Genomic DNA, 57,671 nt, shown 5'->3' on the forward strand with positions numbered 1-57,671 from the left:
CCTGCTGGCCGGGTGTCAAAAAGATGCTTGATCTGGGGGCCGGGTCGGAGAGCCTGGCGCTGGATATCTGTGCCGCCCGGCCGGATATCGACACCGTGATATTCGACCTGCCCGGGGTAGTGGCCAGTCTCGGGTCGCGGGTTACCGACAAGACTCGGATACAGCTGCGTGGGGGAGACATGAACTGTGATGACCTGGGGACAGGTTATGACCTGATCTGGGCTTCCATGGTTTTTTACTACGCCCGCGATTTGACGTCGGTCATGGGGCGGATGCGGCGGGCGCTGCGACCGGGGGGGATGTTGATCAGTTTTCACGAAGAACTCAACGACGACCGCACCGAACCCGAGTTTCACATATTGGGACGATTGCATGCGGAATTGAAATCCGGCCCCCTGTCTGTTGCCCGGGGTCGTGTTCGCGCCGCGGCGGCAGAGGCCGGCTTTCACAATGTGCAGTCGTTTAGTCTGCAAACGCCGTTCGGGCAGATGGAGCTGGTAACCGGCACCGCCTGATGGGCGTCCACAAGCGGGGAATTGGGGCGCGACTTGGTTAATCCGGGATCGCCCCGCTATGGCTTCTCGCAGGGGGAGTGTCAGGACAATAAAAGTCGGTGGCGGCGGCAGCACCTTTCACGCACAGGTAGGGGGTGACGGTGTTCATGCCTTCGGGGATGGGTTTTACGGCCATGGGGTCTCCTTTTTGAAGTTCTCACTTTCCAGCGATCGAAGCTTGCTGCCGCTGCGAGGGACTGTCCAGACAGCAATTGCGCCATTTGCGTTAATATGACGGTTTTCTCGAATTGGACAGACGGGCGTTGATCTATGGCTACCACACTTTACTGGCACGACTACGAAACTTGGGGCACCAACCCCGGTGCAGACAAGCCCTCCCAGTTTGCTGGTATCCGCACTGACGAAGATCTCAATATCGTCGGCGAGCCCCTGATGATCTACGCGAAGCCGGCGAGCGACTGCCTGCCGCAGCCGATGGCGGCGCTGGTGACCGGGCTTGCGCCACAGAAGGCGCTGGCTGAGGGATTGCCGGAGATCGACTTTATCCAGCGCATCCTCGATGAACTCGGTGCACCCGGAACCTGTGGTGTGGGCTACAACAGCCTGCGCTTTGACGATGAGGTCACCCGCCACACCCTCTACCGTAATCTGCTGGACCCCTACGAGCGCGAATGGCGCTCCGGCAACAGCCGCTGGGACATTATCGATATGGTCCGCCTTACCTACGCGCTGCGTCCAGAGGGCATCGTGTGGCCGGAAAAGGCGCCGGTGGACGGAAAAAGGGTACCGTCGTTCCGCCTGGAAGAGCTCACCGCCGCCAACGGCATCAGCCACGAAGGCGCCCACGATGCGCTGTCTGATGTGCGCGCCACCATCGATATGGCGCGCCTGATCCGGGAGAAGCAGCCGAAGCTCTATGACTACGTCTACAAGCTGCGCCGCAAGCAGGAAGTGGCGAAACTGCTGGACCCGCGTGCGCGCAAGCCGCTGCTGCACGTGTCCGGCAAGGTGCCGGCGAGTCAGGGGCATCTCACTTACGTGTTGCCGCTCGCCATGCACCCGGTCAACCGCAACGCGGTGATCTGTGTAAACCTCGCCATGGACCCCGAGCCGATTCTGCAACTCGATGCCGACGCCCTGCGCGAGCGCCTCTACACTGCCCGCGACAAGCTCAACGAGGGCGAACTGCCGGTAGGGCTGAAACTGATCCACATGAACCGCTGCCCGGTATTGGCGCCGGCGAATATGCTGTCGGACCAGCGTGCGGCGGAACTCGGCATCGACAAGTCCGCCTGTGAGGCCAACTGGCAGACGCTGCAGGCCCTCGACTTGACGGAGAAACTGCACAAGGTGTTTCTCGACGGCGAGTTTCCAGCAAAGGACGTGGAAGCCCGGCTGTACGACGGTTTTATGAACGACGCCGACCGCGACCTCTGCCGCCAGGTGCACGCCGCACTGGCGACCCGCGGTCCGGAAGCGCTGGCGGAGTCGTTTCCGTTTTCCGATCCGCGTCTGCCGGAACTACTCTTTCGCCTGCGCGCGCGCAACTTCCCCGAGACCCTGAGTGAGGACGAGCAGGAGCGCTGGGAGGAGTGGCGCTACCAGCGCCTGACGGATCCGGCGTTCGGGGCGAGTATTACCATGGAGGCGTATTTCGAGGAAATTGCGGAACTGCGCGAGTCCTTCCCGGAGCGCAGCGACCTGCTGGATCAGCTGGAAGCCTGGGGTGATGCCTTGCTTGGCTGAGCCCGTGGACTGGATTCCCGCCTGTGCGGGAATGACAGGGCTAGAAATTTTTCCCTATCACTCGTCATCCCGGCGCAGGCCGGGATCCCGTTTCGAGCAGAACTCCACCGCGGAATTGAAAGGGAGTCTCTGTTCGGTGGCCCTGCGCGCGCGTAGAATACGCGCCCGATAAAGCCGCCGGCGATCCCGGCGCAGCCTCTTGGCACACACAGTGGAGAAACAATGGACTTTATCGGCGCCAACATCCTTTCGGTAAGCCAGTTTGAACGCGGCGACATCGACCGCATCTTTGCCGTGGCAGACACCATGGTTCCCTACGCCCGCCGGGAAAAAGTCACCCGGGTTCTCGAGGGTGCGATCCTCGGCAATATGTTTTTCGAGCCCAGCACCCGCACCCGGGTAAGCTTCGGCTGTGCCTTCAACCTGCTCGGCGGCACTGTGCGCGAGACGGTGGGCGTTTCCGCGAGTTCCCTGGCCAAGGGTGAATCCCTGTATGACACCGCGCGGGTGCTTTCCGGCTACTCCGATGTGATCTGCATGCGCCACCCGCAGTCCGGTTCCGTGGCCGAATTCGCCGCGGCGAGCCGGGTACCGGTGGTGAACGGCGGCGACGGAGCCAACGAGCATCCGACCCAGGCGTTGCTTGACCTGTACACCATCCGCAAGGAGCTGGAAGGCAAGGGCCGCTCGCTGGATAACTTCCGCATCGCCATGATCGGCGACCTGAAACACGGCCGCACGGTGCACTCCCTGTGCAAGCTGCTGTGCCTGTTTGAAAAAGTGCAGCTGGTACTGGTGTCGCCGGGGGAACTGGCGATGCCGCAGGCGGTGGTGGAGAAGCTGCGCGAGTGGGGGCACCAGGTGACGATTACCGATCAGCTGGAACCGTCGATAAAAAATGTGGATATCGTCTACTCCACCCGCATTCAGGAAGAGCGCTTCGCATCCCAGGCCGAGGCCGACCGCTATCGCGGTCGTTTCCGCCTGAATCGGGATATTTTCACCCGCCATGCGGAGCCTAACACGGTCATCATGCACCCGCTGCCGCGGGATTCCCGCGCCGAGGCCAATGAGCTGGATTCGGACCTGAACGAGCACCCGAGCCTCGCGATCTTCCGCCAGACCGACAACGGCCTGCTGGTGCGGATGGCGCTGTTTGCGATGCTGCTGGGGGTGGAAGACAAAGTGGCGCAGTACGCGCGGCCGATCACCTGGCAGACGCGGCGCAACGAGGTCTGAGAATTTCCTGGCTGACGCTTTCCCTGTAGGAGCCTGCTTGCAGGCGAATGGGAGCTTTAACGCAAGCAGCCATCCTTGGATACAGTGTCCGGCCCGGCCATCCTTGGCCGGGCGCCCGTGAGAGCAGCGAGCAGTGCTCGCTCTGCACTCTCCCGGGCCCTGCAAGCAGGCTCCTACAAAGCGCGCTGATCGAGCGCAAAAAAACCGGCAGTTAGCCGGTTTTTTTGTTTCTGGCGCGGCGAATAAATCAGGCCGCTTCCAGCGCCTTGCGCACAGTGGCGAGTTTCACGCACAGCACGAACACAGACATGGCGGTGTCCAGCTCTTCCAGTGGCGGGAAGCTGGGGGCGATGCGGATGTTACTGTTTTCCGGGTCCTTGCCGTAGGGGAAGGTGGCACCGGCGGGGGTGAGTTTCACCCCGGCCTCCGCGGACAGACGGATCACTTCCTGGGCGCAACCGGGGCGGGTGTTGAAGGAAACGAAATAGCCACCCTGCGGTTTTTCCCACTCGCCCATGTCGGTATCGGCGAAATTCTTTTCGAGGTGCTCAAGCACGCAGGCAAATTTCGGGCGCAGGATTTCTGCGTGCTTCTGCATGTGTTCCTTCAACTGGGTCAGCTCCGGGAACAGGCGCGCGTGGCGCAACTGGTTCACCTTGTCCGGACCAATGGTCATCGCAGACATCTGCTTTTTCAGTGACGCCAGGTTGGCGGGGCTCGCACTCACGAAGGCGACACCGGAACCGGCGTGGGTCACTTTGGAAGTGGAGGCGAACTGCAGCACGGAGTCGGCGGTGTCGTTACCCAGCGCGGCTTCGCGGATATTCGGCAGTTTCACCTGGTGGTCCAGGTCGTGAATCGCGTAGGCGTTGTCCCAGAAAATGCGGAAGCCGGGGTTGGCAATCTTGGCCAGCTGCGCCAGTCGGTCCACGGTGTCGGCATCGTAGGTGACACCGGTGGGGTTGGAAAACTTCGGCACGCACCACATGCCGATGATGTCCTGGTCTTCGCGGATTTTTTGCTCCACGGCATCCATGTCCGGGCCAGTGGCGGTCATGGGTACGGTTTCCAGGGCGATGCCGAGCTGCTCGCAGATGGCGAAGTGGCGGTCGTAGCCCGGCACCGGGCACAGGAATTTCGGCGCCTTCAGGTCTTTCCATGGCTGGTTGCCGGCGAAGCCGAACAGGTAGCCGGTGAGTACCGCGTGGTACATCAGGGTCAGCGAGCTGCTGCCGCCAGCGAGCACTTCTTCAAAAGGTACCTGCAGGATATCCGCGCCCAGTTCGCGCGCCGCGGCGATACCTTCGAGGCCGCCGTAGTTGCGGGTGTCGGTGCCGTCGGGCGCGCGGTAATCGCCATTCAGGATGCCATCCAGGCTGTCGGACAGTGCCAGTTGATCCGCCGCCGGTTTACCGCGGGTCAGGTCCAGGCTCAGGTTGTGCTGGCAAATACGCTGGTATTGCTGCTCCAGCTCTTTTTCCCACTGTTGCAGCTGCTCGCGTTGGGCGGTCTCGATACGCACGGAAATTCCTCTCCTCAATGACAGGTAGTTGGCGGTTGAAATTGCGGAGGGGAGCTTATCAGCAGCGGGCGGAGTGCGTCATGTTTTCTGGCAATTTTTTGCGGGAAAACCCGATAAATACAGGTGTTTTCGGCGGAAAATTTGTTGCAACTGAAACCGACTGGGATCGGCCGGAGAGTCTGTGTGTCTGCCCGCCGTCTAGGGCTTCTGTGCTGCCAGGAGGCGGAAGTCGGTGGCGTACTCCTGCAGGGTGGATTTCAGGTGCTGACGTTGCTCCGCTGTGGAACTTTGCAGAATTTCGCTGCCGAGATTCCGCGCCTGGACGCGCAGTTGCTCCTGCATCTGGCGATAGTCCTCCGACCACAGTGACTGCGGGTTGGTCAGAAGATCCCGCAGGGTCTTTTCGTAGCCCGTCGGCTTGTCTTTCAGGGTGCGGATAAAGGCATTGGTCCAGCGTTCGCGCTGGGCATTGCGAAGCTTGGGGTCGAAGGTGGTGCTGGCCAGCTCGCGCTCAACCATGGCGTCCTGCTGCGGTGTCAGGTCGCCGAGCCAGCGCTCCGCTTGTTTGCGGAATTCCTTTTCCCGCTTGTTGCGCTCCTTTTGCCATTTTTTCAGCGACTTTTCCCGCTCTTCACGGGCGTTTTCCGCGAGGGTATTGATTTGTGTAGCGTCCAGCTGGAGCAGCACCGGCAACAGCAGGTCGCTTAGCATACTGATGGAGCTGTTCCAGAACGCCTCCGCCTGGTTTTCGATTTCGATCAGTCGCGCGGGACTGATGTCCGGGGAGTCCACTTCCGCGCTGAGCTGCTCCAGGTAGTCGGCGTAGCGGGGCAATTGGGTCTGGCGATGCCAGCGGTGGAATTCGTCCACCCGCTGGGAGAGCAGATTTTTCTGGGGGCCCTTGAGGTCCAGATATTTATTGAGTGTGCGGTCCATCCACCAGTCGAGGTGCCCGTAGACGAGACGGACACTGGAGCAACCGCCCGCCAATAACAGGGTGAGCGCCAGCAGCAGCGCGGTTGCACGGGTAACCCAGGGATGGAATTTCGCGGTGGTCATGGCGGTAAATATAGTTGCTTACCGCAGAGGCATCAGTTAATCCAGACTTCCACCCGGCTGTTCTTTACCGGTCCCTGCTCGCTGTTGGCGGTTAGTGGCGCGAAGGCGCCTACCGACATGATCTGACTGTCGCCCATCTGGTGATCCCGCAGTAGAGCTCCCTGCACCTTGAGGGCACGGAAGCGGGATATCAGGTCGGAGATATTGGCGTTGGTCATGCGATCGGAAAAGCCCACCAGTGTCAGATTTAGGTGACGGTTTTCTTCGCGGGCCATGAAATCCTGCAGCCGGTGCAGATCCCGCAGGGCTCGATTGTCGAGCTCGGCGCTACCGTCGGCAAAGCGGAAAGAGATACTGAGGCGCGAACCGCTAGTCATTAAGTTGCGGTAATTTTCCGGGGCATTGGCATAGGGCGACAGTTTGATGGCCACCGGTGTGAGATTGATGAACCCGGTGTCGGCGACGATCTGTTGGCCGTGGTGGGATTCAACAAAACGCAGAAAGGCGTTTACGTGTGGATGGAGACTACCGGGACTGCGATAGAGATACAGGCGACGAGTGAGGGGAAAATCCTCGGTGGCGATGATGCCGCGATCCGGCACCACAGCGGCGAGTTCGCCGGACTTGATCGCGACTTTATGTAGACCGTCGGCATCGGCGAAGGGCAGGTAGCCGATGGCGGCGCGGTCGCGCTCGATCAGCGCGCGGGTTTCGTGGTTGCCGGATACCTCATGGATGAATGGCGCTGCGGTGCGGCTGCCGCCGAATACCTCTTCATCGAATGTGGCGCGGGTACCGGATTGCAAATCCCGGTGGAGCGGGCGGATGGGCAGGTCTGGGCCACCGAGTTGGGCCCAGTTACGGATCTTGCCGTTGTATATGTCGGCCAGCTGCGTCACGTCGAGCTGGGTTACGGGGTTGTCCTTGTGCACGGTGATCACCAGTGCGTCGAGACCGATGACATGTTCCGCCTGGGGGCTGGTCATGTCGCCAACGCGGGCGAGGGCGTTGACTTCGGCCGCTTTGATTCTGCGGGACGCCATCGCGATGTCCGCGCTACCGGAGTCGAGGGCCTTGAAGCCAGTGCTGGAGCCCAGGGCGATGATCGGGATGACAACCTCTTCGTTTTTAAGGCGGGCACTGATCCAGTGCTTCTCTCCTTCACTGCGCTGGTGTATGCCGCTCGCACCCACGTGCTCAAGGTAGTCTTTCACCAGTGCCGGCGCCAGATCCGCACCGATGGTATTCGAGCCCGTGAGCCGGAACAGGGTATTTGCAGTGCCATTATCGGCGTGGGCCGGATTGCCCAGCAGCAGCAATGCGGAAAAAAGACCAAGTATCGAGTTACTGCGGATACTCATTGTTCCCCCTGTATTTATCATCGTTTTCCCGCCGGCCAGGGCGGGCCGGCTGTCCGTCGCTACCGCGGCGCGCGCTTTATCGCAGAAAACTGTGACGAAGTTATTGCAATAAGTTTGAACCGGATACGCTGACGACACTCAAAAGCTTCTGTAGGCGGTGTAGATGCCGCAACGGGGTATGGTGTCTGTTAACCGTTGGGACCTTGTATTACTTACAGTTGTCGGTTTTTTCGCCACCTGGAGCAAAGAATCGACCTATTCTTGGAGAAGTCTTGCGGTTTTTTTGAAAAACAGCATGACAACGCTGTCATTTGTCTTGTAGTATTTCTTCCATATTGGCACAGGCGCCGTATGTGCGCCGCGCCGGGTCTTCTGGGGCGCAGGAATTGCGATGGGGAAATCCGGTGGGACAAATAACAATAGAAATCTTAGGGGCCGGATTCGATGGTTGCTTTAAGAGATAGCAGGGAAATTCTCTACGTTGGCGTGGATGGCGGCGGCAGTAAATGCCGCGCATCCGTATTTGATGCCGACAATCGCCTGTTGGGTACCGGAGTCTCCGGGCCCGCCAACCCCCTTCATGGTTATGCACAGACCATTGATTCCATTGTGCGCTCTGCCGCACTGGCCGTGGCGGATGCCGGCCTGCCGCCGGAAACGCTGGGGGAGTTGGTGGCCGGTGTCGGCCTGGCCGGCGTCAACATGCCCCGTCTCTACAATGAGATGAGCGCTTGGGCACATCCCTTCAAACAAATGTTCCTGACCACCGATCAGCACTCCGCGTGTCTCGGCGCCCATCGCGGCGGCGACGGCGCAGTCATTATCGCTGGCACTGGCTCCGTAGGTTATTCCTGGGTTAACGGTCGCAGCGAGATTGTCGGTGGCCACGGCTTTCCCCACGGCGATAAGGGCAGCGGTGCCTGGCTGGGGATGGAAGCGGTCAAATATCTGCTGATGGCGATGGAGGGCCTGGCACAGGACTCGATGCTGAAGCAGGAGCTGCAGCGGGTACTCGGGACCAGCGATCCCTACGACGTGATTGAAATGATGGCGGGAAAACCGTCCAGTCAGTATGCCAAGCTGGCGGTTCCGGTGGTGGTGTGTGCGGAAGCGAACTGCCCGATTGCCGCATCCATCATGCGCGATGGCGCCGCCTACATCAGCGATCTTGCTGACAAGTTGATGGAGAGCAAACCGCCGCGACTCGCCATGATTGGTGGTCTCGCGCCGCGCCTCAAGCCCTGGCTTAAACCCCATGTGGCGGAGCGGGTGTCCGATCCCCTGGATCCGCCTGAGCTGGGCTGCGTTTACTTCGCCCAGCATTCTCTCGCGGCGCTGGGTGACGGCAAGTCGAAAGCGGAAGAGGGAGATGCCAAAGCGCTTTTTGGATGAAATCGCTGCGGTGAAAAGGCGCCGCTCTTTGGATAAGCGGGTGCTTTAACTAGAACTCACAAGTTGTCACACGACAAATAACGACACGGAATTACGGACAGGATTTATGAGCGCAGTGAACTCCACTGAAGCCAACAAGGCAGGTGCATCTATGGCGATGACAGTAATGGAAACCGAGGCCCGCGAGGCCCCGGACCGGATTGCCGAGCAATTGCAGAACAATGCGCCGATCATGGCGGAACTGGGTGAGCGTCTGCGCAACAAGCCGCCGCGCTTTGTGATGATTGTGGGCCGCGGCTCCTCCGATCACGCCGGTGTATTCGCGAAATACCTGATTGAAATTGAGACCGGCACGCCGACCTTCGCCGCCGCGCCCTCCGTTTCCAGTGTGTACGGCAAAAAACTGAAACTCGAAGACGCGCTGGTCATCGTGATTTCCCAGTCTGGCCGCAGTCCCGACATTCTCGCTCAGGCGCAGATGGCGAAAGACGCCGGCGCCTACACCATTGCTCTGGTGAATGATGAAACCGCGCCGATCAAAGACATCGTCGATCAGGTTGTGCCGCTGAAAGCGGGTCCGGAATTGGCGGTTGCCGCCACCAAAAGCTACTTGTGCACACTCTCTGCTGTGCTGCAGCTGGTGGCCAACTGGACCCAGGATGCGGAACTGAAAGCCGGTGTCGAAATGCTGCCGAAGGCGCTCACGGAAGCCATCGAATCCGATATACAACTGCGCCCGGAAGACCTGGCGGCGGTGAAAAACCTGGTGGTGTTGGGGCGCGGCCCCGGTTACGGCATTACCCGCGAGCTGGCGCTGAAGCTGAAAGAAGTGTGCAACATCCACGCGGAGTCCTTCTCCAGCGCGGAATTCCTGCACGGTCCGGTCACCCTCGTCGAGCAGAAACTCACCGTGGTGAATGTGCCCATCGAAGATGAGTCCTTTAAGACACACAACGAGCAGATCGCCGATATCATCCGTCGCGGCGGCACCCTGATCAATCTGCACGTGCCGAGCAAGGGCGTGCACCCGCGCGTAGCGCCGTTGGCACTGCTGCAGCGTTTCTACCTTGACGTCGCTCATGTGGCTGTCAGCCGCGGCATCAATCCCGATGAGCCCGCAGGTCTGAAAAAAGTCACCCAGACCATCTGATTTGACGTTGACGGAATCCGGGAGCGGGCAAGTGGCACAGGCATTTATTGCACAACAGTTATTCGACGGCGAGCAGCTGCACCGCGAGGTCGCGCTAACGGTCGAGGATGGCAAGGTGCTCTCTGTCGGCGGCGCGCCGGCGGCGGGTGCTGTACGTCTTGAGGGGCTGCTTGCTCCGGGCCTGATCGACATTCAGGTGAACGGCGGCGGTGGGGCGTTGTTCAACAACGACACCAGTGTGAATGCGCTGTGCAAGATGTCGGCGGCTCACGCTCGCTTTGGCACGACCGGTTTTATGCCCACCCTGATCACCGATCAGGTGGATGTCATGCAGAAAGCCGCGGATGCGGTCAGTGCCGCTCTGACGGAAGGGGTACCCGGTGTGTTGGGTGTGCATTTCGAGGGGCCGCATCTGAGCGCCCCGAAGAAAGGCACTCACGAGGAAAAGTTTATCCGCCCGCTCAGCGAAGAAGAGTTGGCGATTTATGCCCGGGATGATCTCGGCCTGAAAATGGTCACCCTGGCGCCAGAAAATGTGTCCCCCGAGGATATCGCCAAGCTGGCATCGCTCGGCGTGAAGGTCTGCCTCGGGCATTCCAATGCCGATGGCAAAACTGCGGCCGCTGCGGTGGCCGCGGGTGCGACCGGATTCACACATCTTTACAACGCCATGTCGCCGCTGCACTCGCGCGATCCCGGCATGGTGGGTACCGCGCTGATCAGCGACGGTTGCTGGTGTGGATTGATCGCTGACGGCCACCATGTGAGCCCGGAAGCCATGATCCTGGCAATGAAGGCCAAGCCCCGCGGCAAGATTGTGCTGGTGACAGATGCCATGTCCCTGGTGGGCAGTGATGAAATGAGCTTCCCGCTGTTCGAGCGCATCGTCACTCGCGATGGCGATAAACTGACGTCGACCACCGGTGAGCTGGCCGGATCGCATCTGGACATGATCGGCGCAGTGCGCAATATCCGCGACTGGTGTGGAGTGGAACTGACCGAGGCGCTGCGTATGGCGGGCCTGTATCCGGCCGAGTTTCTCGGTACCGATGCCGGGCGCATTGTTGTCGGTGCGCCGGCCGACATGATTCTTGTCGATGACAAGCTCCAGGTGCAGAAAACCTGGATCGGTGGAAAAGAAGTTTTTTCAGTAAGTGAATAGAGCTTTGTGTAGGAGCCTGCCTGCAGGGCCCGGGAGGGCGTAGAGCGAGCACTGCTCGCTGCTCTCACGGGCGCCCGGCCATGGATGGTCGGGCCGGACACTGCTCCAAGGATGGCTGCTTGCGATAAAACCTCCGTTCGCCTGCAAGCAGGCTCCTACAAAGTAATAAAAACCCGATGACGAACTTGATCAACGCTCAATAACGATAATTAAAGGTGAAACCATGAATACCGCAGTCGTAGCACAGCGCGAAACGCGCAGCAGCATTCTGCCGATGGCCATCATCGGTCTGCTGTTTTTTATTTTCGGCTTTGTCACCTGGCTGAACGGCGCACTGATCCCGTTTTTGCAGACTATCTGTGAGCTCAGCGCCTTCCAGGCCATGCTGGTAACGTCCGCGTTTTATATTGCCTACACGGTGATGGCGATGCCGATGGCGGCCATCATTGAGCGCACTGGCTACAAGGTCGGCATGGCGCTCGGTCTGGCGCTGGTCGCTGTCGGCGCGCTGATTTTTATTCCCGCCGCTTACAGTCGTATGTTCGGCATATTCCTGCTGGCCCAGTTTGTGGTCGGTTCCGGTCTTACCGTTCTGCAGACTGCGTCCAATCCCTATGTGGTCAGGCTTGGCTCTGCGGAAACCGCAGCGGTGCGAATCTGCATCATGGGTTTGCTGAACAAGGGGGCGGGTATTGTTGCGCCGCTGGTATTCGCTGCATTGGTGATGTCTGGCATCAGCGGCGTATCTGATGCGGAACTCGCCGTGCTTGATCCCGCCGCCAAGGATGTCAAGCTGGGCGAGCTCGCCGGGCAACTGGTAACCCCATATATCGGCATGGCGATTCTCGGCTTCGTACTCGCCGTAGCGATGATGTTTGCGCCGCTGCCCGACATTGAAGATGAAGCGGTGGAAGGGCAGGAAGACGCCGCTGTAACCATGTTGGGCCTGAAGAAATTCCCGCAGCTGGTGCTCGGTTCCATCGCCCTGTTTTTCTATGTGGGTGTGGAAGTCATCGCCGGTGATGCCATCGGCCTGTTGGGTAAGCAGGCGGGCCTGGATACCTCGGTGGCTTCAGTTCTGACTTCATACACCATGGTGTTCATGGTGTTGGGTTACATCTACGGCACTATTGCCATTCCGCGTTTCATCAGCCAACAGACCGCGCTATTGATCTCCGCAGTGCTGGGCATTGTGTTTACCTTCGCCGTCATGAGCGGTTCCCTCCAAAGCACGGCCATGTCGGCCGCGACCCTGGCGCACTTCGGTCTGCCCGAAATTCCGAACGCGGTTTACTTTGTGGCACTGCTGGGCTTTGCCAACGCCATGTGCTGGCCGGCGATCTGGCCGCTGGCGTTGGAGGGGCTGGGTAAGTTCACTTCCAAGGGTGCAGCGCTGCTGATCATGGGGATTTCCGGCGGCGCCGTCCTGCCGCCCTTGTACGGGCATTTTGCCGATACCGGCGACGGTCAGGCGGCCTACATCATTGCGATTCCCGCTTACCTGTTCATCCTGTTTTACGCTCTTAAAGGCCACAAGATGCGCAGTTGGAAATAGGCCAACCGTATTGAGTCTGTCGGTTAGATTGTTTTCAGGGAGTTGTGCTTAAAAGGATTTTGTTGATTGAGCTTCTTTAAGAAGTTTCTCTCTTTGGTTCTCGTCATCTTTTTTGCCCTCCACGTGAGGGCATTTTTTTGTCTGCAGTTTCAGGGCGGCCCAATATCAAATGGGCGCGTTACCGGTTGAATCGCGCACCAGCAGTTCCGGCACGAATTTCTTGGTAATACCCGCATCCCGGTTGGCAGATGCCGATTCCGAGGCGCCTTTGCTGCGCGCCTTGTTGAGCACCAAAGCCGCCGCGCAACGGGCAATTTCGTTGTTCGGCTGGTGGGCGGTGGTAAGTTTCGGCCAGGTCTGACGGGAGAAGGGGCTGTCTTCAAAACCGACAATAGATAGCTGTTCCGGAATCGCGATATGCATCAGGCGCGCGGCAAACAGCGCGCCCGCGGCCATTTCATCGTTACTGGCGAAGATGGCGGTGGGCGGGTTATCAATGCTCAGCAGCGCCTTGGCGCCCTCGACGCCGGAGTCAAAGGAGTATTCCCCGGGGATGATAAGTTGCGGGTCGATGGATATGCCCGCCTGCTGCAGTGCGCTCTTATAACCGTCGAGGCGGCCGTGGGTGGAAACGTGTTCTTCACCACCGCACAGAAAGCCGATGCGCCGGTGGCCGTGTTCGATCAGGTGCCTGGTGATGTCGTAGGACGCCGCAGCGTCATCCACCTGGATGCAATTCTCCTCGTCACCTGCGGCGGCGCCACTGGAGACAATACGCACATAATCGAGCCCGAGTTTTTTCACTTCGTCGATCACTGACTGGGTTTCAGAAAAGGGCGGGGTCAGCACCACGCCGGCTACTTTCGAGTGCTCCACCAGCGCGCGCAGCTCGTCGTTGACCTTGTCCGAACGGGAATCGCTAGGGTGAATCAGCAGTTCGTAGCCCCGCGCCTTGCAGGTCTCGAGAATGCCGTTTTGCATGTCGATCACGTAATAGGCGTTGGGGTTGTCGTAGATCAGTGCAATGGTGTAGCTGCGGGTGCCCGCCAGATTGCGCGCCGCCAGGTTGGGCTGATAGTGGAGCTCCTCCACGGCGTCCATCACCTTCTTGCGCGTTGCCGGCCGCACGGAGGGTTCGTTGTTGATGACCCGGGAAACGGTCTTGATCGACACCCCGGCCCTCGCGGCCACGTCGTTGATGGTGCTCTTCATGATCGGCTGTGTTCCTTTATCGGAGTTCCTAACACCGGAAATGCCGGATTTGATCCGTGTTTTATTCAGCCCGGCAGTTTACCCGGTTAGTGGCAGTGGGACGATGGCTTTGTGGTCACCGACCTCTCGGGGGCGCCTATTGGCAACTTCGCGACGTTTTGCCGCACGTTTTCAGTGGTTGGTCTTGTTTCGCCGCTGTGGAACCTGCTGTCGCGGCTTCCACTCAGATTTTGGAAGAAAACTACAAACCGGATTGGCTGTACTCGGATTTTATGTGTCGTTGGGGTTGGTTTGATAGCGCTGTCATCATGCTTCTGACTAATTGGCCGCAGATGCGGCAGCTGCGAGTGCGCGTGTTAAAAAGCGCCGGGCAGGAATAGTCGGTGTCTGCCTGGCTACGGCTGGCTCCGGGTTGATAGACGCCGAGTTGGAGCGCTTGAAAGAGCTTGTAGTTTTACTACATAATGGCGACCTGAGTGGCTACAGTGGCAAATGGATCACCGATGTAGCCAATCTTGGCGCCGGTGGCTCCCATCTCGGGCCACGGACTGCCATTGAAGCGCTGCGTGCCCAGTGGATGGGCGATGTCGCAGTGCATTTTGTATCCATGTGGATGGAGCCCAGCTCACGGATGTGCTGGCCGGCCTGGATGCCGGATCCACAGTTTTTATCGTCTCACCCAAGACATTCACCACCGGTGAGGCGATGACCAGCGCGGTGAACTGGCAGCCAAGAGGCTGTCGCAAGAAGAAATAAAAAGGCTTACCCCGTTTAACCTACACAGGGGTGGAAAGCCAGATAACACCATACTCTTGAAGGAGTTGAGCCCCGGTCACTGGGAGCGCTAGTCACACTCTACGAGCACAAGGTTTTCGCCCAGGGTGTGATTCTGCAAATTTATTCCTTTGATCAGTGGGGAGTGGAACTGGGTAAAGGTCTGGGCAACAAATTCGGAGCCAAAACTGGCTTGCGGGGCGTTGGCCGGAGACGACGGCTCCACTGTCCAACTGATCGAATACTACCGCCGGACAAACGGCGCGGTTACGTCCGCGGAGCTGCCTGAAGTAAGGGCGGCTGAGCCTGCTGGAGAACAGGCTTCTCTGCTGTCTTAGCAGGGGCGTATGGCGAGCTGATAAAAAACGAAGAGTTAGACAAATGGCAAACAAATCAGTGGTAAACAGTCAGTTACAGGCGGTTACCGACAGGATCATCCGCCGCAGCGAAGAGACAAGGGCGAGGTACCTGGCTCAGGTTGAGCACGCCCAGGGCAAGGGCCGCGCGCGGCACAAGCTGTCTTGTGGCAACCTGGCGCACGCCATGGCGGCGTCCAGCGATCACGACAAGAACCTCATCGCTTCCGGCCAGGGACCAAACCTGGCCATCATCAATTCCTACAACGACATGCTGTCGGCGCACCAGCCGTACGGTGTCTATCCGGAAATGCTCAAGGCGGAAGCCCTGCGCAATGGCGCGACCGCCCAGGTCGCCGGCGGTGTGCCCGCTATGTGTGACGGCGTCACCCAGGGCCAGCCGGGTATGGAGTTGTCCCTGTTTTCCCGCGATGTGATCGCCATGGCCACGGCCATTTCCCTGTCCCACGATATGTTCGACGGCAGCATGTACCTGGGCATTTGCGACAAAATCGTGCCCGGGCTGGTTATCGGAGCACTGTCGTTCGGCCACTTGCCCGCCATGTTTGTTCCTGCAGGCCCTATGCCAACCGGTCTCGCCAACGCGGAAAAAGTCCGTGTTCGCCAGCTGTATGCGGAAGGTAAAGTCGGACGCAAGGAACTGCTGGAAGCCGAAAGCGCCTCCTATCACAGCGCTGGTACCTGCACTTTCTACGGCACGGCCAACAGCAACCAGATGCTGGTGGAAATCATGGGCCTGCAGCTGCCGGGCAGCTCCTTTGTCAACCCGGGTACCGAACTGCGCGACGCCCTGAACAAGGCGGCGGTAAAACAGCTGGTGCAGATTACAGAGCCCAGCAGCTACACCCCGATTGCGAAAATTCTTACCGAAAAAGCCTTCGTCAACGGCATTGTCGGTCTGCACGCGACCGGTGGCTCTACCAACCACACCATGCACCTGATTGCGATGGCGCGCGCCGCGGGTATTCAGATTACCTGGCAGGACATGGCGGAGCTTTCCGAGATCGTGCCGCTGCTGTGCCACGTGTATCCGAACGGCACAGCCGACATCAACCATTTCGCCGCTGCCGGCGGAATGCAGTTCCTGATCCGCGAACTGTTGGGTGCCGGTCTGTTGCACGGTGATGTGAGCACGGTGCTCGGCGATTCCGGTCTTGAACCCTACACCTACGATCCCTTCCTCAATGAAGACAAGGACGGCGTGGTGTGGCGCCCGACGGCGGAGGAATCCGGCAATCCGGACGTTATCCGCCCAGCCAGCGATCCATTCTCCAGCCACGGTGGCCTGCAATTGCTGCAGGGCAACGTCGGCAACAGCGTGATCAAGGTATCCGCGCTGAAAACCCCGCAGCTGAAAGTTACTGCGCCGGCAGTGGTGTTCAACAGCCAGGACGACATGCTCGCTGCGTTCAAGGCCGGTGAACTGGAAAAAGATTTTGTTGCAGTCGTGCGCTTCCAGGGGCCCCAGGCCAACGGTATGCCGGAGCTGCACAAGCTGACACCGTCGCTCGGCGTGTTGCAGGACCGCGGCTTCAAGGTGGCACTGGTCACTGATGGCCGCATGTCCGGAGCCTCAGGCAAGGTGCCGGCCGCGATCCACCTGTCTCCGGAAGCATTGGAGGGCGGTGTGATTGCGAAAATTCAGGATGGCGACCTCATCGAACTGGATGCGGATGCCGGTGTTCTCAAAGTCCACGTAAGTGATGAAGAGCTGGCGGCGCGACCGTTGGCGGAGTGCGATTTGTCCGGCAATGCCATCGGTATGGGCCGCGACCTGTTCACCAATATGCGCAAGCTCGCGAGCGGCGCGGAAACCGGTGCAAGCATTCTTTTTTAACCGAATTCGGCGGGCAGGGATCAAAGCCTGGGCCCGCGTTACCGTTTGAGAGCAATTGCAATGGCTAATTCATTTGACATGGTACTGTTTGGTGGCGGCGGAGATTTGTCGCTGCGTAAACTGATTCCGGCTCTTTACCGCGCTTTCATCGAAGGTGGCCTGAACAAAGATACGCGTATTCTGCCGGTGGTGCGCCGCCAGGAAGATGCTGATTCCTACATCAAAACCGCCCAGCAGGCGTTGAAAACCCATCTGCGCGATGGCGAGTACAACGAGAAAAGCTGGAAAGAATTCAGCCCTATGCTGCGCGCGGTGTCTCTGGATATTTCCAAGCCGGACGAGCAGTGGGATCTGCTGATTGATCTGCTCGGCAACGATACCTCACGCACGCGCCTGTTTTATCTGGCGATTCCTCCGGCTGTGTTCGGTCCGTGTTGCGAAAATCTCTCCATCAAGGGATTGATCCACGAAAACTCCCGTGTAGTGGTGGAAAAGCCCCTGGGCTACAACGCCAAGACCTCCGACGAAATCAACAGCAAGATTGCCGAGTATTTTCCGGAAGAAAGTATTTTCCGTATCGACCACTATCTGGGTAAAGAAACCGTTCAGAACCTGCTGGCGCTGCGCTTCAGTAACGTGCTGTTTGAACGTCTGTGGGACGCGAAAACTATCGACCACATCCAGATCAGCATTGCGGAAACCGTGGGCCTGGAAGGCCGCGCGGGTTTTTACGACGACACCGGTGCGCTGCGCGACATGGTACAGAACCACTTGTTGCAGCTGTTGTGTTTGATCGCGATGGAATCCCCCAACAGCATGTCCGCGCGCAATATCCGCTCGGAAAAAATCAAAGTGCTGGAAGCGCTGCGTCCGCTGGTGGGTAAGGACGTCGACAAAAATATCGTGCGCGGCCAGTACGTGGCCGGTGGCCTCGGCAAGGAGCTGGTCCCGGGCTATCTGGAAGAGTTGAAGGCGCCAAACAGTACCACCGAAACGTTTGTCGCTATCCGTGCGCATATCGACAACTGGCGCTGGACCGGCGTGCCGTTTTATCTGCGCACCGGCAAACGCATGGAAAAACGCTGTGCGGAAATCGTGATCCAGTACAAAAAGGTTTCTCACAGTGTTTACCAGCCAGAAGCGGGCGAAGTACTTCCGAACCGCTTGGTGATTCGTCTGCAGCCGGAAGAGAGCATCAAGCTGGTGTTGATGGCGAAGAAAATGGACAGCCTCACCATGGAGCTGCAACCGGTGGAGCTGAACCTGTCGCTGTCCGACACCTACGACAGCTTCAAGAGTGACGCCTACAAACGCCTGATGCTGGATGCCGCAGCCAATAATTCCGCGCTGTTTATTCACCGCGAAGAAGTGGCGGCTGCCTGGGCCTGGGTCGACCCGATCATCGATCACTGGCGCGATACCAGCAACCAGCCGCAACTCTACCGCGCAGGTACCTGGGGGCCACAGGCTTCCAACCACCTGCTGGCGGAAAACGGGCACCACTGGTTCAACCCCTGAACGGGCGTCGGTGGATAACGGTTACGAGTAACAAACGGTCTCAAAGACATGGTCGAAGAAAAATTTTTTGCAGACAGGGAGCGACTCACACTGGCGCTTGCCAATGAATGTGCCGCGGCGCTGCACTCCGGTATCAAGGCCAACGGCCAGGCGACGTTTCTGGTGAGCGGTGGCAGTTCGCCAGAGCCGGTTTACCGGGAGCTGTCACGCCGCCCGCTGCCCTGGCAGCAGGTCAATGTGGCACTGGTGGACGAGCGCTGGGTGGAAAAGGATGAAGCGGGCAGTAATTTCGCGTTTATCACCAACAGCCTTTTGCAGAACGAAGCTGCCAAGGCACCGTGCCTGGGAATGAAAAACGGAGCGGCCACACCGGCGGAGGGTGAGGCGGAGTGCGAGCGTGCATTTCAGGAGTTACCGCGCCCCTTCGATGTGTGTGTACTGGGCATGGGCAACGATGGACATACCGCGTCGTTCTTTCCTTACGCAGAGGGACTCCGGGAAGCTCTGGATCCAAAGTCTGAAAAATTGTGCAAGGCCATCACCGCCAAACAGAGTGCTGTCACCGGCCCGCACACCGAGCGTATGACGCTCACGCTTGCCGCGATTTTGCAGGCGAAAGAAATCAAATTGCTGATCACCGGAGAAGAAAAGCTCAAGGTCTATCGCCAGGCACTGCTAGGGGATGATGAGAGTGAAATGCCGGTGCGCAGTATTCTCAAGCAGAGACTGAAACCGGTCACTGTGTATTGGGCTCCCTGATGTTCCGGCCGCCGGCGGCCCTAAAGGGAACTGGCTGAAGAGCCTGTGAATAGTTAGGAAATACAGAGTTTTAGGAATTCGCAATGCAAGAGTCTCTCGTACCCGTATTGGAACAGGCTGGCGTAGTCCCGGTACTGGTTATCGACAACGTCAGCGACGCACTGCCGCTGGCACAGGCGCTGGTCGAAGGTGGCCTTAACGTGCTGGAGGTCACCCTGCGCACCGAAGCCGCACTGGCCGCGGTAGAGGAAATTGCCAAGCACCTGCCGGATGCCCATGTGGGCACCGGTACTGTGCTGAATGCCGCCGATATCCGCCGCTCTGTGGATGCGGGTGCGACCTTCATGGTGAGCCCGGGCGCTACGGAAGCGCTGCTGGATGCCGCCGATGGCGTGAAGGTGCCGCTTCTGCCGGGGGCAGCCAACCCGTCGGAAGTCATGCGCTTGCTGGAGCGCGGCTACCACTACCAGAAGTTTTTCCCGGCAGAGGCTGCCGGCGGTGTGCCGATGCTGAAGTCCATCGGCGGCCCGCTCGCACAGGTGAAGTTCTGCCCCACCGGCGGTGTCAGCCCGGGCAATGCCAAGGATTACCTGTCGCTTTCCAATGTGGTTTGTGTGGGTGGTTCCTGGATGGCTTCGTCGAAGCTGGTGGCGGAAAAGAATTGGGCGGAAATTACCCGTCTGGCCAGAGAGGCCGCGCTGCTGAAGGGCTGAATCAAAATCAGGTTTCGGCAAAAAGCGATTTTATTGCGTAGTGAGTACTGCAGCGTGCGGGGGGGAGTACACCCGTCGCTGGAAGACAAAAATTCATAAACTTAAAGACACAGAGGGTGTAGCGATATGAAACTCAGAATTGCTATCAACGGATATGGACGCATCGGCCGCAACGTAACCCGCGCGATCTATGAGTCCGGCTACAACGACCGCATCCAGCTGGTTGCCATCAATGATCTGGCGCCGGTGGAAGCCAATGCGCACCTGACCCGCTTCGACACCGTGCACGGTCGCTTCAATACCGAAGTTTCCGTCGACGGCGAAAACCTGGTTATCGGTGGTGACACCATCAAGGTCTGTCAGGAGCGCAATCCGGCCAACCTGCCGTGGGCGGAGCTGAAGGTAGATCTGGTACTGGAGTGTACCGGCCTGTTCACCGACAAGGCGGCGGCCGCCCAGCACATGCAGGCTGGCGCCAAAGCGGTGCTGATTTCCGCTCCATCCAAAGACGCGGACCTGACCGTGGTTTACGGTGTGAACGACGACAAGCTCACCGCCGAACACAAAGTGGTTTCCAACGCATCCTGCACCACCAACTGCCTGGCACCGGTTGCCAAGGTGTTGAACGATGCGATCGGTATCGAGCGCGGCTTCATGACCACCGTGCACGCCTACACCAACGACCAGAACACCCAGGACGCCGTGCACAAGGATATCTACCGTGCGCGCGCTGCCGCCGACAACATGATCCCCACCAAGACCGGCGCCGCCGCAGCGGTAGGCCTGGTCCTTCCGGAGCTGCAAGGCAAACTGGACGGCATGGCGGTACGTGTACCGGTGAATAATGTTTCTTTGGTGGACTGCCAGTTCATTGCCAGCCGCGATACCACCGCAGAAGAAATCAACGCGATCATGAACGACGCTGCCGGCACCATCAAAGGTGGCGTACTGTCATTCTGCAACCAGCCGCTGGTATCTGTGGATTTCAACCACACCACCGCGTCCAGCCACTTTGATGCCAACCACACCCGCGTGAACGGCAACCTGGTGAAAGTGATGGCCTGGTACGACAACGAGTGGGGTTTCTCTCACCGTATGCTCGACACCAGCCTGGCGATGGCAAAGGCGCAGGGCCTGTAATTTGAACTGATGGCGAAAATGCTATCTCACCGGATCGGGCGCAATGCCCGCTCCGGTTTTCCTGCTTCGACAGGCAGCCTGCGATAAGAAACGTCTCACATCCCACTCAAAAACAAATACTGCAAATATGATTCGCCATACAAAAATTGTTGCCACACTCGGCCCGGGCACCGACAAGCCGCGTGTAATTGACGAGATTATCCGCGCCGGCGTTAACGTCGTGCGCCTGAACTTTTCCCACGGCAGTGCCGACGATCACCGCAAGCGCGTGTCGGAAGTGCGCCGCGCTGCCGCCGAGCAAAACAAGCTGGTAGCTATTCTCGGCGACCTGCAGGGGCCGAAAATCCGTATCGCCCGTTTTGCTGAAGGCAGTATTTTTCTTGAGAACAATGCCGAGTTCACCCTCGACGCCGACTGCCCCAAAGAGGGCGGTAACCAGCAGCGCGTGGGCGTGGACTACCCGTCACTGATTGCCGACTGCAAACCCGGCAACATCCTGCTGCTGGATGATGGCAAAATCCGCCTGGAAGTTACCGGTGGCACCAACAGTAAATTGTTCTGCCGCGTGCTGCAGGGCGGCAAGCTGTCCAACAACAAAGGTATTAATCTTTTGGGTGGCGGTCTTTCTGCACCGGCGCTGACGGAAAAAGACTACGAAGACATCAAGCTCGCTGCCGAGCTGGAAGTGGATTTCCTTGCAGTGAGCTTCCCGCGCAGTGGCGAAGACCTGGAAATCGCGCGCAGGGCAATGCGCGAAGCCGGCAGCAACGCGGCCATCGTCGCCAAGGTCGAGCGCGCCGAGGCCGTTGAGAACGATGAGCAGATGGACGACATCGTTCTCGCGTCTGATGTCATCATGGTGGCCCGCGGCGACCTGGGTGTGGAGATTGGTGATGCGGCACTGGTTGGTGTACAGAAAAAGCTGATCAACCGCGCCAATGCCCTGAACCGCGGCGTGATTACCGCCACCCAGATGATGGAATCCATGATCACCAACCCGACACCGACCCGCGCGGAAGTGATGGACGTGGCCAATGCGGTGCTGGATGGCACAGACGCGGTCATGCTGTCAGCCGAAACCGCCGCCGGCGATTTCCCGGTGGCCGCGGTGGAGTCTATGGCGCAGATCGTGGTGGGTGCGGAGCAATATCTGGGTACCACCAACCGCCCGGCGCCCGCGCGTTCCGGTTCGGAAAGCATCGACACCGTAATCGCCCAGGCCGCCATCGAATCCGCTGCGCGCGTGGAGAACCTGTGTGCGGTTGCGGCGCTGACCGAGTCCGGTCGCACCCCGCGGATTATGTCCCGCGCCACTACCCAGCTGCCGATCTATGCCCTGACTCGCCATCCACAAGTGGCGCGCCAGCTGGTGCTGTTGCGCGGCGTCGAGCCCATCGAGTTCGACCCGGCATCCGTACCCCTCGGCCACCTGACCGATGCCATTACCGAGGTTCTCGGTTCCCGCATCGAGCTCAAGAAGGGCCAGCGCATCCTGATCACCCAGGGCGAGCGCCTGAACATGGGGGGCGGCACCAGCTCCATGCGGATCAAGGAAATTGAGTAATCCTCGACGCATGTGAATGGAATCCGGCACTCCTGGCCTGCGCTGGGAGTGCCGCGTGTGCCGGCCAGGACTCCGTTTTCGACGAGACCAGGCACTGATCATTTTTTGTTCTCTAAGGCGCTGAGCGCCAGCGTGCATCCTCTTTGACCTGTCAGTTAAGACAGGTTTCTTGCGTGATTACCGGTAAACTCGCCGGATATTTCCACATTTCCGCTGTAGCTTTTTCCCGACATTGTGTGTATTGTCGGTCGTGAGAATGACAGCGCTATCATAGGTTTGAATGACAGCGCTATCATTTGGCGGTACAAGGTGAATAAAAAGTTTCTAACCAAACCTTTATATCTATAAAAAAGGAAGGGGAAATCGATGCTTAAGCGCAACAAACTCGCTCTCTCGATCACTGCAGCTGTACTCGGCGGCAGCCTTGCGGCTCCGCTGGCAATTGCCCAGGAGCAGGCTCTCGAAGAAATTTCCGTTACTGGTATTCGCGGAGCTCTGCAAGACGCCGTAAATATCAAACGCGATGCGACCGACCTGGTCGATGCGGTATCCGCAGAAGATGTTGGTAAGTTTCCGGACTCCGATGTTGGTGAAGCCCTGGGTCGCATCCCGGGTGTGACCGTTGGTCGCGCATTCGGCCAGGGTGCTTCTGTTTCCATCCGCGGTGCTGCGCCTACCATGACCCTGACTCAGCTGAATGGGCAGAATGTTGCTTCTACCGGCTGGTTCGACAATATTCCTGTTGACCGCAGCTTCAACTATTCCCTGCTGCCTGCTGAACTCATCGGCGGCATTGAGGTGTACAAGTCCTCTCGTGCCGATCTGAATGAGGGCGGCATTGGCGGTACTGTTATCGTCAAAACCCGCAAGCCTCTGGATATGGATGCCAATACGGCTTGGATTGGCACTACAGCCCGTGTAGGTACCATCAGTGACGACGTAGCTCCAGAAGTTTCCGGTTTGTACAGCTGGAAAAACGACGAAGAAACCTTCGGCGTGTTGGTTGCTGCAGCGAAAGAAGACCGTGAATACGTGCGCCGCGGCACCGAGTCTGACTACCGCTGGTCTGGCGACGTTGCGCCTACCACCTTCCTGCAGGACCAGGAGCGCACCGCACTGGATCTGACCCTGCAATATGCTCCAACCGAGCAACTGTCTTTCACCCTGCACGCCATGTCTCTGGAGATGCAGGCGGACAACACCAACACTAGCCTGTATCTGTTCTCCCTGGCTGGTGACAACGTAACGTGTCATTCTGAAAATGCTGCAGGCCTGTGCACCTCCAGCACAACTGAAAACTCTACCGTCGCCAACAAAACCTTTAATCAGACCTGGGGCCGCAAGTCCTCCATGAGCTCTGATACCTTCGATTTCAACACGGAGTACGAAGGCGAAGGTTTCCGCTTGAGCGCGAATGTTGGTTCCACCAAAGCTGACGGCGGTACCGATCTGACCACTAACTTCTCCCATTTCACCGATGACATGTCCTTGTGGCAGGGTTCTATCGATGCGACAGGTAAAGAGATCGTAATTAACCCGACTCTGGATCCGAGTCTTACCCTCGACAACTACGCCGAAATGGTCAACCCGGAAGGTTGGGCCGTTGCCAGCGGCCCGGTTGAAGATGAAGAAACCTACGCGCAGCTGGACCTCGAATTCGATCTGAATGTGGGTATGCTGACGGCGTTCAAAACCGGCGTGCGCTGGACCGACCACGACGTCAACCGCAGCAAGCTCCGTGGTGTCGTTACCCCGGAAATGATCGCGGCCTCTGAGGTTTATAGTGGTCTGTTCGAAGTCGGTCAGCATGGCTTTACCGCACCCAAACCCAACCTGGATGCCATGGTGGCGGTGACCCGTGACAGTATCGACCGTTGGGTCGAAGAGCGTGCAGGCTACTCCGCTCTGAACGAGGAAAATACTGCGCTCTACGGTATGTTTGAGTTCGAATCCGGCGCCCTGAGCGGTAACTTCGGCCTGCGTTACATCTCTACCGATGCCTCCCGTACCCAGTACGACCTGGATGGCACCGAAGCGAAAGACGGTGAGATTGCTGCGAACATCGGTTACGCATACTCCACGTCGACTTACACTGCGGACTACAGCGATGTATTGCCGAGCGCGTCCGTCAAGTACGAACTGTCTGAAGACTGGGTTCTGCGCGCGTCTGCGTCCCAGACCATCAGCCGTCCTAATTACGACGATATGCTGGTGACCTACAGCGGCTTCGCCGACGATCGCACTGACAACCAGACGCAGCGTTTCGGTAGCGAAGGTCTGCAGCCGATGAAATCCACCAACGCCGACATCGCGCTGGAGTACTACTACGGCGACGGCAACCTGGTGTCCGCGACTTACTTCGTTAAGTCCATTGACGATTTCGTGACTTCCGAAATCCTGATCAATCAACAGATAGGCCTTGCTGATCCGAAGGGTGGTGACAACTGGGCCGTGGAAACCCTGAAAAATGCCGGCGGTGCCGACATCCAGGGTATCGAACTGCAGATCCAGCACGCATTCGACAATGGCTTCGGTGTGGCTGCCAACTACACCTACACCGATGCGGACGCACCGAGTGAAGCCTTCATGGACCAGTTGCCGCTGTTCACCGAGTCTTCCGAACACGCATACAACCTGGTGGGTTACTGGGAGAACGATACCTTCTCCGCGCGCGCGGCGTACAACTTCCGTTCCGAGTATCTGATTCGTGACGGTGGTTACTGGTACGGTAACCGTATGCACGATGACTACGGCTCCCTGGACCTGAGCTTCTACTGGTATGCTACCGACAATCTGGACATTACTTTCGAGGCGATCAACGTGCTCGAAGAAGACGACATTCAGTACGGCGCTGCAAGTGCAGATAGCTCTGCGACCGGTATGAAGGCTCCTCTGCAGGAAGGTTTCCCGGCCTGGTCTTTTGCCGGTGAAGCAGTGTACCAGTTGGGTGCAAGCTACAAGTTCTAAGAGCCTGAACTAAGAAAAGCCCAGCTTCGTGCTGGGCTTTTTTTTGGCTGGAGATAAGCCCTATGAAAATAAGAAAAATAGCAATAGTTGGCGGCGGTACCGCGGGTTGGATGGCGGCGAATCATTTGGGCGTTGAGTTGGCCAGTGATCCGGACATTGAGATCACGGTCATCGAATCCAAAGAAGTTCCGGTGATAGGCGTGGGGGAGGGGACAGTCCCGAGAATCAAGGAGACTCTTGATCGGTTTGGCATCTCTGAAGTTGCCATGCTGGCCAATTGCGATACCACTTTCAAAACCGGAATCAAGTTCTCAAATTGGATGTCTGCAGAATCCGGGCATGACTTTTACTACCACCCTTTCAGCGCGCCCTTCCCGCAAGGTTTCGATGTTACGGACCACTGGCTATCGCAAAAGTCAGGCCCCTGTTTTTCCACCCTGTCTGAATCCTATCCGTTATCCGAGCAGGATCGCTGCCCCAAACGGAAATCCTCTCCGCCCTACACTGGCGCCGTGGATTATGCCTATCACTTCAACGCGGGGAAGTTCTCGGAACTGATCGCAGAGAATGCAAGACGGCGGTTTGGTGTTGTCCATAAATTTGCAACAGTGAAAGATGTTGTTCTCCGTGAAGATGGAGAAATCGCCTCGCTGGTCTTTAGCGATGGGAGCTCAGGGGAGTTTGATTTTTACCTGGACTGTAGTGGATTCAGCTCTGTGTTACTGGGGGGAGCCCTGAAAACGCCATTTGAGGACAGATCTGACCGAATTCTCACGGATTCTGCGCTTGTGCTTCAGGAGCCGACTGCGGAAGATGCAGCTATTCACCCGTACACCACCGCGCATGCACACAAGGCCGGGTGGATCTGGGATATCCCGCTGACAAACCGGCGAGGCCTCGGATGCGTGTATGCCAGCAAGTATATGTCTGATGTGGAGGCACTTGGTGAGCTTTCTGAGTATGTCGGGCGATCATTGAGTTCTGTCGATGTTCGGAAAATACCTATGAAAATAGGGTTTCGGGAAAATTTCTGGCGGAAAAACTGCGTGGCTTTCGGTTTGGCTCAAGGATTTGTAGAGCCGCTTGAGGCCACCTCCATTCTGGTTACGGATTTTTCCGCCAATCTGCTGGCCAAACGCTTCCCCCGTACCAGGGGGGATATTCCGCGGTTGTCCGAGTATTGCAATAAGATCGTGCGCTATACCTGGGAGCGGGTAATTGATTTCGTTCAGTTGCACTACTGTATTTCTGACCGCCGGGACTCTCAGTTTTGGGTAGACTGCACCGAGGGGGCAAAGCTGTCTGAAGAACTTGCTGACCGCCTGGATCGTTGGTCAATAGCCACACCAAAAAGTCTTGATTTTTTCAGTGCGTTTGACATTTTTGGGGTGGAGAACTATCTGTACGTTCTTTATGGAATGAAATATTCGACCAGGGCGATTTCACTCAGTGAAACGGAGCATCGGAGAGCCGCTGAAATTGTCGAAACGGCCAACCGGCATGCCGAAAAACTGGCGGCGGAGCTTATGCCTCAGCGAGTTTGGCTGACAGAGTTGCAGAAGCAGCTGACGCGTGCAGGCATGTAAAAAATGCCGCATTGAGAGGGGCGAGGTGGCCGAAAGTGATTTGGATTGAGTATGGAGTTCGGTTAAATTGAACACTCAAGTACTGAGCGTTGGTGAAGAAAAAAATACGGTTGTCGTTATTGATGACTTTCTTGAAGCTCCCAAAAACCTGGTGGTATTTGCGAGCCAGGCGAGTTTTGCGCCCTGGCCGATGGCTGCTGAGCGAAAGGGATATCCGGGTGTTCGGGCGGCCGCGCCTGAGCATCATGGGGCGATGATGATGGAGCGCCTGGATAGTGTGATTCGCCGGCACTTTTCGGTGCCCGCTAGCCACGAATTGAAGATTCATCAGGAAACGTTAAATTTGATTACTGTTCCTGAAGCGGAGCTTGGGCCGCTGCAGAGGGCTCCTCATTTTGATACCAGCGCTCCAGGACTTTATGCAGTACTGCTGTATCTGTGTGACGAAAGTCACGGCGGCACCGGTTTTTACCGCCATAAAAGCACAGGTTACGAGACTATCTCACCCCAGCGGGTAGAGCATTACCTCGATTGTTGCTACATCGAGTTCAACAAGTATCGCCGTCCCCAAAAGTACTGCCTGGACTCCGATGACCTTTTTACCAGGGTGGGTTTTGTTCCGGCCAGGTTTAACCGGCTTGTCATATACCGGGGTAACACATTACATAGTGCGAATATTCTCAACGAAAAAAGTATCAGCTCTGACCCGGTAGAAGGGCGCCTTACGGCAAACCTGTTTGTCAGCTATGAGGGCGCAACAGCTACTCCATGAGTCTTTTTGCTGTCCAGTACATGCCACTCTGCGGTTTTGAGGGCCGGTGGCTGCATGAGTTGCTGGCAAACTGGGCCGGTCTGGTGTAACTTTCTGCTTCCCTTTCTAAGTATAAAAAATATACTAAGCCGGGTTTTTAGAATAACTTCCAATTTAGATAAGGTGTTGTATGGCCACTGTAGAAGCCCCGAAAATCGTCCCTCTGCGCAGTGACGTTCACGGTAAGTTGAAAGTTCGTGAATTGGGGACCTTTGAGCACGTCAAGAATGCACATATGCTGCCGGTTACTGCTCATGAATTCTCCCGCCTGGGTGCAGAATACCCGATTGTTTTTGTCAAGAATTCCGAAACCGACCAGTTCCAGTCCGTTGCTCTCCTGGGCCTGAAAGTGGGTGAAAACCTGTTTGTTGACGGCGAAAAATGGAAAGGTGTCTTTGTTCCGGGTGCTGTGCGCAATCATCCTTTCGTGCTGGCACCGGCGGGTGAGAACAAAGAGCGCCTGATGGTTGGTCTGATCGAGAACAGCCCGGTTGTCGGTGAGGAAGAGGGCAATGCCCTGTTCACCGAATCCGGAGAGGAGTCCGAGTACCTGAAGGCCAAGAAAGAGTCCCTGGTGGGGTATCTGGAAAGCGACCAGATGACCAGGGCATTCATCACCATCCTGGCCGAGAAAGATCTGCTGACCACCCAGAATGTTGCGATCAATGCGGGCAGCGAAAAAATCAATCTGACCGGCATCTACATGGTGGACGAGAAGAAACTGGCCGAAATGAGCGAAGAGGATTTCGCGGATTTCCGCAAGCGTGGCTTCCTGGCGCCGCTGTATGCGCAGCTGGGCTCCATGCATCAGTTCTCCCGTCTGGCCAAAATGCAGGCGGACGCCTGATATCCCTGTTTCTCTCTGATCCCTCGGGGCTCCGTGTCTGGAGCCCTGATTTCCTTTCGAGTTCTGTCCAATGTCTCTGCTCAAGCGATTAGCAGCCTGGCTTGTTTTCCTCGGTTTGTTCTATACAGCCTGGCTGCTTTTGGTATTTGGTGGGGGTATGTGGTCTGTGGTGGTCGACCACTGGCCTATGGCGCTGTCCATGGCGATCGGCAGCTACGCCGCCGGCTCTACCCCCATGGGTGGGGGAACCGTCGGTTTCCCGGTTCTGGTTTTGCTGTTCGACATGCCAGCCAGCCTGGGCAGGGATTTCAGCTTTGCTGTTCAGTCGATCGGCATGGTCAGTGCCAGTATCTTTATCCTCTGCCGCCGTCAGCCTCTCGCCTGGAGCATGTTGCGTGGGGCTATGCTCGGTGCGGTACTGGGTACCCCTCTTGGCATTCTGTTCCTCTCGCCGTTGATACCGGAACTCTGGATAAAGTTGGCGTTTGCGGTCATCTGGGGCAGCTTCGGGATATTGCACCTGTATCGGCTGCAGGAGATTACCTCTCATTCCGAGCTTGGTGCGGGAGCGTCTGCCAGGGAGTTTCGCCTTGGTCTGTTGGCGGGTTTCTGCGCGGGAGGGATGGCGGCGGCCATTACCGGTGTTGGCATCGACATGGTTGTCTATGCGTTGCTGGTGCTGCTGTTCCGAGTGGACCTCAAGGTGGCAATTCCCACTTCCGTGATCATCATGGCGTTTACTTCCCTGGTAGGTGTAGCGGTTAAAAGCCTGACGGGAACCTGGCAGCCGGGCGTACTCGGAAACTGGCTGGCGGCTGCGCCGGTAGTTGCCCTTGGTGCGCCGCTTGGCGTTTTTGTGGTGGGACTGATCGGCCGCAAACCCACACTGCTGGTGGTGGCGATCCTATGCATCGGTCAGTATCTGTGGACGGGTTACACCGAGCGCGACACGCTGGGCTTCACCGGGATGATGGTATACATTGGAGCAGTGCTGGTTTGTCTGTTGGGATTTGAGTGGTTGCGAAGCAGGGGGAATGTCGGTTCTACCGCGACTGACGATGTTTCCGGATCTCCCGTTGTGCCGCTGGAGCGGTCTGCGGTCTGAATCCGGTCTACTCAGGAATCAATAAAAAAGGCGATCCTGCAAAGGATCGCCTTTTTATATGGCTGGGGCGGAGGGATTAGCTTTGCCTGTGGCTCGCTAGTCTCCGCTGGCTTTGCCAGCTCCGACTCGAACCGTCAGAGTACGCCGCTTTCGCAGAACTCACTGCCAACCTGAAAATATGGCTGGGGCGGAAGGATTCGAACCTTCGCATGACGGGATCAAAACCCGCTGCCTTACCGCTTGGCTACGCCCCAGTAAAGATACTGCGAGAGCTTTCTCGCAGGAAGAAAGTGGTAGCAAGGGCGAGACTTGAACTCGCGACCTCAGCATTATGAGTGCTGCGCTCTAACCAGCTGAGCTACCTTGCCACAAACAAACTCGGCTAACCGAGGGCGCGAATAATAGGGGGCTCGCGCGGGCCTGTCAACACTATTTTTACTAAATTAATCAGTAGCTTAGCTCGCACTCGTTTTCCGGCGGCGCAGTTAGCGGCCGCGTCCGATGGCGGCAAGCAGAGAGCCGATGACCACGGCAAATGCGCCAATCCAGCTGATCCAGTTCATGGGTTCCACTTCGATGTATCCCGGCCACAGGGCACCGATAAGGCTGCTGAGGGCCAGGGTCATCAGCGGTACCAGGGCCAGAGTGGCGCTGACCCGAGAAGCCTCCCAAGAGGCCATGGCCTTGGCGAAGGCGCCGTAGGCAATCAGGGTGTTGGCTGTGAGGAACAGCAGCAATGCCCAGCCCAGCGGGGGTAATGACAGCGCCAGCGCCGGCTTGGCCACAGGCAGGAAACACAGGGTGCCCGCGAGATAGATCAGTATCAGTAGGTTGTGGGGCCGGGATTCAGCCACGATCTTTTTCTGGAACAGACCGTACACCGCCCAGGTTACCGCCGCGATCACCACCAGCCCCACTCCAAACAGGTATTCCCTGTTCTCACCCTGCACCAGCTCCGCCAGGCGCAGGTTAAAGAACAGTGCCAGCCCGATACATACCATGCTCACGCCTACCCACTGGCGTGGGGAAAAGCGCTCGCCGAGCCATATCACACTGAATATCAGTAACAGCAAGGGCGCCAGCTGGATCAGTACCTGCAGTGCGCCGGGGGTAATGTAGTTGAGGCCGGTGGCGTAGGCGATGTAATTTCCCAGCAGGCCGCCTACCGCCAGCAGCGTATACGGCAGCAGTTTTCCGCGAAAGAGGTTGCCCAATTCCAGCTCCCGCCTCCATCCGTACCAGAGGCCGGCGAATATGGCGGCACCGAAGAAGCGGTACCAGGTGATGGTGGTGGAATCCATGTCGGCGATCAGGCCTTTCATGGCGATGGGCAGTAGAGCCCACAGGAAGGCGGTGGTCAGTGCCAGCGGCAGGCCGACTTTCCAGTTGGATTGGTACATGGCAACCTGTGGTGTTGTTGCGAAAGGTACTGCGGGTGGCAGTGTGGTATTTGCGGGGTTCTTGTGGAACCCCGCAAATATGGTCCGGACTCCGGCCGGAGGGGTAGGGGTGGGATTGCGGGATCAGACGTTGAAGCGGAAGTGCACCACGTCGCCGTCAACCACCACATACTCCTTGCCTTCAAGGCGCCATTTGCCGGCCTCTTTGGCTCCGGCTTCGCCCTTGTGGGCGACGAAATCGTTGTAGCTGATCACCTCTGCGCGGATGAACCCCTTTTCGAAATCCGTGTGAATCTTGCCTGCCGCCTGAGGTGCGGTGGCACCCTGGGGAATGGTCCATGCGCGCACTTCTTTTACACCGGCGGTGAAGTAGGTGTGCAGGCCGAGCAACTGGTAACCGGCGCGGATCACCCGGTTCAGACCCGGCTCTTCCATGCCGAGCCCTTCCAGGAATTCCAGTTTTTCATCGTCGTCAAGTTCGGCGATTTCGGATTCCAGTTTGTTGCAGATGGGTACCAGTACGGCGTTTTCTTCCGCGGCGATGGCGGCTACGGCATCCAGGTGCGGGTTGTTCTCGAAGCCGTCTTCGTCCACGTTGGCGATGTACATGGTGGGCTTGATGGTAAGCAGGCTCAGCTCGCGCAGGTCCGCCAGTTCGTCGGTGTCCAGGCCGAATGAGCGCAGGGGCTTGGCTTCGTTCAGGTGTGGCTGGATCTTCTCCAGTAGCGCCTTCATGCGGATGGCGTGTTTATCCTGGCCCTTGGCCGCGCGGCTGTAGCGCTGTAGAGCCTTCTCTACGGTGTCGAGGTCCGCCAGGGCCAGCTCGGTATTGATCACCTCGATATCCGCTACCGGATGCACGCGGTTGGCCACGTGGATCACGTTGTCGTTTTCGAAGCAGCGCACTACGTGGGCAATAGCGTCGGTCTCGCGGATGTTGGCGAGAAATTTGTTGCCGAGGCCTTCACCCTTGGAAGCGCCGGCCACCAGGCCGGCGATATCTGTGAACTCCATGGTGGTGGGGATCACTTTCTGTGGCTTCACGATCTCCGCCAGCTTGTCGAGGCGCGGGTCCGGTACCGGCACGATGCCTGCGTTGGGCTCTATGGTGCAGAAAGGGAAGTTTTCCGCGTCAATACCCGCTTTGGTCAGGGCATTGAACAGGGTAGATTTGCCCACATTGGGCAGGCCGACGATACCGCAAGTGAAACCCATGGTCGTAATCCTGTTGGTGTGGCGGAAGCGCTGGTGACGCAACGCCGTCTAATTTGGAAAGCCGTTATTTGGCGCTGGTGTGCAGTGTTTTCATCGCGCCGTTCCAGTCGCCCTGGACGGCGGCGGGCATGACATCCACCGCGCGGTCGATGGCTTCGGCCAGTTGGTCCTGCTCGGTGCGAGGGGCGCGCTGCAGCACATAATTAGCAACATCACGGGCGTTGCCAGGGTGGTCTATGCCGAGGCGCAGGCGCATGAACTCCCGGTTGTTGCCGAGAGCGGCGATAATATCGCGCAGGCCATTGTGTCCCCCGTGGCCGCCGCCGTGCTTCAGTCGTGCGACACCGCAGGGCAGGTCCAGCTCATCGTGAGCAACCAGGATGGCCGCGGCGGGGATCTTGAAGAAATTCGCCAGCGGGCCCACTGCCTGGCCACTGCGATTCATGTAGGTGGTGGGAATCAGCAGGCGGATTTCCTGCCCGCCGATCCGCACGCGGCCGGAGAGGCCGTGATACTTGCTGTCTGGCGCGAGCTGGGCACCGTGGATACGGGCCAGCTCGGCGACAAAGTCGGCCCCGGCGTTGTGTCGTGTCCGGTCGTACTCGGGGCCTGGATTGCCCAGGCCCACAATCAACTGGATGGGCGTGTCCGGAGCCTTGCTCAAGGTACTGTTACCTTAAATTGCCGGCGGATTACTCGCCGGACTCTTCGCCTTCGGCAGCCTCGGCTTCGATAGCGCCGCGCGGCTTGTGCACGGAGGCAACAACCAGGTCGTGGTCAGCACCGTGGGACAGGTCCACAGACTCAACGCCAGCCGGCAGTTTGATGTCGGAAATGTGGATGTTGCCGTCCAGCTCCAGGTTGGCCAGGTCTACTTCAATGAACTCGGGCAGCTTGGAGGCCGGTGCACTGATTTCCAGCTCGGTCAGGGTGTGGGAGACGATACCGCCGGCTTTAACGCCTTTGCACTTGTCTTCGTTCAGGAAGTGAACAGGCACTTTCACGTGAACTTTGGTGTCGGCGGAAACGCGCTGGAAGTCAGCGTGCAGCAGGATGGCTTTGGCCGGGTGACGCTGCAGATCGCGCAGGATCACAGTTTCGTCCTTGCCATCAATGTTCAGGGTCAGAACGGAGGAGTAAACCGCTTCGTTTTCCAGGGCCTTGAACATATCTTTCTGCAGCAGGGCAATGTTTTGCGGCTCGGCTTTGCCACCGTAAACGATGGCCGGAACTTTCGCTTCCTCGCGACGCAGGCGGCGGCTCGCACCTTTCCCTTCGTCGCTGCGGACGCTGGCATTCAGTTTGAAATCAGACATGGGATAAACCTCGGGTTGTCTGTCCAGAAGGCCCTGCGACCGGAACCCTCTGGGATTGCTATAAAATGGGCAAAAGCTATTGAATCGCCCAATAGTAAACGCCCGGCGGTGCCGGGCGGGCGCGTATTCTAAGGGGAAGTACCGGGGAATGCCAGAGGTAATGGGGTGAGGCAAATATCGCGTAGGAGCCTGCTTGCAGGCGAACAGGAAGTTTTATCGCAAGCAGCCACCCATGGGGCCAGGTCCGGCCCGGCCGTCCGTGGCCGGGCGCCCATGAGAGCAGCGAGCAGTGCTCGCTATACGCTCTCCAGGGCCCTGCAAGCAGGCTCCTACAGAGGGTTGGCTTACGAGCGGAACATGGCCGACAGGGACTCTTCGTTGCTGATGCGGCGCATGGTTTCAGCCAGCATCGCCGACAGGGTCAGCTGGCGTATCTTCGGAGCCTTTTCCATCTTGTCGCCCAGCGGGATGGAGTCGGTGACCACCAGCTCATCCAGTACGGAATTGTTCAGGTTGTCGATAGCCTTGCCGGAAAGTACCGGGTGCGTACAGTAGGCCACTACCTTCATGGCGCCGTGATCTTTCAGGGCGTTGGCCGCATTGCACAGGGTGCCTGCGGTATCCACCATATCGTCCACCAGCAGGCAGGTGCGGCCGCTGACTTCGCCAATGATGTTCATCACCTCGGCCACGTTTGCAGCCGGCCGGCGCTTGTCGATGATCGCCAGGTCGCAGCCCAGGCTCTTCGCCACCGCGCGCGCGCGCACTACACCGCCAATGTCCGGCGAAACCACCACCAGGTTTTCGTACTTCTGACGCTCGATATCGTCCAGCAGCACGGAAGAGCCGTAGACATTGTCTACGGGGACGTCAAAGAAGCCCTGAATCTGTTCCGCGTGCAGGTCGACGGTCAGAACGCGGTCGATGCCCACGCTCACCATCATATCGGCGACCACTTTGGCGGAGATGGGTACTCGCTGGGAGCGAACGCGGCGGTCCTGACGGGCGTAGCCGAAGTAGGGCACCACCGCGGTAATACGGCCTGCTGACGCGCGGCGTAGCGCGTCAACCAGCAGGATCAGCTCCATCAGGTTGCGGTTCGTGGGCTGGCAGGTGGACTGCACCACGAACACATCGCGGCCGCGCACATTGTCGGTGATCTCTACCGCGATCTCGCCGTCGGAGAAGCGCTTGACCACCGCCTCCCCCAGCGGAATCGCCATATGGTCAACAATCTTTTGTGCCAGTTCCGGGTTTGCGTTGCCGGTGAAGACCATCAAGTCAGCCACTGCGAGTACCTTTTTCGTTGGTAAGTAGAAGATAGTAGTGAAATTCAGGTGAGTTGCGGAGCGAGAGTTGCTTGCAGGATAGTGTGATGCCGGTTCATTGGGCGACCATGGATGCAAGGGTGTAGGTGTGGGCTTTCGCCTAAAGTTAACTCGGGAGGTGCCGAGCGCTCCGCTAGCGGGCCAAGGAGGGCCCGCCCGCAAATCAGCTTGCTGATTTGTCGGGAGCTTATCGCGGACATGTGCCGCGGTAAGCGTCTTTTCAGCAATTCAGGGATGAATTGATGAAAACTTAAAAAGTGGCTGGGGCGGAAGGATTAGCTTCGCCTGCGGCTCGCTGGTCTCCGCTGGCTTCGCCAGCTCCGGCTCGAACCTGTCAGGGTGCTCTGCTTTCGCCAAGCTCATTGCCACACTGAAAATATGGCTGGGGCGGAAGGATTCGAACCTTCGCATGACGGGATCAAAACCCGCTGCCTTACCGCTTGGCTACGCCCCAGCAATGTTGCACTCAGTCAGCCTGGACTGCTGCTGCAAACTTCGCGAGTTGCCTGTGTGTGGGTGATTCATTTACACCCCTGGCAACAAAACCTCTGAGCCCTGCAGGTCGTTTGGCAAACGCGTGTTGTGCACTCGCTTCCGAATCGAAGCCGGCAAACACACAGGCGCCGGTTCCTGTCAGAAATGCCTGCCCAAACTGCGCAAGCCATTCTCTGGCCAGTCGAACTTTCGGGTAGAGGTTCTCGACCAATGGCTGAAAATCATTGCCCGCATATTCATCGAGCCATTGTGTGTTCAGCCGCCTGTCGCGAAGGGCCGCTAATGTAATTGCGGCGGAATCTCTTGTCAAACGCGGATCGGAAAATAACGCACCAGTGCTCACGTGACAGTCAGGCGTCAGCACCAGATACCAGCGGGGAGTGATGGACACCGGGGTAAGTTGCTCGCCAACACCCTCGGCGAAGGCGGAATACCCGCGCACGAACACCGGCACATCGGCACCCAGATGTCGGCCAAGCTCCGCGAGAGTGTCGATATCGAGGCCGCAGCGCCAGACTGCGTTCAGCCCGAGCAGGGTTGTCGCTGCATCGCTGCTGCCGCCCCCCACGCCGCCCCCCGCCGGCAGGATTTTTTTTACCGAAATGCGCACCCCCGGCGCGTTGTTGCCGCGAGCCTGCTTGATCAGCAGCGCTGCACGGTAAATCAGGTTGTGTTCCGGGGCGACATCTACGCCAGGACAGTCCAGTTCGATGGTGTCGGAATCGGTGGAGGAAAAGGTCAGCGTGTCGCCGTAGTCCAGCAGTTGAAATACCGTTTGCAGCTCGTGATAACCATCGGTCCGACGGCCGAGAATTCGCAGCATCAGATTAAGTTTGGCGGGTGCGGTCAGTGTCAGGGCTGGCGATGCGGTGCGGGCGTTCATATTGTCGGTAGCGGGCGCCTGGGCTGCGAAAACGGGCCGCTATGGTAGCAGCCCGCCGGGACAGCGAATACCGACAAGGCGGCGGCGGGGATGACGTAACGGGCTAAGATGGGTCTACAAGCGTCGCGGGAGCCTCACTTTGGCTCCCACTCCTTGATCACCACGGTCACACTGACCGGTCCTGCGGCCTGGTTGGTGGCGGCCTTAATGCGGGTGGGAAGCTGGTAGGGACCCACGGACTGGTAACCGCCAAAATCCAGTTGCCATCCAGCCTGCTGTAATCTCAACAGCTGGCCCTGGGCGTTTCTCTGCTCACCGCTAACCGCGCCAGGTGCGACAAGGCCGCGCACCCAGTAAAACATTTCCGACACCGGCAGCGGCCAGCCCATGATTTCTTCCGTCAGTTGTGCCGGGTTAGAGGCAAACACTGCCGGATCGTTACCGCGCTGCAGACTGACGCCAGTGGGAGATCCGCTGATCATTGTGGCGCCGGCACCCAGTGGGCCGCTGAGATGAATGCGGTAGTTGCCGCTGGCCTGTTGCCAGGTGAGGTTGGCGCTGCCATTTTCCTTCGGCGAGCGCACACCGAGTTTGCCTTTGGCTTCCCAGCGTTGCAGTGCCGCAGCGGATTGCGCCTGCGCGGTTTGGGCGGGTGGCTGCTGGGGCTGCGGTTTTTGCGCGCTGCATGCCGCCAGCAACAGTAATAGCAGCGCGGCCATCAGCTTTTGTGCGTATTGCGTCGGTGTAAAAAAATGGGGCAGAGAGAGAACTTCAGCTTTCCGTAACATGCTGTTCCAGTCTTTGTTGATCCTGCAGCCGTTGCATGGCCTCTGGAATAAGTTTGCTTTCCGGGTTTAGTTGCAATCCCTGCTCCCATACCTGCATCGCCTGCTGGCGTTCGCCCAGCGCCCACAGGGCTTCCCCCAGGTGGGCGGCGATTTCGTGATCCTGGAGCATTGCCAGGGCTTTCTGCAGGTATTTCACTGCCTCGCGGTGGTTGCCGAGGCGGTGATGAGCCCAGCCCATACTGTCGATTATGGCCGGGTCGTCCGGGCTCAGGTCCAGCGCTTTGGTAATCAATACCAGCGCTTCGTCGAGACGGTCGTCGTAGGAAAGCAGTTTGTAACCCAACGTGTTCAGGAGGTTCGCATTATCCGGGTCGCGGGACAACAATTTGCGCAGACCCAGTTCAAAGTTTTCAATATCGCCGAGCTGTTCGCTGGTCATGGCGTGGGCGTAGATCAGGCGGTTGCTGTCTTCGTTGGCTTTGATGGCTTCCGCAAGCAGTGATTGCGCTTCCTTCAGGTAGCCGTGCTTGGTAAAGAGTTCCGTCTGCAGCAGGTAAAACTGTTCCTGCTGTCCCGTGTGGCGTTGGCGCAGTTCCTCGAACCACTCGTGGGCTTCGGTGAGGTTGCCATTGCCGGTCAGCAGCTCGGTACCCTGAGTGATGGCCTGCACATAGTCACCGCCGGGGCGGACCATGCGGTAATGGGTCACCGCCTGTTTGGTGTCGCCACTGTGTTTGGCGATTCCCGCGAGATAGAAATGTGCTGCGGATTCGTGCTCTTGAAGCGTCAGCAGTTTCTCAAGCAGGGGTTTGGCCTGGTCGTACTGTTTGGTTTCATACTGGATCAGCGCCAGAGACAGCATCAGGTTGCCGTCGTTGGGGCGTTGCTTTACCAGTTCGATGAACTGTTGCTGGGCGAGCTCCAGGTCGTCGCGTATCAGAAGGCGCGCATATTGCAGACGCAGGCGGCTCTCTTTGGGATAGAGAGCGACGAGGTTTTCCAGTAGTTTGCGCGCCTCTTTTTCGCGCCCCATATCTATAAGGATGTGTGACTCCAGTAGCGGGGCATCCAGCAGCGACGGGTCCCGTTCCTGTACCTGGCGAGTGACACGCAGGGCTTCTTCGTGTTTTTTGTTGGCTCGTAACAGCATCGCGAGTGCGAGAGATGCTTCTGTGTTTTCCGGATATTTTTGCGAGAGACGCAGGAACTCCGGCAGCACTTTCGCCGCCAGCTCCTCGTTGTCGACAGCGGTGGCGGCGACAGACTGCAGTGGTGCATCGCCGCCCAGTTCCAATGCGCGCTCCGCGTGGTGCAGGGCGTTGTCCAGTTCGCCGGCCAGGGTCAATTCGGCAGTGGCCACGAGCTGGGCTTCCGGGTTGTCCGGTTCCAGCTCTACCCACAGCTGTGCCGAGCGCAGCGCGGCGCGGCGGGCGTTCAGAAAGCGTGCGATGCGGGTGGCGCGTGCGGCGACACCCGCATCCTTGGTGTGTTCAGCCTGGAAGTAGTAATTGGCGAGCGCCAGATCATACTGCTCGCGATTACCCGCCACTTCCGCCACCAACAGGGTGTAAAAGGTTTCGATGGGGAAAGGCTTGACGTTATCTTCCGGTGTTTCGTCGTCCGCCTGCGCTGTCGCCGCAGCGGTATCGCCACTCCGCGCTTCTCGCCTTTCCTGGCTGGTGTCGCGATTGTCGGCACCCTGCTCGAAGGCGATGGGTGCGTCTACTGCGCCCGGCTGCGGCGGCTGTTGGGCGCAGGCGCACAACACCGCAACAGAGATCGCCGCCGCCAGCCGCTGGCTGTGCCGTTGCATCCGGTGTGGATATACAGACCGGGGAGGCTGTCCGCTTCCCGCATTCGCACCTGGGGTGCGGGTGGTGCACAACACGTGCGCAGGCCTGCTGGGGAAAAGAGCTGCAAAGAAAAGCTGCATAGAAACGTGTCCGTACGTTCGCGCCGTCCATCTGCCAACCTTGGGCGTTACTACCAGCGGTGGATCCGAGCCGCTGGGCGAAGGTGTGGCGGCGTTACTGGCGCCAGGCCTGTCCGGGTGATGGGGCGTCTGTTGGCGTATTTTTCCGGGTTATCGCCGTATAATTCTAGTTCCCAATTCAGCCCCTGTTGGCCGCCGCCTGGCCCCTCCGGCAAAGTCAGCACCTATTTAAACCCCAGTGCGTCGAATCGCGGTGCGGAGCGGTGTGCCGAAGCACAAAAAGGAATGGGCGACAGCCAACGCGGCCTTCTGCGCCTCGGCGCAACCCGTTTTGCCCGCGGCACTGGCGGAAACTGGCTATCAGGTGAATAGGTTGATACCGCTTGCACCCCGCCCTGCAGGCCCGGACAATGTGCGGCCAATTCAGCCAGCTGTGGGTCTGCTGCCCGCCGCAAAGGGCGCACTGGGCGCCCCAAGAGATGACGAGAACCGATGTCAATCATTGCCCTGGGAATCAATCACGACAGCGCGCCGGTGGCCGTGCGCGAGCGGGTGGCCTTCGCCCCTGAAGTGATGCCCAGCGCTCTGGCCGAAGCCCGCACGGCCCTGGAATGCCGCGAGCTGGCGATCCTGTCTACCTGCAACCGCACCGAGATCTACGGTGACGTTGCTCCGGAGCTGCTGTTGGCGTGGATCTCCCAGTATCACAGTGTGCCACTGGAGCAGTTATCCGGTTGCCACTATCAGTTCACCGACGAGCTGGCAGTGCGCCACATGATGCGGGTGGCTTGCGGACTCGACTCACTGGTTCTCGGCGAACCGCAGATTCTCGGGCAGATGAAGTCCGCCTACGCCGTGGCGCGGGAGTCTGGCAGCGTTGGCTCGACTCTGCACAACGTATTCCAGCAGGTGTTTTCGGTGGCGAAAAAAGTGCGTACCGAAACCGCAATTGGCGAGAACCCGGTATCCGTTGCCTACGCCGCGGTATCGCTGGCATCGCGCATCTTCACCGATCTCGGTCAGCAGACGGCACTGCTGATCGGCGCCGGCGACACCATCGAACTGGTGGCCCGGCATTTGCTGGACAAGGGTGTCAAGAAACTGATCGTCGCCAACCGAACCCTGAGCCGGGCCCAGTCGCTGGCGGAGAATTTCGGTGCCGAAGCGATTTTGCTGGCGGACATACCCGAGTACCTGCCGCGCGCCGACATCCTTATCAGCTCCACCGCCAGCCAACTGCCGATTCTCGGCAAGGGCGCGGTGGAAACAGCGCTCAAGCAGCGTCGCCACCGCCCCATGTTCATGGTGGATATTGCCGTGCCGCGGGATATCGAGCCGCAGGTGGCGAAACTGGACGACGTTTACCTGTATACCGTCGACGACCTGCGCGGCGTGATTGACGAAGGCAAGCGCCTGCGCGAGCAGGCGGCGGAGGCGGCGCACCATATTGTCGATGCCGCGGCGCAGGCCTTCATGCGCGAACAGCGCAGTCTGCAGGCGGTGGACTCCATTCGCAGCTACCGTCAGCAGGCCCAGGCCGTGAGTAAGGACGAGCTGCAAAAAGCGCTGATCCAACTGCGCGCTGGCGGTGACCCGGAGCAACTGCTGGAGCAGATGGCGCGCACCCTCACCAACAAACTGATCCACGCACCCACCGTGGCCCTGCGTCAGGCCACCGCCGACGGTGACCTGGAACGGCTGCGCATCGCGCGGGAAATCATAGGCCTGCAGCCGGACGCATCCGGGCAGGACATGCACCATTCGGCCGCCGCGCCGGAGAAGAAGAATCTCAAGTAATGAAAGCTTCGGTACAACAGAAACTCGACCACCTAGTAGAGCGCCACGAGGAGGTTTCCGCCCTGTTGGGGGATGCGGAAACCATCAGCGATCAGGACCGGTTCCGCGACCTGTCACGGGAATACGCGGAACTCGAAGAGGTGGTGAAGTGCTACCAGCGCTTCAAAACCCTGCAGGACGACATGGTCACCGCGCGGGAAATGCTCAACGACAGCGACGCGGACCTGCGCCAGATGGCTCAGGAGGAACTGCGTGCGGCGGAGGCCCAGCTTGAGCCGCTGGAAAAAGAGCTGCAGACCCTGCTGCTGCCACGGGACCCGAATGACCGCAAGAACGTCTACCTGGAAATCCGCGCCGGCACCGGCGGCGACGAGGCCGCGATCTTCTCCGGTGACCTGTTCCGCATGTACTCCCGCTATGGGGAGAAGCAGGGCTGGCGCATCGAGGTGATTAGCGAGAACCCCGGTGAACACGGCGGTTACAAGGAAATCATCACCCGTGTGGTGGGTGAGGATGTGTACGCGCGGCTCAAGTTCGAGTCCGGCGCGCACCGCGTGCAGCGGGTGCCGGAAACCGAATCCCAGGGGCGCATCCATACCTCCGCCTGTACCGTGGCGGTGATGCCGGAGCCGGACGAACGCGACGCCATCGAGATCAACAAGGCGGACCTGCGCGTGGATACCTACCGGGCCTCCGGCGCCGGCGGGCAGCACGTGAATAAGACAGACTCCGCGGTGCGCCTCACCCATATTCCCACCGGCATCGTGGTGGAGTGCCAGGATGAGCGCTCCCAGCACAAGAACCGCGCCAAGGCGATGGCCCTGTTGCAGGCCAAACTGAACAGCGCCCAGGAATCCGCCGCCGCCCAGGAAATCTCCGATGCGCGCCGCAACCTGGTGGGCAGCGGCGACCGCTCCGAGCGCATCCGCACCTACAACTTCCCGCAGGGGCGCCTCACCGATCACCGCATCGGTCTTACCCTGTACAAGCTGGACGAAGTGATGCAAGGCTCGCTGGATGAGGTTATCGGCGCGCTGCGCAATGAGTACCAGGCCGACCAGCTGGCGGCATTGGGGCAACACTGACTTCATGGCCACAGTGAAGGACAATCTGCTGCGGGCGTCGGAACTGACGGAAAGCGACAGCCCCAGGCTGGATCTGGAGGTGTTGCTCTGCCATCTGCTGGGCAAGTCCCGAGCCTGGCTCTACACCTGGCCGGAGCACCCGCTCGACGAGGTCCAGCAGGCGCAGTTCGAGCGCCTGCTGAAGCGCCGTATAGCCGGCGAACCGGTGGCTCACCTCACGGGGACACGGGAGTTCTGGTCGCTGCCGCTGAAGGTCAATCGCGCCACCCTGATCCCGCGCCCGGATACCGAAGTGCTGGTGGAAGCGGTACTGGCGCTGTGCCCGCCGGAACCATTGCGATTGCTGGATCTCGGCACCGGCACCGGCGCCATTGCGCTTGCGCTTGCCGGCGAAAAGCCGCACTGGCAGATCACGGCTGTCGACCGTATGCCGGCGGCGGTTGCGCTGGCGGAAGAGAACCGCCAGCAGCTCGGATTCTCCAATGTGGAAATTCTGCAAAGCGACTGGTTTGCGGCGCTGGCCGAACGCACCTTTGATGTGATCGTCAGCAACCCGCCCTATATTGATCCAAAGGATCCGCATCTGCGTGAAGGCGACGTGCGTTTCGAACCGCTGTCGGCACTGGTGGCGGAAGAGGCGGGGCTCGCGGATATCCGTGAGATTGCGTCGGCGGCGCGCGCGCATCTCACCGCCGGCGGTCTGCTGGCCGTCGAGCACGGTTGGGATCAGGGCAAAGCGGTGCGAAACATTTTCAGTGAACGTGGATATTCTGAAGTGGAAACCCGTCTTGACTATGCCGGGCGGGAACGTATCACTCTGGGACGATTTTCCGGCGCCCACCTGTAGGAGCTTGCCTGCAAGCGAACTGTCCGGAGCCCGATCCATTCGCCTGCAGGCAGGCTCCTACAGGCGTGCGATTTTTTGCGGGAGGGAATCCATGCACGACCACGCTCATCACCATCACGGTAGCGACCACCTGAAACCCCTTGTCTGGGGCCTCGTTATCACACTCGTATTCGCCATGGTGGAAGCCATCGGCGGCTGGATTTCCGGTTCCCTCGCACTGCTAGGCGACGCCGGGCACATGGTTACGGATTCCTTCTCCCTCGCCCTCGGTGCCGTTGCCGCGCTGCTCGCGCGCAAGCCCGCCAGCCGCGAAATGTCCTTCGGCTGGGGGCGCGCGGAAGTGCTGGCGGCGCTGGTCAATGCGGTACTCATGCTGGTGATCGTGATCGGTATTAGCATTGCGGCCTTCGACCGTCTGCGCGCACCGCAACCGGTACAGGGCGGTATGGTGATGCTGATCGCCGCCATCGGCCTGCTGGTCAATATTGCGGTGGCCTGGGTGCTGCACCGCGGTGAGCAGACTCTGAATATCCGCGGCGCGTTGCTGCATGTGATGGGCGATCTTTTGGGGTCGGTAGCGGCGCTGGTGGCGGGTGCAGTGATCTATTTCACCGGCTGGACGCCCATCGATCCGCTGCTGTCGGTACTGATCTGCGTGCTGATTCTGTTTTCCAGCCTGAAACTGCTGCGGGATGCGGTGGATGTGCTGATGCAGCGGGTGCCGCGGGAACTCAGCCTGCCGATAGTGGGGGAGACCATGGCGGCGGTGGAGGGCGTGAAGTCGGTGCACGACCTGCATATCTGGCGGCTCGACAGCAGGTCTGTTTCCCTATCCGCGCATATCGTGGTGGAAGACCTCATCGCCTGGCCCAGAGTACTGGAGCGCTTGCGCAAAACCCTGCACCAGCGTTTCGATATCGATCACATCACCCTGCAGCCGGAGCCGCTGCATTTTGATCCCACGCCGATTATTGATCGGGTGTCGCCTCCGAAACTCTGAGACTTCGGTCCTCCTCCTGCCCCACAGCGATAACCTGTTGCGGTTGTGATACCTGTGGCCCGCGTTGCTATTGGCCTCAGATCCGGCGCACCGGGCGATAAAGTTGATGCACTTGGCAATTACAACTTCCGCTTGGGCATTCTGGCGCAACAATGAACGTCTGCCTTTGTAAGCGTAATAAAATGCGCGCCGCTACCGCACGGGATGTGTGCGTAAAGTGATTACAAGGATTCAATGATGATTTTAGTTCACCAATGGACAAAGGATTTATGGCGTCATACTGCGGGTAAACTGGCGATTGTACTGCTGAGTGCGACGCTGGCGGCTTGCGGTGGGGGCGGAAGTGGCGGCAACTCCGGGGATGGAGGCGGCTCCGGCAGCGGCGGCGGTTCCAGTAGCGGCTCCTCCAGTTCCAGCAGCAGCTCTTCCAGCTCCAGTAGCAGTTCTTCCAGCTCCAGCAGTAGTTCCTCAAGCTCCAGCAGCTCGTCCGGCTCCGGCAGCAGTTCCTCCAGCTCCGGTGGCGAGCTACCCGCTCCGGCTGTCGCCGCTGTGCTCAGGGCCGAGCCGGATTCTCAGGCGGTCACCCTGGCCTGGGACGACACGGGGGCGCAGAGTTACAACCTGTATTACGCCACAGCCCCGGGCTGTGATCCCGAAAACTATGCAAGCTGTCCGGGCGGAACCATGGTCGTGGGCGCTGAGTCGCCGTACCGGCTAACTGGTCTGGAGAACGGGCAGAATTATTGGTTCCGCCTGGAATCCGTGGCTGAGGGAGACAATGCGTTCTCCAAAGAAGCCGGTGTGCGGCCGGATCGGCTGGTGCCGAATAGCGACGTTCTCGCCGTCACTCACGACAGTGCCGGCATCGCTTATATGGGCGGGTATTTTAACCGCTTCGGTGTGCGCAGTGGCCACGGGGTGCCGATCGACAAAGAGAGCGGCCATGCCAAAGCCTTTTCCACCGTGAATCTTGCCGTCAACGCCGCGGTCCCCGACGGTGCCGGGGGATTTTATATCGGCGGTATTTTTACCACGGTGGGTGACGAAGCACGTAACAATCTGGCCCATATCCGTGCCGACGGTACTCTTGGGGATTGGAACCCGAATGCCAGCGGTGGGGTCGATGCTCTTCTGTTGGTGGGGAACACCTTGTACGTAGGAGGGCCGTTTACCTCGGTCGGGGGGCAGCCGCGCGAGAAGCTGGCGGCCATCGATATCCGCGACGGCAGCGTGCGGGACTGGAACCCGGGTGTCGGAGGCACCGTCAAAACCCTGGCTGCGGCGGGGGACGTTCTTTACGTGGGAGGAAATTTCAGCAGCGTCGCTGGGCAAGCGCGGGGTAATCTGGCGGCCATCAATATTAGCGATGGCAGCCTGCGGGACTGGAATCCTGGGGCTGATGCCTCTGTCAGTAGCCTTGCGCTGGGGGGCGATACTCTGTACGTAGCGGGCAACTTCACCAACATGGGCGGGCAGCCCCGCAGTCGCTTGGCGGCCGTCGATACCGCGGATGGCAGCCTGCGGGACTGGAATCCGGCAGCCAGTAGTAGCGTCAGCGCCATTGTACTGGTGGGCGACACCCTGTATGCAGGTGGGTTGTTCACCAGTATCGACGACACATTTCGCTTTCGTCTGGCGGCTATAGATGCCAATGACGGCAGTCTGCGCAATTGGATGCCGTTCGTTGGTGGCTTCGTCTATTCCCTCGCAGTGGCGGGCGACACCGTGTACGCGGGAGGGTCTTTCGATGAGGTTGACGAGGAATCGCGCCACAACTTGCTCGCTGTCGATATCGGTGATGGCAGTCTGCGCGACTGGAATCCGGGTGCGGGCGGTCCTGTCAACACGCTTGCGGTGTCTGGAGATACCATCTACGCGGGAGGGAGCTTCAGCAGTTTTGGGGGGGTTCCCCGTAGTCATCTGGCAGCCGTCAATGCTGACGGTAGTCTGCGGGACTGGAATCCGGGAGCCGATCGCTTTGTCACAGCTCTCGCAGTGACAGACGATACCCTGTATGTGGCGGGTGGCTTTCACGAGATTGGCGGGCAGCTCCGCGAGACACTGGCGGCTGTCGATACCCGTGACGGCAGTGTGCGGGACTGGAATCCGGGGGAGATTGACAGTGCGATCGAAGTCCTCGCACTGGCGGGCGACACCTTGTATTTGGGTGGGTGGTTTACCGAGGTCGGAGGGCAGTCGCGCCATCGCCTGGCGGCGATTGACACGCGCGATGGCCGCCTGATTGACTGGAACCCGGGCGCTGACGATATTGTTTATACACTCCTTCCGGTTGCGGACACCCTGTACGTGGGGGGCGTTTTCAATGAGGCCGGTGGCCTGCCGCGCGAGGGGCTGGCGGCAATCGATACCGTCGACGGCAGCGTGCGGGACTGGAATCCGGGGGCCAATGGAACAGTCTCTTCTCTTGCGCAGCGGAATGACACCTTGTATGTGGCAGGGCGGATTAAGGAGGAGGGCAAACCGTGGGCCCCTTACCTGGCGGCGATCGATATCAACGATGACAGTCTGCAGGATTGGAGGGTGTCAATGAGCGGTAAGGTCAAAGCCCTGGCGCTTGCCGGAGACACCCTGTACGTGGGGGGGCAGGTCCTCGGTATGGAAGGGAAGCTACGCGGTGGTATGGTAGCAATTGATATTGCTGATGGCAGTGTGCGGGACTGGGACGTGATGGTGAATCATTACGTCAACGCCCTGTCGGCTAGCGAGAGCAGTATTTATGCCGGGGGGGACTTTTTGAGTATTTCCACGGCCATTGACGACGTTCTGTTGCCATATTTCGCGATCTTCCCACCGGCAGTGGACAGCGAATAATCCGCAAGCCCCTACATCAGGCCCCGGCGTTCAGCCGGGGCGCTGTTCCGGGCGTTCAATCTTCCTCCCGTCCCTCATCGTCCTCCGAATTCTGCAGCGGTTCCTCTGCGGACTGCACTGGGACGTCCGTCGCCGGCTCATCCACCGAATCATCCCTGTCCGCTGCTGGCCCTGATAGTGCTCCCTCAGCCGTTGCCGGTGTCTCAGGTGCCGGTTCCGCAGTCACTTCCGCCGGCGGGCTGATCTGCTCCTGCGGTGCCTGAATGCCGATGTGGTAGGCGGCAAATCCCGGCTGTACCACCTGGTCCATCGCCATCCCCAGAATGCGCCCGTTGTACTGGGAGCGGATTTCTTTGCGGACATTGGTGATCGGGTTGGTGACGGTGCCCAGCAGGTCGCCCTTGCTCACCGTCTGCCCCAGCTTCACCTTACTGAAAATGATGCCGCCGGTGGTGGCGCGCTGCCAGGTGGAGTTGTAGTACACCGGTTCCGGTTCGCCCCACAGGCGGAACTTGCTCACCATGCCCAGTTGATTGAGCAGGGTGCGGATGCCTTTCACGCTGTGACTCACCGAGGGTTCATCCAGCACCATCGGTGCGCCGGCTTCCAGAGTGACGGTAGGGATGCCCGCCTCTACCGCTTCGCGCCGCAAGGTGCCCTTGGCGCCCTTACTGTGTAGCACCACGGTGGAACCGAACCCTTTGGTCAGCTTCACCACCTTGGGGTCGGTGAGGTCGCCGCGCAGCTGCGGCAAGTTGGTGCGGTAGAAGGAGCCGGTGTGCAGATCGACGATGGCATTACAGTGCACGACCACCTCGTTGAAAAACGAGCGCGCGATGCGCGAGGCGGACGAGCCGCGCTTGTCGCCGGGGAAGTGGCGGTTCAGATCGCGGCGGTCGGTGAGATAGCGGGAGCCGCGATGGAAGCCCTGGAGGTTCACGATGGGCACGCCGATCACCGCGCCTTTCAAGGTTTTTGGATCGAGGTTGTACATCACCCGGCGCACGGTCTCGATGCCGTTCAGCTCATCGCCGTGCAGTGCCGCGGTGAGACACAGCGTTGGGCCGGGTTCCGCGCCGTTGACCACGAGTACCGGTGTCGCGCTGTAGACGCCTTCAAAATGCTGGCTGGGGGACCAGGCCAGGCGGGTGGATGTGGCCGGTGGCACCTCGGCCCCGAGCAGCTGCAGCGGGCGGCCAATCGGGGCGGCCGGCTCCTGCTGAGTCTCTTCCGGTGCCGGGCTGCTGGCGGTTTCCGGGGCGGGTTTTGGGGTTGTTTCTGCCGCGGGTTCCGCTGCCGGTGCGGGCTGCTCGATGGGCGGAGCCACCAGCTCCTGTTCACTGACGGGCTTGTCCAGCTCGATACTCTTGGCCTGGGGCATGGCCGGTTTTTTAGGCTCTTCGCTCTTGTCCTCATCGGTTTTCGCGTCAGTGCTGATCTGCGCGGCGGACACCGGTTCCTCGACGGAGGACGTTTCCGGGGGTGGCGCCGCGACATCCTCTGGTGCAACGGCGTCCTCCGCGTGCATCGGGGAGGTGTACACCGTGCAAAAACTGGCGAGGGAAACAATCAGGGTTAGGCTCAGAGAGCGGCGGCGCATGAAACACTCCAGTGGGGAAAAACGGTAGATTCTGATGTCCGGGGCTGAGAGCGCGAGTATAGCCAAAGGGTTCCCGCGGCATTGCGCGTTACTTGGCGAATTTGCGACGGTATCCGGGGCCGGCGGCGGGATCAGTTCAGACGGGGCTCATCCTCACCGGTTGCCGGGCGCTTGTCCAGTTGGCGCCCGCAGGTACGCCACAGGCGTAGCAACAGTAGTACAGCGGCGGTGCCGAGCCCGATGCAGATCCCGACCCAGTAGCCGTAAACCCCCCATAAATGCTCTCCAATCCACCAGGCACTGGCGAGCCCAACTACCCAGTAGGAGAACAACTGCAGATACATCGGCACCCGTGTATCGCGATAGCCGCGCAGCGCGCCCGCCGCCATGGCCTGGGTCACGTCCACCAGTTGGAATGCCGCGGCGAGCAGTAACAGGTTTCTCGCCACGGCGATGATGTCCGGATTGCTGGTGTACGCGAGCACCAGCAGGTCGCGAAAGCCGATCAGGATGGCACCGGTGAGCAGAGCGTAGGCGAAGCCACTGCCGACACCCACCGCGCTGACAAAGCGTGCGCGTTTGGGGCGGTTCTGCCCGAGCACCTGCGCGGTGCGGATACTGACCGCCTGCGCCAGGGCCAGGGCGACGAGATAGAAAACGGAGCCGATGCTGAGGCCGATCTGATGCGCAGCGACGATCGTGGCGCCATAGGATGCGAGCAACAGAGTGAGACTGGCGAAGAAGGTCACTTCGCTGGCGGCGCCGATGCAGATGGGCATGCCTACCGCCAGCAGGTGTTTGAGGGTGGGCCAGTGCGGGCGCGGTGGCCGCAGCTTCAGGTCGAGAGCGCGGTACGCCGGGTCGCGGCCCGCGTGCCAGTAGAGCGCAATGGCGATACACCAGCACACGATGCTGGTGGCAAAGCCACAGCCGGCGCCGCCCATCGCTGGAATTGGCCCCCAGCCAAATACGAACAGCACATCCAGAGGAACGTTCAGTACCGCGGCGGCGAGGTAGATCCGCATCACCGGGCGCACCTGTGCCATGCCCTCGCAATAGCCGCGCAATGCACTGCCGATGGCAAAGGGCAGGGTACCAATCGCCAGCGCCTGCAGGTACTGCACCATTACCCGACGCACCGGCTCCTCGGTCTGGATCCACTGACTCCACAGTGGGGCCGCTAACAGAGCCGCCGCCACCAGCAGTCCGCCAGTCAGTGCAATCCACACCGACTGGCGCATCTGCCGCGCGCAGCCGGCCTCATCCCGCGCTCCGCGCAAATTGGCGACCACTGGGGAAACCGCCGCCAGCATGCCAATCAGGGTGACGGCACACACCGCCCAGATACTGGAGCCGAGTGCGAGCCCCGCAAGATTCAACTCGCCGGACTGGCCGGCAACGATGGTGTCGGTAACCCCCATGCTCACTACCGCCAGATTGCTGACCACCAGTGGCCCGCCGAGTTTGGTCAGGTGGCGCAGCTCGGTGGCTGTAGCGCGTTTGTAGAGCTTTGGCATCGGAGAATCTGTACAGCTGGCTAAACTGGTCGGAAGTGGCTCAGGCTGGAGTGTAGGTGCCTGTTCCGGATCAGTCGGAAAGTGGGGCAACGGGTGCGTGAATTGTCGGGAGCGGATTATGGCGGGCGCAGGCAGCGGGTTCAATCAGATTTACCGGCGTTTTCTGCGGGTCTTACGTCCGTTCGACGGGCTCGGGATGTTGGCTCTGCGGTTGTTTCTGGGGCCCATTTTTGTGCTTGCGGGTCTGAACAAGCTCGGCGGCATCGGTGACGTGGCAGCCTGGTTCGGCAATCCCGACTGGGGGCTCGGGCTACCTGCGCCGATGCTGTTGGCGTGGCTGGCGGCGTTGACGGAGTTCCTCGGAGGTATAGCGCTGATTCTTGGGCTGGGGGTGCGGCTCGCGGCGATACCGCTGCTCGTCACCATGGCGGTGGCGGCGGTAAGTGCCCACTGGCAGTACGGCTGGCACGCGCTGCCGGAACAGACCTTGACCATGCCCTGGGAGTGGCGCCGGGATCTGATCGGCGAGGGGCTTGAGCGCCGCGACAAGGCGGTGGAAATCCTCAAGGCCCACGGCGATTACCGCTGGCTCACCGAGGCTGGCAGCTTCACCGTGCTCAAGAATGGGATCGAGTTTGCGGCCACTTACTTCGCCATGCTGTTGGCGCTGCTGTTTGGCGGCGGCGGGCGCTACGTGAGCCTGGATTACTGGATTGCCCGCCGGCGCGGGTTCGTGCCGGAGTGAGCGCTGAAGTCGCTGCTACCTCTCTTTCGGCATATAGATGATATACTCGCCGATTATTTAACCCATGCCGCCCGGGTCGCACTCCTGACTCTCGCGGCACTCAGGCCCACACTTGCTGGACCTTTGCACACTTGAGCGAGCAATCCGTTGATAGGTAAGTTTTTCCGTCGTTCCACAGACAAGTCTCAGCCCACAACCGAGGGCAAGAAGACGGCCGAAACCGGGGTAGAAAAACCCCGCCACGAGCGTGAGGAGCAGTCTGGTGGCGGTCGCCAGCGCAACCGTCGCCGCGGTGGCAGGAACGAGAAGGGCGGTCAAAAACCCGGCACGAATGACGAGTCCCAGTCTGCGGGGAGTGAATCGCCCGCAAACGAATCGCCGAAGAAGGCGCGCGCTCGCAAGGACTCCCCGCGCAAACAGGCAGCGCAGAAACCGTGGAGCCTGGACGAATTCCAGGTGCCGGAGCAGGAGGGCAAGGTCCGCTTTCACGACCTGGACCTGCCGCTGCCGCTGATGCACGCCATTGCCGACCTGGGCTATCAGTACTGTTCGCCGATCCAGGGCCGGTCGCTCCCGCACACCCTGAACGGTCACGATCTGGTGGGCAAGGCGCAGACCGGTACCGGCAAGACCGCGGCCTTCCTGATCACCGTCATCGACGACCTGCTCAAGCACCCCTTCGACGGCGAGCGCTACGCCGGTGAGGCCCGCGCGCTGATCATCGCGCCGACCCGCGAGCTGGTGATGCAGATCGCCGACGACGCCAAGAACCTGTGCAAATACACCGACCTGGAAGTCCACACCCTGGTGGGTGGCATGGATTACCAGAAACAGCAGAAAGCCCTGAACGAGCGGTTGGTGGATATCCTCGTAGCCACCCCCGGACGCCTGCTGGACTTTGTCAGCAACCGCGACTGTTTCCTCGACCAGACGGAAATCCTGGTGATCGACGAGGCGGATCGCATGCTCGACATGGGCTTTATCCCCCAGGTGCGCCGCATCGTGCGTCAGACCCCACGCAAGACCCATCGCCAGACCATGTTCTTTTCCGCCACCTTCACACCGGAAGTGGACGATCTGGTGGAACAGTGGACTTCGGAGCCGGTGATCGTTGAAATCCAGCCGGAGCGCGTGGCAACGGATACCGTTACCCAGCACGTGTATCTGGTGTCCGGTGAGGAGAAGTATCCGCTGCTGTACAACATCGTGCAGAAGGAAGAAGTGGAGAGCCTGATCGTGTTCGCCAACCGCCGCGACCAGTGCCGCCGGTTGCACGAGCACCTGCTGGCCCACGGCATCAATGCGGGGCTGCTTTCCGGCGAGGTGGCGCAGAACAAGCGCGTGCGCACACTGGACGATTTCAAGTCCGGCAAATCCAAGGTGCTGGTGGCCACCGACGTGGCCGGCCGCGGCATTCACATCGACGGCATCAGTCACGTGGTGAATTACACATTGCCGGAAGAGCCGGAAGACTATGTACACCGCATCGGCCGCACCGGTCGCGCCGGCAAAAGTGGCACGTCCATTAGCTTCGCCTGTGAAGACGATGCGATGCGTCTGGAACCCATTGAGGCCCTGCTCGGCAACAAGCTGAAATGTGAAGTACCGCCGGAGGAGTTACTGGTGGAACCGCCGAAGGTGGATGTGAAGTACAGCAGTGGGGATCGTGGGGACAGGAACCGCGGAGGCAATCGCGGCGGGCATCGCGGTGGCGGCCGCCCACGCCGTTAACCCTTAGTGGTTCCACGGCCCGGGAAATAGACCGTTGGCGCTCCGCAATGGAGCCCGTTTCATTGGATGCCGGCTCCACGCCGGCTCTCCATTTCAATTTCCCCCGTTTTCAGCCCCGATCAACTTCGCCAGCAGCGCCTGTTTTGCCAGTCATCGCGAGATCCTATGTTCCTGATCGATCAACTGATACTCCTGTTTTCCGTATTGATTTTGCTCGGTGTGGTATCCAGCAAACTTTCCGCGCGGCTCGGGTTGCCACTGCTGGTGCTGTTTCTCATGGTGGGCATGCTCGCCGGGGAGGATGGCATCGGCAGAATCGCCTTTGACAATGCCGAGGCGGCGCACGCGCTGGGGACGCTCGCGCTTGCGCTGATTCTTTTTGATGGCGGCCTGCAAACGCCATTCAGCTCCATCCGTCAGGTGTGGAAGCCTGCATCGCTGCTGGCTACCGTCGGTGTACTGGTAACGGCGGTAATCACCGGATTGGCGGCGTCCTACATGCTGGACCTCTCGTTGATGGAGGGCCTGCTGATCGGTGCGATCGTGGGCTCAACCGATGCGGCAGCGGTGTTTTCACTGCTGCGCAATGCCGGTGTCCACGTCAACCAGCGCCTGAAATCGACCCTGGAAATCGAAAGTGCGTCGAACGATCCCATGGCCATTTTCCTTACCGTCGGCCTGCTGGAGATTCTGGTCAATGACCTGAAACCCGGCAGCGGCCTGCTGATGCTGCTCGTGGTGCAGATGGGGGTGGGGGCCGCGGTCGGGTTGTCGGTCGGCTGGATATCGGTGCGCATCATCAATCGGATACGTCTGCAGGCGTCGGGTCTGTATCCCGTCATGGTTACCGCCTGTGGCCTGCTCGCGTTCGGCATTGCCGCCAATCTGGGCGGCAGTGGTTTTCTGGCGATATTCGTAGCCGGCGTGGTGATCGGCAACAGCCGCTTTGTGTTCCAGCGCGGCACCATGCTGTTCAATGATGGGCTCGCATGGCTCGGGCAGATCACCATGTTCGCCATTCTGGGGCTGCTGGTGACCCCAAGTTCGCTGCTGGACGTCTGGTGGGAGGGGCTCGCCATCGCCGCGGCGCTTATCCTGATTGCGCGACCACTGGCGGTAATGCCGGTGCTCGCGCCATTCGGATTCAATCTGCGCGAGATGGCACTGGTTTCCTGGGTGGGGCTGCGCGGTTCCGTACCCATCATTCTCGCCATCTTTCCACTCATGTTCGGTTTGCCGGATGCCGGATTGATCTTCAATGTGGTTTTTTTCGTGGTCTTGATTTCGGCAACGATTCAGGGTTCCACTCTGCCACTGGTGGCGCGGCGTCTCGGTCTGACCGAGCCGCCGCCGCCCACACCAGCAGCCACGTTGAACATCACCACCCTGGAAGATGTGGATGCGGACATTGTCGAGTACACCCTGGGGAGCGATGCGCGGGCAGTGGGGCGGCGGCTGTCACAAATGGCACTGCCGGAAGACACCGTGGTCGCAATGATCACCCGTGCCAAGAACGTAATTCCGCCGCGGGGATCGACGCTGCTGCACGGTGGGGATCACCTGTTTGTGGTGCTGAAGCCACACAGTCGAGCCTTTGTGGACCGGGTGTTTTCCAGCAGTTCCACGCCCGATGAGCCGTCGCTTGGCGACGCGGAGCTTCGCTTGAAGGGCGGCACCCGGCTCGAGGACATTCAGAACTCTTTTGGTATCACCCTGCACGGGCCGGCGACGCAAACTCTGGATGAGTTCCTGCGCGAACACCTGCACACGGCGCCGGAAGTGGACGCCACCGTGACTCACAGTGGCTTGCTATTGCACATCCATCAGATGGTCGGTTCGCGCATTGCCACGGTCGGCTTGCGCCAGCTCGCCCTGCCGGGCGAAATGGTCGGTTGAACCGGCCGCCGCGACGGGCTGCCGTTGAATTTATTTTTCCGGACCACTGATACCTTTTGGCCATTTTTTCCCTGCGGCGGGCGGCACTGGCGTTGCACCGGTGCCATTGGGGCCTTTGCCGGGATCACCTTCGGTCCAGATTCTCTCCACCCACAAGGCGGTGCCGCCGGCGACTGCGGCCGGCATTACGAAAATATTCAATATGGGAACCATCTTCGCGAGCATGACACTGCCGCCGAAACCGAGCGTGGTGAGCTTCTTGCGCATCAGTACGCGCTTCAGTTCGCTGAACGAGCGCTGATGGTTGTCGAGCGGATAGTCCACATATTGGATCGCCATGCACCAGGCGCCCCACAGCGCGGTGACGATGGCGGGGATGAAGACGGTCCAGCTGGTGAGTAGGGCGACGATAAAGATGACGATACCCCAGCCGAGAAAGTACATGAGCTTGCGCATTTCGCGCCCGAGCGTGCGGAGCACCATGCTGTGCAGGGCTTCTGCGGGTGGGGGGTGGCCGGTGAGGAGTTCCTCGACTTTTTCCGCGAGGTAGCCATTGAATGGTGCGGCGATGATGTTGGTGATGATGGCGAACAGGTAGCCGTAGACGAGGAAAAACAGCAACACTACGGCGATGGCGATGAGCCATGCCAACCACTGGAACACGCCCGCGGCCCAGTCGGCGCCTTTGGCGAGTATGGCGCGCCACCAGGACATGTTGGATGTGTCGACGGGGGTGTCGGACAACAGGCTGCCGATGTAGCGGCCGAGGTCGTCGAACTGGCTGATCATCAATATGCCCAGTGCGATGAACAGCACGAGGTTGATGAGCAGGGGGATGATGATGAATGGGCGCAGCTCTTTGCGGGTGAGCAGCTGCGCCCCCCGGATCAGTGCGTGTGCGCCGTGGGCCGGGTTGGAGGTCATGGTGTTACTGTGCTCCAGCGTTTTTCAGGATTTCGGCGTACTCAGTGCTTTGTTCGTGTTCGCGGATGCGCTCTAGCAGTGTCTGGCCTTCGGGGCTCTGGCTGTTCAGGTCCAGCCCCTGTTGCTTGAACAGGCGGACGAAGGTTTCAAAGTTCTCTGCTTTCATGCCGCGGTAGGCCCGCTCCAGCAGAAAGAATTCCCGGTTGAATCCCTCGGGTGCATCGCCCTCCAGAAAACCGGCGATACGCTCGTCGTCGAAGATTTCACCGAGGACTTTTTGTTTGTCTTTTTTCAGGCTCACTTTTTTGTTCCTTTCGTGGTCTGTTCTTGCTTGGTTGCTAGTGCCACTTCCGGCCGTATTCGGCGTGATTGGTGGCGGCGCTGCCGCCGGTATTTGTTTGCGAAACACGCCGTGAACCCATCCCTGGGGGCTCTTCTAAAACATCCCTGTTTTAGAAGGTTTCGCAAACAAATCCCGGCAACATCGCCTTCCCATCGGAGTTCAGTTTGTTCTAAGGACTTGTGCGGAGTGCATTTGTTCAAATTGAAGGGTGGGTGCCGGGGAGAGCTTTTCGAAAGCGTCGCAAACAGGGATGTTTGCGACGCAGCGTACAGGGACGTATTCACAGCGGTTTCGAAAAGCTCTCCCCGGTGCCCACCCGCCACCGGGCCAGCTTAAAAATGGGCCCGGCAACTAACAGCACTTACAGCAGTGCATTCAATTTCTGCTGCAGAATCTCATTAATCATCTGCGGATTCGCCTGCCCTTTGGAGGCTTTCATGATCTGCCCCACAAAGAAGCCCATCATTTTCGGGCGCTTGTCCGGGTCGGCGCTGCGGTAGTTTTCCACCTGGGCACCATTCGCAGCGAGCACGTCGTCCACCAGCTTTTCAATGGCACCGGTGTCAGTAACCTGCTTCAGACCCTTGGCTTCAATTACCGTATCCGCATCTCCCTCACCATTCGCCATCGCCTCGAATACCTGCTTGGCGATCTTGGACGAAATGGTATTGTCCTTGATACGTGCGATCAGGCTCGCAAGGTGCTCGGCAGGCACCGGAGAATCCACGATGGATTTATCCTCGCGGTTCAGCAGGGCCGCCAGCTCGCCCATGACCCAGTTCGCCGCCAGCTTGGGCTCACCGGATTTTGTCGCCACCTGCTCGAAATAATCCGCAGTGGCACGCTCCTGTGTCAGCTGGTCCGCGTCGTAGGCGGAGAGGCCGTACTCGCTTTCAAAACGCGCGCACTTTGCGTCCGGCAATTCCGGCAGCTCTGCGCGAATCTGCTCGATATATTCATCGGACAATACTACCGGCAACAGGTCCGGGCAGGGGAAGTAGCGGTAATCGTTGGCTACTTCCTTGCTGCGCATGGAGCGGGTTTCGTTTTTGTCGGCGTCGTACAGGCGGGTTTCCTGCACGACTTTGCCGCCGTCCTCGATCAGGTCGATCTGGCGCTGGGCTTCGACTTTGATCGCTTTCTCGATGAAACGGAAGGAGTTCAGGTTCTTGATCTCGGCGCGGGTGCCAAGCTCCTCTTCGCCTTTCAGGCGCACCGAAACGTTGGCGTCGCAGCGCAGTGAACCCTGAGACATGTCGCCGTCGGAAATGCCCAGGTAGGTGACGATGCTGTGGATCTTTTTCAGATAGGCGACGGCCTCGGCGGCGCTGCGCATATCCGGTTCAGATACGATTTCGATCAGCGGTGTGCCGGCGCGGTTCAGGTCGATGCCGGACATGCCATGACCAGAATCAAAAACAGCTTCATGTAAAGATTTACCAGCGTCCTCTTCCAGATGCGCGTGGTGCAGGCGCACGGTCTTGCTGCTGCCGTCTTCCAGATGAATCTCGATCTGGCCCGCGCCGACGATCGGTTGCTCCAGCTGGGTGGTCTGGTACCCCTTGGGTAAGTCCGGATAGAAATAGTTTTTGCGCTCGAACACCGAGCGCTTGCCGATCTCCGCGTTCATCGCCAGGCCGAACATCACCGCATAGCGGAAGGCCTCTTCATTTGGCACCGGCAAGGTGCCGGGCATGGCGAGGTCGATGGCACAGGCCTGGGTGTTGGGCTCGGCACCAAACGCGGTGCTGGCGCCGGAGAAAATTTTAGATTGGGTGGCCAGTTGCACGTGAACTTCCAACCCGATGACGACTTCCCATTCCACGTCATGTCTCCTTATTGTGCTGCCGGGGCGATTTTCTGGTGCCAGTCACTGGCCTGCTGGAACTGGTGCGCAATGTTGAGCATGCGCGCCTCGTCCAGGTAATTGCCAATGAGCTGCAGGCCGACGGGCAGGCCGTGGGCAAAACCGCAGGGGATGGACATGCCGGGCAGGCCGGCGAGGTTGGTGGCGATGGTGTAGATGTCTTCCAGGTACATGGCCACGGGGTCGGCATTTTTTTCCCCCAGCTTGAACGCGGGGTT

General features: G+C 59.4%; 46 protein-coding genes, 3 tRNA genes and 1 pseudogene (2 of these 50 cut by a window edge). 28 read left to right on the plus strand and 22 right to left on the minus strand.

Translation table 11 applies throughout. The annotated features are described in order from the left end of the window. On the plus strand, positions 1–515 hold the 3' portion of the coding sequence (locus FDY93_RS01390; RefSeq protein ID WP_138233966.1) for a methyltransferase. It extends 505 nt beyond the left edge of the window; 515 of the gene's 1,020 nt are visible here — the last part of the coding sequence; its start codon lies beyond the left edge, outside the window; the stop codon is at positions 513–515. Positions 516–552: 37 nt separating this feature from the next. Here FDY93_RS01390 and FDY93_RS19555 read toward each other — a convergent pair whose 3' ends face one another. Continuing rightward, positions 553–690 carry a hypothetical protein gene (locus tag FDY93_RS19555; protein WP_220446075.1) on the minus strand — a complete coding sequence of 46 codons (138 nt, stop codon included), beginning with the start codon at positions 688–690 and terminating at the stop codon, positions 553–555. Between the two features lie 134 nt (positions 691–824). Between FDY93_RS19555 and sbcB the strand changes: the two genes are divergently transcribed. Both sbcB and FDY93_RS01405 read left to right on the plus strand, forming a co-directional pair. Further along, entirely contained in the window at positions 825–2,261 is a 1,437-nt protein-coding gene (gene sbcB / locus FDY93_RS01400; RefSeq protein ID WP_138233967.1) for an exodeoxyribonuclease I, read from the plus strand. A 222-nt stretch (positions 2,262–2,483) separates the two neighbouring features. Continuing rightward, entirely contained in the window at positions 2,484–3,500 is a 1,017-nt protein-coding gene (locus FDY93_RS01405; protein WP_138233968.1) for an aspartate carbamoyltransferase, read from the plus strand. Positions 3,501–3,747: 247 nt separating this feature from the next. On the opposite strand, the gene FDY93_RS01410 is transcribed toward FDY93_RS01405, so the two are convergent. From FDY93_RS01410 to FDY93_RS01420, 3 genes are all read right to left on the minus strand, one after another. Continuing rightward, positions 3,748–5,022 (minus strand): aspartate aminotransferase type Ic, encoded by a 1,275-nt coding sequence (locus FDY93_RS01410; protein ID WP_138233969.1) that lies wholly within the window; start codon positions 5,020–5,022, stop codon positions 3,748–3,750. Between the two features lie 198 nt (positions 5,023–5,220). Beyond that, entirely contained in the window at positions 5,221–6,081 is an 861-nt protein-coding gene (locus FDY93_RS01415) for a DUF6279 family lipoprotein (RefSeq protein ID WP_138233970.1), read from the minus strand. A 32-nt stretch (positions 6,082–6,113) separates the two neighbouring features. Beyond that, on the minus strand, positions 6,114–7,442 hold the full coding sequence (locus FDY93_RS01420; protein ID WP_171018858.1) for a substrate-binding domain-containing protein: 1,329 nt from the start codon (positions 7,440–7,442) through the stop codon (positions 6,114–6,116). 444 nt (positions 7,443–7,886) lie between these two features. Here FDY93_RS01420 and nagK point away from each other — a divergent pair, with 444 nt between their 5' ends. The 4 genes from nagK to FDY93_RS01440 all read left to right on the plus strand — a co-directional run bounded on the left by nagK (position 7,887) and on the right by FDY93_RS01440 (position 12,701). Continuing rightward, positions 7,887–8,834, plus strand: a complete 948-nt coding sequence (gene nagK / locus FDY93_RS01425) for an N-acetylglucosamine kinase (protein WP_138233972.1) — start codon at positions 7,887–7,889, stop codon at positions 8,832–8,834. Between the two features lie 106 nt (positions 8,835–8,940). Next, a complete protein-coding gene (gene nagB-II, locus FDY93_RS01430; protein WP_246068411.1) occupies positions 8,941–9,984 on the plus strand; it encodes a glucosamine-6-phosphate deaminase NagB-II in 1,044 nt (347 codons plus the stop codon). A 31-nt stretch (positions 9,985–10,015) separates the two neighbouring features. Then, entirely contained in the window at positions 10,016–11,146 is a 1,131-nt protein-coding gene (gene nagA, locus FDY93_RS01435) for an N-acetylglucosamine-6-phosphate deacetylase (protein ID WP_138233973.1), read from the plus strand. Positions 11,147–11,369: 223 nt separating this feature from the next. After that, positions 11,370–12,701: a sugar MFS transporter gene (locus FDY93_RS01440; RefSeq protein ID WP_138233974.1), complete on the plus strand. Its 1,332-nt coding sequence runs from the start codon at positions 11,370–11,372 to the stop codon at positions 12,699–12,701. A gap of 165 nt (positions 12,702–12,866) precedes the next feature. On the opposite strand, the gene FDY93_RS01445 is transcribed toward FDY93_RS01440, so the two are convergent. Further along, the gene (locus FDY93_RS01445) at positions 12,867–13,913 is read right to left on the minus strand and encodes a LacI family DNA-binding transcriptional regulator (protein ID WP_138233975.1); all 1,047 of its coding nucleotides are present in this window, start codon (positions 13,911–13,913) and stop codon (positions 12,867–12,869) included. Positions 13,914–14,349: 436 nt separating this feature from the next. On the opposite strand from FDY93_RS01445, the pseudogene FDY93_RS19915 reads away from it, so the two are divergent. From FDY93_RS19915 to FDY93_RS01510, 13 genes and pseudogenes are all read left to right on the plus strand, one after another. After that, positions 14,350–14,669: pseudogene (locus FDY93_RS19915) on the plus strand (hypothetical protein). A 79-nt stretch (positions 14,670–14,748) separates the two neighbouring features. After that, the gene (locus tag FDY93_RS19920; protein ID WP_220446081.1) at positions 14,749–14,976 is read left to right on the plus strand and encodes a hypothetical protein; all 228 of its coding nucleotides are present in this window, start codon (positions 14,749–14,751) and stop codon (positions 14,974–14,976) included. Positions 14,977–15,068: 92 nt separating this feature from the next. Beyond that, a complete protein-coding gene (gene edd, locus FDY93_RS01460; RefSeq protein WP_138233977.1) occupies positions 15,069–16,901 on the plus strand; it encodes a phosphogluconate dehydratase in 1,833 nt (610 codons plus the stop codon). A 60-nt stretch (positions 16,902–16,961) separates the two neighbouring features. Then, on the plus strand, positions 16,962–18,419 hold the full coding sequence (gene zwf / locus FDY93_RS01465; RefSeq protein WP_138233978.1) for a glucose-6-phosphate dehydrogenase: 1,458 nt from the start codon (positions 16,962–16,964) through the stop codon (positions 18,417–18,419). A gap of 48 nt (positions 18,420–18,467) precedes the next feature. After that, on the plus strand, positions 18,468–19,178 hold the full coding sequence (gene pgl, locus FDY93_RS01470; RefSeq protein ID WP_138233979.1) for a 6-phosphogluconolactonase: 711 nt from the start codon (positions 18,468–18,470) through the stop codon (positions 19,176–19,178). 83 nt (positions 19,179–19,261) lie between these two features. After that, positions 19,262–19,891, plus strand: a complete 630-nt coding sequence (locus tag FDY93_RS01475; RefSeq protein ID WP_138233980.1) for a bifunctional 4-hydroxy-2-oxoglutarate aldolase/2-dehydro-3-deoxy-phosphogluconate aldolase — start codon at positions 19,262–19,264, stop codon at positions 19,889–19,891. 126 nt (positions 19,892–20,017) lie between these two features. Beyond that, on the plus strand, positions 20,018–21,031 hold the full coding sequence (gene gap / locus FDY93_RS01480; RefSeq protein ID WP_138233981.1) for a type I glyceraldehyde-3-phosphate dehydrogenase: 1,014 nt from the start codon (positions 20,018–20,020) through the stop codon (positions 21,029–21,031). 127 nt (positions 21,032–21,158) lie between these two features. Further along, the gene (gene pyk, locus FDY93_RS01485) at positions 21,159–22,595 is read left to right on the plus strand and encodes a pyruvate kinase (RefSeq protein ID WP_138233982.1); all 1,437 of its coding nucleotides are present in this window, start codon (positions 21,159–21,161) and stop codon (positions 22,593–22,595) included. A 366-nt stretch (positions 22,596–22,961) separates the two neighbouring features. Next, positions 22,962–25,562, plus strand: a complete 2,601-nt coding sequence (locus FDY93_RS01490; RefSeq protein WP_138233983.1) for a TonB-dependent receptor — start codon at positions 22,962–22,964, stop codon at positions 25,560–25,562. Between the two features lie 62 nt (positions 25,563–25,624). Further along, a complete protein-coding gene (locus FDY93_RS01495) occupies positions 25,625–27,148 on the plus strand; it encodes a tryptophan halogenase family protein (protein ID WP_138233984.1) in 1,524 nt (507 codons plus the stop codon). Between the two features lie 67 nt (positions 27,149–27,215). After that, complete coding sequence (locus tag FDY93_RS01500; protein WP_138233985.1) at positions 27,216–27,920, plus strand: DUF6445 family protein; 705 nt, start codon at positions 27,216–27,218, stop codon at positions 27,918–27,920. A gap of 169 nt (positions 27,921–28,089) precedes the next feature. Continuing rightward, positions 28,090–28,806 carry a SapC family protein gene (locus FDY93_RS01505; protein ID WP_138233986.1) on the plus strand — a complete coding sequence of 239 codons (717 nt, stop codon included), beginning with the start codon at positions 28,090–28,092 and terminating at the stop codon, positions 28,804–28,806. Positions 28,807–28,963: 157 nt separating this feature from the next. Further along, positions 28,964–29,911 carry a sulfite exporter TauE/SafE family protein gene (locus tag FDY93_RS01510; protein ID WP_246068413.1) on the plus strand — a complete coding sequence of 316 codons (948 nt, stop codon included), beginning with the start codon at positions 28,964–28,966 and terminating at the stop codon, positions 29,909–29,911. Between the two features lie 179 nt (positions 29,912–30,090). Here the strand turns inward: FDY93_RS01510 and FDY93_RS01515 are convergent. The 11 genes from FDY93_RS01515 to FDY93_RS01565 all read right to left on the minus strand — a co-directional run bounded on the left by FDY93_RS01515 (position 30,091) and on the right by FDY93_RS01565 (position 39,149). Beyond that, positions 30,091–30,165, minus strand: a tRNA-Gln gene (locus FDY93_RS01515). A 37-nt stretch (positions 30,166–30,202) separates the two neighbouring features. Next, a tRNA-Met gene (locus FDY93_RS01520) sits at positions 30,203–30,279 on the minus strand. A gap of 117 nt (positions 30,280–30,396) precedes the next feature. After that, positions 30,397–31,311, minus strand: coding sequence for a DMT family transporter (locus FDY93_RS01525; RefSeq protein WP_138233988.1), 915 nt, complete (start codon positions 31,309–31,311; stop codon positions 30,397–30,399). Positions 31,312–31,434: 123 nt separating this feature from the next. After that, positions 31,435–32,526: a redox-regulated ATPase YchF gene (gene ychF / locus FDY93_RS01530; protein WP_138233989.1), complete on the minus strand. Its 1,092-nt coding sequence runs from the start codon at positions 32,524–32,526 to the stop codon at positions 31,435–31,437. Between the two features lie 64 nt (positions 32,527–32,590). Then, positions 32,591–33,190: an aminoacyl-tRNA hydrolase gene (pth, locus tag FDY93_RS01535; RefSeq protein ID WP_138233990.1), complete on the minus strand. Its 600-nt coding sequence runs from the start codon at positions 33,188–33,190 to the stop codon at positions 32,591–32,593. A 28-nt stretch (positions 33,191–33,218) separates the two neighbouring features. Continuing rightward, a complete protein-coding gene (locus tag FDY93_RS01540; protein ID WP_138233991.1) occupies positions 33,219–33,842 on the minus strand; it encodes a 50S ribosomal protein L25/general stress protein Ctc in 624 nt (207 codons plus the stop codon). Between the two features lie 344 nt (positions 33,843–34,186). Continuing rightward, the gene (locus FDY93_RS01545; protein ID WP_138234116.1) at positions 34,187–35,119 is read right to left on the minus strand and encodes a ribose-phosphate pyrophosphokinase; all 933 of its coding nucleotides are present in this window, start codon (positions 35,117–35,119) and stop codon (positions 34,187–34,189) included. 430 nt (positions 35,120–35,549) lie between these two features. Next, positions 35,550–35,624, minus strand: a tRNA-Gln gene (locus FDY93_RS01550). 12 nt (positions 35,625–35,636) lie between these two features. After that, positions 35,637–36,548, minus strand: coding sequence for a 4-(cytidine 5'-diphospho)-2-C-methyl-D-erythritol kinase (gene ispE / locus FDY93_RS01555; protein WP_138233992.1), 912 nt, complete (start codon positions 36,546–36,548; stop codon positions 35,637–35,639). A gap of 134 nt (positions 36,549–36,682) precedes the next feature. Then, positions 36,683–37,336 (minus strand): lipoprotein insertase outer membrane protein LolB, encoded by a 654-nt coding sequence (lolB, locus tag FDY93_RS01560; protein ID WP_138233993.1) that lies wholly within the window; start codon positions 37,334–37,336, stop codon positions 36,683–36,685. Then, positions 37,320–39,149 (minus strand): tetratricopeptide repeat protein, encoded by a 1,830-nt coding sequence (locus FDY93_RS01565; RefSeq protein WP_246068414.1) that lies wholly within the window; start codon positions 39,147–39,149, stop codon positions 37,320–37,322. The genes lolB and FDY93_RS01565 overlap by 17 nt, the downstream gene beginning before the upstream one ends. A 612-nt stretch (positions 39,150–39,761) precedes the next feature. On the opposite strand from FDY93_RS01565, the gene hemA reads away from it, so the two are divergent. From hemA to FDY93_RS01590, 5 genes are all read left to right on the plus strand, one after another. Next, the gene (gene hemA, locus FDY93_RS01570; RefSeq protein WP_138233994.1) at positions 39,762–41,066 is read left to right on the plus strand and encodes a glutamyl-tRNA reductase; all 1,305 of its coding nucleotides are present in this window, start codon (positions 39,762–39,764) and stop codon (positions 41,064–41,066) included. Then, positions 41,066–42,151, plus strand: coding sequence for a peptide chain release factor 1 (gene prfA, locus FDY93_RS01575; protein WP_138233995.1), 1,086 nt, complete (start codon positions 41,066–41,068; stop codon positions 42,149–42,151). Before hemA ends, prfA begins: the two co-directional genes overlap by 1 nt. Before the next feature lie 4 nt (positions 42,152–42,155). Then, entirely contained in the window at positions 42,156–42,998 is an 843-nt protein-coding gene (gene prmC, locus FDY93_RS01580; protein ID WP_138233996.1) for a peptide chain release factor N(5)-glutamine methyltransferase, read from the plus strand. 91 nt (positions 42,999–43,089) lie between these two features. After that, entirely contained in the window at positions 43,090–43,998 is a 909-nt protein-coding gene (locus FDY93_RS01585) for a cation diffusion facilitator family transporter (protein ID WP_138233997.1), read from the plus strand. 237 nt (positions 43,999–44,235) lie between these two features. Continuing rightward, a complete protein-coding gene (locus FDY93_RS01590) occupies positions 44,236–46,830 on the plus strand; it encodes a PQQ-like beta-propeller repeat protein (protein WP_220446076.1) in 2,595 nt (864 codons plus the stop codon). Positions 46,831–46,885: 55 nt separating this feature from the next. Here the strand turns inward: FDY93_RS01590 and FDY93_RS01595 are convergent, their stop codons facing one another. Both FDY93_RS01595 and FDY93_RS01600 read right to left on the minus strand, forming a co-directional pair. Beyond that, positions 46,886–48,430, minus strand: coding sequence for a succinylglutamate desuccinylase/aspartoacylase family protein (locus FDY93_RS01595; protein WP_138233999.1), 1,545 nt, complete (start codon positions 48,428–48,430; stop codon positions 46,886–46,888). A gap of 131 nt (positions 48,431–48,561) precedes the next feature. After that, on the minus strand, positions 48,562–49,947 hold the full coding sequence (locus FDY93_RS01600) for an MATE family efflux transporter (RefSeq protein ID WP_138234000.1): 1,386 nt from the start codon (positions 49,945–49,947) through the stop codon (positions 48,562–48,564). Between the two features lie 118 nt (positions 49,948–50,065). On the opposite strand from FDY93_RS01600, the gene FDY93_RS01605 reads away from it, so the two are divergent. The 3 genes from FDY93_RS01605 (at position 50,066) to FDY93_RS01615 (ending at position 54,319) form a co-directional block, all read left to right on the plus strand. Continuing rightward, on the plus strand, positions 50,066–50,692 hold the full coding sequence (locus tag FDY93_RS01605) for an HvfX family Cu-binding RiPP maturation protein (RefSeq protein WP_138234001.1): 627 nt from the start codon (positions 50,066–50,068) through the stop codon (positions 50,690–50,692). Positions 50,693–50,839: 147 nt separating this feature from the next. Continuing rightward, positions 50,840–52,423: an ATP-dependent RNA helicase RhlB gene (gene rhlB / locus FDY93_RS01610; protein WP_246068415.1), complete on the plus strand. Its 1,584-nt coding sequence runs from the start codon at positions 50,840–50,842 to the stop codon at positions 52,421–52,423. 165 nt (positions 52,424–52,588) lie between these two features. Then, positions 52,589–54,319 (plus strand): potassium/proton antiporter, encoded by a 1,731-nt coding sequence (locus FDY93_RS01615; protein WP_138234002.1) that lies wholly within the window; start codon positions 52,589–52,591, stop codon positions 54,317–54,319. A gap of 30 nt (positions 54,320–54,349) precedes the next feature. Here the strand turns inward: FDY93_RS01615 and cysZ are convergent, their stop codons facing one another. The 4 genes from cysZ to gatA form a co-directional block, all read right to left on the minus strand. After that, positions 54,350–55,243: a sulfate transporter CysZ gene (gene cysZ, locus FDY93_RS01620; RefSeq protein ID WP_138234003.1), complete on the minus strand. Its 894-nt coding sequence runs from the start codon at positions 55,241–55,243 to the stop codon at positions 54,350–54,352. A 4-nt stretch (positions 55,244–55,247) separates the two neighbouring features. Then, entirely contained in the window at positions 55,248–55,544 is a 297-nt protein-coding gene (locus tag FDY93_RS01625; protein WP_138234004.1) for a PA4642 family protein, read from the minus strand. 403 nt (positions 55,545–55,947) lie between these two features. Continuing rightward, on the minus strand, positions 55,948–57,411 hold the full coding sequence (gene gatB / locus FDY93_RS01630; protein ID WP_246068416.1) for an Asp-tRNA(Asn)/Glu-tRNA(Gln) amidotransferase subunit GatB: 1,464 nt from the start codon (positions 57,409–57,411) through the stop codon (positions 55,948–55,950). 11 nt (positions 57,412–57,422) lie between these two features. Then, positions 57,423–57,671: the 3' end of an Asp-tRNA(Asn)/Glu-tRNA(Gln) amidotransferase subunit GatA gene (gene gatA / locus FDY93_RS01635; RefSeq protein WP_138234006.1), read on the minus strand. It continues 1,206 nt past the right edge of the window; only the last 249 of its 1,455 coding nucleotides appear in the window; its start codon lies off the right edge, out of view; the stop codon is at positions 57,423–57,425.

This window comes from Microbulbifer harenosus, from assembly GCF_005771435.1.
Classification (GTDB): domain Bacteria; phylum Pseudomonadota; class Gammaproteobacteria; order Pseudomonadales; family Cellvibrionaceae; genus Microbulbifer; species Microbulbifer harenosus.

What these genes read in the sequence shown, in the direction of transcription:
- FDY93_RS19555 (WP_220446075.1), bottom strand. Translation starts at nt 690, where the DNA reads ATGGCCGTAAAACCCATCCCCGAAGGCATGAACACCGTCACCCCCTAC.
- sbcB (WP_138233967.1), top strand. Translation starts at nt 825, where the DNA reads ATGGCTACCACACTTTACTGGCACGACTACGAAACTTGGGGCACCAAC.
- FDY93_RS01405 (WP_138233968.1), top strand. Translation starts at nt 2,484, where the DNA reads ATGGACTTTATCGGCGCCAACATCCTTTCGGTAAGCCAGTTTGAACGC.
- FDY93_RS01415 (WP_138233970.1), bottom strand. Translation starts at nt 6,081, where the DNA reads ATGACCACCGCGAAATTCCATCCCTGGGTTACCCGTGCAACCGCGCTG.
- FDY93_RS01420 (WP_171018858.1), bottom strand. Translation starts at nt 7,442, where the DNA reads ATGAGTATCCGCAGTAACTCGATACTTGGTCTTTTTTCCGCATTGCTG.
- nagK (WP_138233972.1), top strand. Translation starts at nt 7,887, where the DNA reads ATGGTTGCTTTAAGAGATAGCAGGGAAATTCTCTACGTTGGCGTGGAT.
- nagB-II (WP_246068411.1), top strand. Translation starts at nt 8,941, where the DNA reads ATGAGCGCAGTGAACTCCACTGAAGCCAACAAGGCAGGTGCATCTATG.
- FDY93_RS01440 (WP_138233974.1), top strand. Translation starts at nt 11,370, where the DNA reads ATGAATACCGCAGTCGTAGCACAGCGCGAAACGCGCAGCAGCATTCTG.
- FDY93_RS01445 (WP_138233975.1), bottom strand. Translation starts at nt 13,913, where the DNA reads ATGAAGAGCACCATCAACGACGTGGCCGCGAGGGCCGGGGTGTCGATC.
- edd (WP_138233977.1), top strand. Translation starts at nt 15,069, where the DNA reads ATGGCAAACAAATCAGTGGTAAACAGTCAGTTACAGGCGGTTACCGAC.
- zwf (WP_138233978.1), top strand. Translation starts at nt 16,962, where the DNA reads ATGGCTAATTCATTTGACATGGTACTGTTTGGTGGCGGCGGAGATTTG.
- pgl (WP_138233979.1), top strand. Translation starts at nt 18,468, where the DNA reads ATGGTCGAAGAAAAATTTTTTGCAGACAGGGAGCGACTCACACTGGCG.
- FDY93_RS01475 (WP_138233980.1), top strand. Translation starts at nt 19,262, where the DNA reads ATGCAAGAGTCTCTCGTACCCGTATTGGAACAGGCTGGCGTAGTCCCG.
- gap (WP_138233981.1), top strand. Translation starts at nt 20,018, where the DNA reads ATGAAACTCAGAATTGCTATCAACGGATATGGACGCATCGGCCGCAAC.
- pyk (WP_138233982.1), top strand. Translation starts at nt 21,159, where the DNA reads ATGATTCGCCATACAAAAATTGTTGCCACACTCGGCCCGGGCACCGAC.
- FDY93_RS01490 (WP_138233983.1), top strand. Translation starts at nt 22,962, where the DNA reads ATGCTTAAGCGCAACAAACTCGCTCTCTCGATCACTGCAGCTGTACTC.
- FDY93_RS01495 (WP_138233984.1), top strand. Translation starts at nt 25,625, where the DNA reads ATGAAAATAAGAAAAATAGCAATAGTTGGCGGCGGTACCGCGGGTTGG.
- FDY93_RS01505 (WP_138233986.1), top strand. Translation starts at nt 28,090, where the DNA reads ATGGCCACTGTAGAAGCCCCGAAAATCGTCCCTCTGCGCAGTGACGTT.
- FDY93_RS01510 (WP_246068413.1), top strand. Translation starts at nt 28,964, where the DNA reads ATGTGGTCTGTGGTGGTCGACCACTGGCCTATGGCGCTGTCCATGGCG.
- FDY93_RS01525 (WP_138233988.1), bottom strand. Translation starts at nt 31,311, where the DNA reads ATGTACCAATCCAACTGGAAAGTCGGCCTGCCGCTGGCACTGACCACC.
- ychF (WP_138233989.1), bottom strand. Translation starts at nt 32,526, where the DNA reads ATGGGTTTCACTTGCGGTATCGTCGGCCTGCCCAATGTGGGCAAATCT.
- FDY93_RS01540 (WP_138233991.1), bottom strand. Translation starts at nt 33,842, where the DNA reads ATGTCTGATTTCAAACTGAATGCCAGCGTCCGCAGCGACGAAGGGAAA.
- FDY93_RS01545 (WP_138234116.1), bottom strand. Translation starts at nt 35,119, where the DNA reads ATGGTCTTCACCGGCAACGCAAACCCGGAACTGGCACAAAAGATTGTT.
- ispE (WP_138233992.1), bottom strand. Translation starts at nt 36,548, where the DNA reads ATGAACGCCCGCACCGCATCGCCAGCCCTGACACTGACCGCACCCGCC.
- lolB (WP_138233993.1), bottom strand. Translation starts at nt 37,336, where the DNA reads ATGTTACGGAAAGCTGAAGTTCTCTCTCTGCCCCATTTTTTTACACCG.
- FDY93_RS01565 (WP_246068414.1), bottom strand. Translation starts at nt 39,149, where the DNA reads ATGCAACGGCACAGCCAGCGGCTGGCGGCGGCGATCTCTGTTGCGGTG.
- hemA (WP_138233994.1), top strand. Translation starts at nt 39,762, where the DNA reads ATGTCAATCATTGCCCTGGGAATCAATCACGACAGCGCGCCGGTGGCC.
- prfA (WP_138233995.1), top strand. Translation starts at nt 41,066, where the DNA reads ATGAAAGCTTCGGTACAACAGAAACTCGACCACCTAGTAGAGCGCCAC.
- prmC (WP_138233996.1), top strand. Translation starts at nt 42,156, where the DNA reads ATGGCCACAGTGAAGGACAATCTGCTGCGGGCGTCGGAACTGACGGAA.
- FDY93_RS01585 (WP_138233997.1), top strand. Translation starts at nt 43,090, where the DNA reads ATGCACGACCACGCTCATCACCATCACGGTAGCGACCACCTGAAACCC.
- FDY93_RS01590 (WP_220446076.1), top strand. Translation starts at nt 44,236, where the DNA reads ATGATTTTAGTTCACCAATGGACAAAGGATTTATGGCGTCATACTGCG.
- FDY93_RS01595 (WP_138233999.1), bottom strand. Translation starts at nt 48,430, where the DNA reads ATGCGCCGCCGCTCTCTGAGCCTAACCCTGATTGTTTCCCTCGCCAGT.
- FDY93_RS01600 (WP_138234000.1), bottom strand. Translation starts at nt 49,947, where the DNA reads ATGCCAAAGCTCTACAAACGCGCTACAGCCACCGAGCTGCGCCACCTG.
- FDY93_RS01605 (WP_138234001.1), top strand. Translation starts at nt 50,066, where the DNA reads ATGGCGGGCGCAGGCAGCGGGTTCAATCAGATTTACCGGCGTTTTCTG.
- FDY93_RS01615 (WP_138234002.1), top strand. Translation starts at nt 52,589, where the DNA reads ATGTTCCTGATCGATCAACTGATACTCCTGTTTTCCGTATTGATTTTG.
- cysZ (WP_138234003.1), bottom strand. Translation starts at nt 55,243, where the DNA reads ATGACCTCCAACCCGGCCCACGGCGCACACGCACTGATCCGGGGGGCG.